Origin of the sequence: Bacillus sp. EKM501B, from assembly GCF_011800505.1 — a bacterium.
Lineage (GTDB): Bacteria > Bacillota > Bacilli > Bacillales > Bacillaceae_G > Bacillus_A > Bacillus_A cereus.
In genome coordinates, this window is record NZ_JAALFZ010000022.1 from 1 (window position 1) to 57,671 (window position 57,671).

Consider the following 57,671-nt stretch of genomic DNA (forward strand, 5'->3'; position numbering starts at 1 on the left):
ATTGTAACCCTTCGGGGTTTATTTGATATGCCTACTTTTAGGATATCTATAAAAAATAATGAAAAACTACATGGAAATATCCGCCTTTGTATAAACATATACCTTAAGTTGATGGATGTGGGGTAGTACCACATTGCTATCAAGTTAAAAAATCTTTTATTCCCCAAAACGATAAAAATAAACTTCGGTGCTATAAAAACACAAAATTTCCATTTAGGGGGTACTTTAAAATCTTAAGTTGATGGGCATGAGGTCACCTTATCAAAAAAAGAGAATTGTACGTTACGATACAATTTGGACAGATTTCAGCCGGTTCCCTATACGTTAAGGAACCGGCTACTTACTTTACTACCTTTTATGATTATGAAATTAAAAAAGATATAGTAGAAATCATGTATGAAATAAATGCAAGTAACACAAGGAAGAATATAAGCATGGTATTGGAAACACATCGTTCTATTCTTTTTTTCATTTGAACTTACTTTATTTTTTTAATTTGGTAGGGTCAATTTTAAGTTGTGTTTTCCAAGACCCAGATACTTTTCCAATTCTGTTTATGTGTACATCTAACGTGAGCGGTTGTTTGAAAGAATCTTTTCCTTTAAGACCTTCGATAAATGTGATGACGCCTTCAGGTCTATCCTTAAAACGAATACCAATCTCCTTTAATGCTACACCTGATGCCTTTAGTTCGAATGGCCCATCATTTGCTCCTTCAATAAATGCTAATTGTCCGAAGTACCCATTTTTCTTATACTCGGGGTTATTTTCTTGTTGACCGTTTACTTTTCCGTCATCTTCAAGTTCTAAACCTGTTGTATCAAATTCAAACGGTACTACATTACCATCTTCTTTTTCAATTTTGTAATGAACGGATATACGTGCATCCGCTATATATAATTCTTTCAGATGTACTGTAACACCTTGATCTGTAATCTTTTCATCAATAGGAATAAATTGACCTTTTGTAACGTCTCTTCCTTCTTCAATAATCCTATCATTTGAAATTGCATTGGAAAAATAAGAGGCTACATCTGTAGCTGCAACTCGAACTTGTGGAATCATGGCTGTAGTAAAAAGCCCTGCTACCGCTACTGCAGTATACATGAAACGTTTTGATTTTTTATTCATATTTGTAAACAATCCCTTCTTCGGTTCCATTTTTTCATTGATATAAGAAACATTTTCTGATTTTGCGTGACTTTCAAATACTTTCCACGCTTGGTCAACATCAATCTCGATTTCTTTTGATGAATGTACTGTTGCTTCCTCTAACTTGACATCTTCCCATTGATTTAATTTGGTGATTTCCAGTAATAATTCTTGGCATGCGCTACAAGTATCTATGTGTTTTGTGAATTCTTTTCTTGTCCTATCAGATAATTCACCGTCTATATATGCTTGAATAAATCCCATATCATAGCAATTCATTTATTACGCCTCCTCTAATTGTTGATAAATCTTACGGAATTTTTGCTTGGCTCGGACTAATAATGTTCCAATAGAAGATATGTCGATTTGAAGAATTTCGCCAATTTCTTTATATTGAAAACCAGAAAATTTCATTAATAAAATGGTTTGATCTTTCTCATTCATTTCACTAAGCGCCAATTGTACTTTTGTAATTTCTTCTTTTCTAATCCAGTCATCATCTAGGGAAGAAATATGCTGTACTTCATGATATTGTATGGTTTTATCTACTCTCGCCTGATGTCGTTTTTCAGATCGTAAATACTTATAAGCTACAAAAGTAGAAGATTTTAGTAGCCATCCAGATAGGTTCTCAATCTCCTTCCAATTGTTGCGGTATAACTGTAAAAATACCTCTTGTGCCAATTCTTCAGCAATCGTCGGGTTTTTGACAATCCAAACAATCTGTTTCACCACGTACACATAGTTTTGTTTAAACAAATCTGCAAATGTCACATCCGAAACAGGCCTTTCTTCCTTTTTAATCTTAAACATATCGGTTAAACCCTCACTCTCATTTTGATGCCTGTATTATATAGAACCCGAATTAATGATTTTTGTGACAAAAATTCTTATTTTTTTTTATATGTACAAAAAAACATTCATCTTTCAATCAGATGAATGCAAAAATTAAAATCATTTTGGTTTCTTAGATTATTTGTATAGTTTAAACCAAAAAACAAATTTTAGTAATCTAAGACCATTACGAGAGAAAAATTATATAAAAAAGTAAGTAGCCGGTTTCTTAGCGTACATAGAGGAAACTCATTCAAAATGGAAGAATGGAGAAATAACTGCTGTTATATTTATGGAAATGTTAGAACTAAAGAAAAACACCTTTTATAAAATTATGAAGGAATATGAAGTAGTAAATTAGGGCTTTTCCTATAAAGCGTACTACCAACACTTTAACGAAACTCTAGCAAACCATCCGAATTTAAAATCTGTACGTATTTTGATTGGTAACAGAGAAACATCAAGACGTTTAAATTACAAATTAACTGGATTGGATAAAGACGGTAAAGAAAAAGAATTAGAATTCAATATTCAAAAACACCTTCGTAAAGAAGTATTCCTACGCGTCTACTACTCTGATAAAAAAGTTGAAGAAGATGTATCAGGGTGGGAAGAAGTGAACGAAAAACTAGCTGCGAAATAATAAAAATAAAAATAAAAATAAAAAGGGTTTGGCCTTAAAGGGCAAATCCTTTTCTGTTTTCAAAATCTTCTTCTGAAATGACTATGAATCTATGTCTTTTAAATAGAGCTGTTGTTACGCCATAATCAGTTTGTTTATTTCCATTCATTACATAATTCTTATCGTTTTTTGCACTAGAACAGATATCCCTACATTTATTTGCCTCTTTGGTAAGGCATCGAATAATCCTTACTTATACCATCGCGATTTCTGATAACTTATATGTAGAGGTATCACTCAATATAACAAAAATGTAATGTTAATGAAATGTATTTCCATCGATACTATAAATGAAATTATTTAAAATTAGTTACATAAATGAATGAGAGTTAAAGAATTTTTATAATGAAAAAGGAGAATTATTAATGCGAAATATATTAAGTGTAGAAAAAATTGAAAAATATTATGGTAATAAAGATAATGTAACAAAGGCTATAGATAATATTAGTTTTAAGGTAGATGAGGGAGAATTTGTTGGGATAATGGGGCCTTCAGGAAGTGGCAAAACGACATTACTTAACTGTATATCAACGATTGATAATGTTACTACGGGAAAAATAATGATAAATAATAGTGACATTACTCGGTTAAAATCAAAGTCACTAGATAAGTTTAGACAAAATGAATTAGGATTTATATTTCAGGACTTTAATTTATTAGATACCCTTACTGCTTATGAAAATATTGCCCTAGCGTTAACAATAAAAGGTGAGGCAAATTCAAAAATTGATGGAAAAATACAAGCAGTTGCAAAGTATTTAGACATTGAACAAGTATTAAGCAAATACCCTTATCAAATGTCAGGCGGACAAAAACAAAGGGTTGGTTCGGCAAGAGCTATCGTAACAGATCCATCTTTAGTACTTGCAGATGAACCAACAGGATCGTTAGATTCTAAATCAGCTAGATTATTACTCGAAAGATTTGAAAGTCTAAATAAGGATTTAAAAGCTACAATACTTATGGTTACTCATGATGCATTTACAGCAAGCTATGCTCGTAGAATTCTTTTTATTAAAGATGGAAAAATATTTATCGAGTTGGTAAGAGGGAATGATTCCAGAAAAGAATTCTTTACTAAAATTATCGAAGTTATAACTCTTCTTGGAGGTGACGATAATAATGTACTCTAAGATTGCTATTGGGAATGTAAAGAAAAGTTTTAAAGATTATGCAATATATTTCTTAACACTAACACTGGCTGTTTGTATATTTTATAGCTTTAACTCAATAGAATCACAAAAGGCATTTATGGAAATTAACGCTTCAGATAGAAAGTATGTGCCTACAGTAATGAACGCTATCTCAAATGTGTCAGTATTTGTATCTGTAATATTAGGTGGTTTAATATTGTATGCAAATAATTTTTTAATTAAAAAACGTAAAAAAGAATTAGGAATATACATGACTTTAGGTATGGGAAGAAGAAACATATCCAGAATATTAGTAACAGAGACATTTCTAGTTGGCGTTATATCTTTAGTGAGTGGACTTATAATAGGTATTGTAGTATCGCAGGGGTTATCTACATTTGCATTAAAGCTATTTGACTTGCCCATCAATAAATATAAATTTGCAATTTCAACAGGTGCTATTGGTAAAAGTGTATTATACTTTGGAATCATGTTTTTACTTGTTATGTTATTTAATGTATATGTTGTTTCTAAATACAAAATAATTGATTTGTTAACAGCAGGTAGAAAAAATGAAGATGTAAAATTTAGAAATCCTCTTATCTATGTAATCACATTTATTATGTGTATAGCATCACTTGGATATGCATATGTGACTGTACTAAAAATCGGATTGAATTTTACTAATCCTATGCTCATGGTATCAATCATTCTTGGCATATTAGGTACATTGCTGTTTTTCTTTAGTTTATCTGGATTTATATTATATGTTGTAAAGAAGAATAAAAAAGTCTATTTTAAAGGGTTAAATATATTTATCATCAAACAAATAAATAGTAAGGTTAATACAAATTTTATATCCATGTCTGTAATCTGTTTAATGTTATGCCTTACAATGGTGGCTTTATCTACAGGAATCAGCTTTAACAGAATGATGGACGCAAGAATGAAAGAAGCAACACCATTTGATGCCAGTATTAAATTGGAGAATAAGGATGAAAGTTACACTATAGAAGACGTATTAAATAAAGCTAATTTTAAAATAAGAAATAACGAAAAATATATATCTTATAATGTATATCCAACAGGGATGGAAGTGGGGGACTTAGTACCAGAAGTACGTAAAGATTATAAGAAAAGCGGTATGGATTTCATTAAAGTATCTGATTATAATAAAATTTTAAATCTTAAAGGTGAAAAGGAAATCACTTTAAATAACAATGAAGTTTTACTTTTATCAAATAATAAGCGGTTGCTTAATTCGATAAATGAAAGATTAAAAAATAGTAATAAGGTGAATATTAAAGAAAAAGAATATCTGGTAAAATACGCTAAAATTATACAAGAGAGTCTTTACACTTCTGATGAACAATTGGATTTCTTCACAATCGTTATAAATGATGATTTTTTATCGGACTACAAAATTATTGAATCCGTACTTAATGTAAATTATTTAGATGGAAATAGAGAAGAATATAATAAAAAATATGATAACGTTGCACGGGGCTTTTATGACGAAAATGGCCCGAAATTAAATATTAATCGTATAGCTGGCAAATCAAAGGATGAAGTTTGTGCAGAAAGTAAGGGATTGAAAACTATCATACTGTTTATAGGGATATATATAGGTATTGTATTTTTAATAACGAGTATGGCTGTATTAGCTCTTCAACAATTATCAGAAGCCAGTGATAGCATAGATCGATATAAATCTTTGAAGAGAATTGGTTCAAATGGAACAATGATCGACAAAACAATTTTTATTCAAACTTTCATATACTTTAGTCTTCCAGTTATTCTTGCTCTAATTCATTCTGTAGTTGGAATTTATGTAGTCAATGATTTTATTAACGCATTTCAACAAGTAGACATTACTTTACCAGCATTGATGACTGGCTTAGTATTTCTTGTAGTTTATGTAGGATACTTCTACACGACATATGTCGGGTATAAAAATATTGTAAAAAGTAATACTTGATTTTATAATGCTCATTAGGGCTATTACACTTTGTTTTTCAAGATGTAATAGCCTTATATTCTGTATAGGGAGGGAAAAGTCATGAAAAAAATCATTCTGATTGAAGATGACGAAATCATCAGAGAAGAATTACAACATTTTTTTATAAAGTATGGATATGAAGTAAAGGCTCCCACAGATTTTAATCATATTATCGAATATATAGAAAGTGAGAATGCAGACCTTATATTACTAGACATAAATCTTCCTGTGTTCGATGGCTATTATATATGCAGAGAAATACGTAAAACTTCAGATGTTCCAATCATCATGGTTACAAGCAGAAATAGTGATGTAGATGAACTAATAAGTATGAATTTAGGAGCAGATGATTTTATAACAAAGCCTTATAATACAGAAATACTATTAGCCAGAGTAACAAACATTTTAAGAAGAACATCTGGAGATTTCAAGACGAATCATATCTTAATCTATAGAGATTTTAATTTAAATCTTTCAAATGCAACAGTTACTTATCAAGACAAGTCTGTAGAGTTAACTAAAAATGAAGTTAAAATACTCTCATGCTTAATAAATAATCGCGGAAATATTGTAAAAAGAGATTCACTCATAGAAACTTTATGGAAATCTGATTATTTTGTGGATGATAGCACCTTAACTGTTAATATAAATAGATTAAGAAAAAAGCTTGAAGAGATAGGTATAGAAAATCCAATTGCAACAAGAAGAAGCTTAGGGTATATAATGCCATGAATATAGGTGAATTTATTAAAGATAAAATAGTAGTGATACTATCAAATGTACTGGTATATATCATACTAGCAGGTATATTGCTGACTGCGCACATTCCGTTCATTATCATATTTTTTGTCTTTTGTATTTGGTTTTTTCCATTAATTTTATATATGGCTATAGAATTTATAAGATGTAAAAATTATTATAATGAGATTAACAGCATATTAGAAAACTTGGAGAAAAAATACTTACTTCCAGAGGTAGTAAAGGAAGCAAACTTTATACATGGGGAAAAGCTTAACGCTATACTGAAAGAAGTAAGCAGAGATATGCATGAAAATGTAAAGTATTATAGAGATATGCAAATAGATTACAGAGAATATATAGAGACATGGGTGCATGAAATTAAGACACCAATAGCTTCTACAAAGCTAATAATTGAAAATAATCAAAATGAAGTAACGAATAAAATTGACTCTCAAATGGATCGAATCGAGGGTTTTGTAGAACAGGTTCTGTATTATTCTCGAAGCAATAACGTTAATAAAGACTATATTATAAAACCAATCAACCTTGATGATGTAGTAAGAACTGTAATTAAAAGAAATTATAGAGATTTTATTCATAAGAGAATAAAATTAGATATAAAAGATATTAACGAAACCGTATATAGTGATAGGAAATGGGTTGAATTTATTATTAATCAAATATTAGGAAATTCCATAAAGTACTCAAATAACAAAGAACAAATGATACGTATATACTCAATTAAGAAAACTAACTCAGTAATACTAAATATAGAGGATAATGGAGTAGGGATAGTAACTCAAGATATAAATAGAGTTTTTGAGAAAGGATTTACTGGAGAGAATGGAAGAAGGTTTAGCAAAAGTACAGGAATGGGCTTGTATCTATGCGAAAAACTGTGCTCAAAATTAGGTATGAAAATTAGCATTGAATCTGAAGTGAATAAAGGAACTAGAGTTACATTAATATTTCCGTTGTCAGGTATGGCAACTTTTGATCCTTGTTTATAAAAGAGATGCTGCCATCTTTCCACGAATTTGGTATGAACTTATAAACAAATTTAAAACGGTATGAAAATAGTAGAAATTCTCTTCATACCGTTTGTATTATTTAGCTATTTAACATAGTGGTATATGTAATTGTGAATTGGATGGATGTTAATCTGGATTAGTCATTACTATTTTTGATGTCCACTAATACTTAACGTAAGATTTGGTTCGGTTGCTACACAGACCTCGTAAGGGAGAAATTGCCCACTATATAAAACAGTAAAATAAATATCCGATCCTTTATCGTACAAGGAATCGGATATTTTGTGTCTAAATCGTGTCCAAACGTACAATTTTCTTTTTTGATATGGTGACCCATGCCCATCAACAAAAAAAATATATAACCCCCAAAAAAGAAAAAAAGAGCTGAATTCTCAAAATAACTAATTATAGAGAAAGAAAATCTTCATTTAGGGGTTACATTAAAATCTTAGATTGGTGGATACGGGATGGTACTCAGTATTGTAAAAAATGCTCTAATAAGTTAGTATAAATTGGTCGGTTGACCAAATAAAAAATAAGATGGTGAAATACAATGTCTAGTCAAAAAAAAACAGCTACTCGAGATCAAATACTAATGGCTACGTTTGAATGCTTAGCTGAAAAGGGTACAACCGCTATTACATTACGGGATATTGCTACAAAAGCGGGAATTACTTTAAGTTTAATTCACTATTATTTTCCAACAAAGGAGGGTTTATTAGTTAACGCTACCTCTTATGTCATGCAAAAACAAATTAAAGAAATTCAGAAGGAACTCTCAAATGTACAAGATTTTTCAGAGAAATTGAAAAATCTTATATTTGTAGTACATCACCAATTCAAAAGTTCTGAATGGAGAAAGGTGTATTTTACTTTATTAGCAGCAGCGGCTTGGTCACCGAAAATTATGGAAGAAATTCGAGTTCTACAGAACCAATTGATAGACATAATTCAAGAATATATTCAAACTTCCAATGTAGAAATTATTGACTTAGAAGCATTTTCAAGGGCTTTATTGGCTTCAGTGAATGGATTAGCGTTGCAAGTTATGCATGGGGCGTCAGAGGAACAAATTGCTCCGGCATATGCGATTATAGAAAAAACATTTATATCAGCATTTGCCCTCCCAAAAGACGCAATGAGTGATTACTAAACTCTATAATCCGAGATAATTCATGTGCCAATCCATTACTCCATTAGACAAAAGGGAGTAATGGATTGTAGAACATTATAAAGTGAGGTTACAGCATTGACCGCATATGGATCATTTTATTTTTTCGCTATAGTGGGTATTTTTTTGATACCTACTATCGTAGCTGGATTAAGGGGCAAAATGTTGCGCAAATATAATGCTGTCCTAACGCTAATTATGCTTGCTATTATCTTCTCGGATAAACCAAATCAAGCATTAATGTTAGCAGTATTTATTATTTGGCAATATGTCCTTATTAAAGGTTATTTACTACTAAGAAAACAAAATAATAATACGTTCATGTTTTACATGGCTGTTATTTTGTCGATATTGCCGTTGATTTTGGCAAAAATTGCACCATTTGTACCGGAATTAAAATTCATTGTTTTTACTGGTATATCTTATGTAACATTCAGGGCAGTACAAATGGTATTTGAAATTCGCGATGGCTTAATTAAAGAATGCTCATTCTTTAATTTCTGGGAATTCATCCTGTTCTTCCCTGCTATTTCGACCGGACCTATCGATCGGTATCGCAGGTTCCAAAAAGATATTCAAAAACCACCAAGTGCTGAAGAATACCTAAATCTACTATACATGGGTATTAACCGTATTTTTCAAGGTTTTCTGTATAAATTTATACTTGCTTACTTAATAAAAGAAAATATTATGGATGCAACAATAGCTCACCAAAACACAATTTTATCAAATATGATTTATATGTATAGCTATAGTTTATATCTATTTTTTGACTTCGCAGGTTATAGCTCATTCGTAATCGGTGTCAGTTATATGATGGGTATTAAAACACCGGAAAACTTTAATAAACCGTTTATCAGTCGTAATATTAAAGATTTCTGGAATCGTTGGCATATGAGCTTATCATTCTGGCTCCGTGATTTTATTTACATGCGATTTGTCTTTTTTGCCACAAAGAAAAAGCTCATAAAAAATCGCTATATGATTTCATATATTGGCGTCTTTTTGAACTTTTTTGTCATGGGAATTTGGCATATTACAGGTCATCATATTGCTCAATATATGATTTATGCTCTATATCATATTGCTCTGTTTATTTTATTTGATATTTTCGAACGAAAAAACAAGAAGTATAAATTTTGGCCCAACAATACGTTCATGCATGTCCTTGCAATTGTGATTACATTCCATTTCGTATGTTTCGGTTTCCTAATTTTCTCTGGTCACCTAAATCATTATTTTTAATAAGTAATTCTTTTTATTGTTTATATTTTGTTATCTCCTGTTGCAGTTAAGCTATTAAGGATTCCTTTTTTGTATCTAAAATTCAAAAATAAAAAGATAAGATCCGGGAACACGATCTTATCTTTAGTGCAAGGAGTAAACAAAAGGATGACCATCAAATTTTTATTATAATTTACTTTTTAAAATTTCGAATATTATAACCATATTTAACAAGTAAATCTATATTGAGAATTTCTTTACAAAATTAGTTATAAATGATTCAAAACTCCAAAGTAAACTTTTACCCAAAAGTTTACTTTGGTTTTATTTCAATCTCGAGATTAACAGAGCTACATTTAAATTAATAGGTGAGTTAATAATGAGGTCTCGCTAACTAAACGCGAACTTTGTACAAAATTCGTGAAATGTTGGTGTTAACCCATGCCCATCAACTTAAGCATTTAGGTTTAACCCATCGCTATCAAGCTAAGAAAATACAACTACCCCCAGAACGAGATTTTGTGCTAATTTGTAATAAAAAAGCTCATTTTCTCGTTTTGGGGCTGACTTGTTTTCTTAAGTTGATGGGCATAATAGACAAATTTTTTTAATAAAAATAAAATATGGAAATAAAAGTAAGGTTGTGACCTATTTTTACACGTATCTCGTCTGTACCTCTTTATTGCTACGCATGTCTGGACATTCAAACAAGGGAAAGGTATAAAGCTATAATTGATGGTAGGTCTGCTGAATAAGCAGACCTTTTCATTCATGGCACGTTTGATATCTTATTAGAAACTCCAAATGGTGATATATATTATGAATATTTATCGTCAGGTTTTAAATCTTGTTTATTTATCATACAAGGGTTAATAAAGGAAATAGAATTTCGCTATAGAATCTCGAAATAGATTTTAACTGATGAAATATGTGATTCGTTCCATGAGCTATCCGTCGGGTAGCTGTAAAGTAGGGAAGAGCTAGGCGATGAGCATCACTTCGTTCCGTTTTATGAATCCGTAAGGAATCACATTGTAGTTTTGCTTCCAAGGGATTTAATAGGCAATAAGTATCCAGTTTGATTGGTAAGTTCTTGGATCTTATTTTGTAGCTTTTCAAACTCAAGTTTGGAATGTTTAATTTCTTTTTCAAAGATGCATTGTTTTTGTGCATTATAAATTACCATATAACTTTTACCCATACTGATATCAAATGCAATTACGTGTCTCATAAGGTTCCTCCTGATGGAAAATTGAAGTGTTCATCTTACACTTATCGATTCCCATTTCTTATACACGATCTCGAGGACCAACATACTAAAAACTGATTCAAATAAGGTAAGTGAAGGAGGTCAGTTTTTTTACGTATTTAAAATCCCAAAGCACCCACGACTCTTTCTTCACTTCTATTATATAAAAATTAGTGGTGCGAACAACCAATGACTTGGTCTGCACTACTAATCTTAGTATGTTTTCTTTGTTATATAGAAATTACACATTAAACGTATTTAAAGACTGTTTTAGGTATAAAGGGAATTGATAATCCATAAAATGATACAGAACGGATTTCCAACTATTTACCCCATGAGTTTTACGAGAGAGCACTTAACTTGGGGGAGTGCTCTCTTTCGTTTGCACATAAGGAGGTTCTCGGCATACAATATCAGGTCAACATAAATTTACCATTACTCACTTAAAGAGCTCTATAAATTGGGATAGAGCTCTTTTTTTATTTTACAATCATGCATATTGGATAATTTCAAGTATAGAATGATCAGGAAAATTTTGTTCTGTATATTGAGTTTGCTCCTCGCATTTCGAAAAGGCACCTCTTGAAAAGGATAGATGAGCATATATTGGAGTGTGGGAAAAGTTCCATCGTGTCCTATTCAATGCTCATAGAAAATTCATTATCATATTAAGAGCATCCAATAGCGCGGGTGCTCTTTTAAATTTGTACAAGGAAATCTTACTCATATCGAAATTGCTTTAGCATAGAATAAAGTGAGAGTAGGCAAAAGCGTCAACGATACTCTAATAATTCGAAAGAGCGTCCATTGCAGGCGCTCTTTTATTTTGTACAAAATGGATACTAAAAAGTTGTAGTTTCACAAGAACAATAAGGAAAGCGCCAATATGCCACCTAGAATGAAACCAACACATAGTGATGTGTATTTAAGGAAAATCATTACGAACACTCCTTTTAGGTAAAGTATGAGCTAGTAATGAAGAATTTATTAAAAAAACATTTAATTAAGTGCTTTTTATTTTGGAGGAGGATGAATGATGGACTTCGGTTCTGCTTTAGAATTATTAAAACAAGGTAAAAATATGATGTATACGTTGTTGAAGATGATTACTTAGCAGAATTAGAAGTTGATTCTAAAGCAGACCCTTTGCTTATGTAAGAACCTAATGAAAGAATTATATATATCAAAAGCTTTTCAAAGATATTTTTGCCAGGATTACGAATTGCTACGATTGTACTTCCTGAAACAATGATCAATTCCTTTTTGAATTACAAATTTAGCACTGATTTTAATACATCGGCACTTTCACAAGGTGCATTAGAAATCTATTTGAAAAGTGGTATGTTTCAATATCATTTAGAAAACGTAAAACAATTGTATACAAACAAAATGAAGATGCTAATAAACAGTTGTTCAATATATCTACCGAAATATATCATTTACAAAACCAAAGGGCGGTTTTGTAAATGAGCATTTTCTTACCTCCATATATAGATGTGAATAAAGTTATCTATTGCAAGATAGGTATATCTATGTCGATAATGCTTCTAGAATGTATTCAGATAGAAATAAACAGAAAGCAATTCGATTAAGTATTTCATAAATAGACGAAAAGAAAATAGAGCTCGGTATCCAACAAATAGCAGCTTGTATAATGGAATTGTACGAGAAAAATAATTATATTTCAGTATCATTTAAGCCGTATCTTTAAACTAACATCTTTATAAAGCGCCCCCCATAGATGTTAGAAACTCCTAACTACTATGGGGGGTTATAGCCAAGCTTTTTTTAAAAGGTTTACACCAATCTGAATTTCATTGTAAGAAAGATTACCAAAGCCCATTTTAATAATTGGTTTATAGGATGTGTTTTTTATAAAGTAGAGCGAGGTTGGATACACTTTAACACCATAAAAATGGGCTTGTTGAATTAACCATTCTTCTGAACGGTTCAAATGGACTTTAATTAATATATACAAACCCGATTGTTCACCAATAATAGATATATTCTCATTGAAATGTTCTTTTAAAACTGATACTAAGTGGTGCATCTTCTTTTTATAAACAAGTCGCATTCGTTTGATATGGCTGTTCCATTCTCCTTCTTCCATAAAATTAGCCATTGTAAGCTGGCTAAGAAGAGAAGTGGTACTTTCGAAATAAAGAAATTGATTTTTGTAACGATTTAAAATTGGCTGTGGCAATACCATATAACTCATGCGTATACCTGGAAGAAATGACTTCGAGAAATTCCCTAGATAAATAACCCTAGTAGAATCAATAGAAGCAAGAGCTGGAAATGGTTGTTGCGTATAACGAAATTCACTATCATAATCGTCTTCAATAATATATCCTTGCGTTTTTTTTGCCCAATAAATTAATGAATGTCTTTGCTGAATAGGCATACTTACCCCATAGGGGCTATGATGAGAAGGCGCTACATAAATTAATCGTGATTTCGTATGTTCTAATTGTGAAAAATCAGCACCTGTTTCATAAACTGGCAAAGTTTCAAGAGTAAAACGATTTAAATTAAAAGCTTCTCTAGCACCATCATATCCTGGGTCCTCAACTATAACGCTTTGAAAATCATCCTTAAGTATTTGCCCAAGATATATAAGCATTTGCTGGGTACTTCCCCCAATAATAATGGCATTCGGTTCAGCTATTACACCACGTGATTGGAATAAGTATGTGGCTATTTGTTCACGCAGACATGTCTCCCCAAAGGGTTCCCCGTATTGAAAACTCTCCTTTAAAGTTAACACTTTATTAGAAATTCTGCGCCATGTTTTTAATGGGAAGTTTTCTTGATCTACTGCACCAGCCTTAAAGTCAACAAAAGAAGATAGTGACGGCTCTTTTTTCTTTTTATTATTATGGATTAACGTTTTTTGAGATATAAAAGGTTCAATTTCACTTGCAAAATAACCTTTTCTTCCTTCTCCACGAATGTAGCCTTCCGCTACAAGTTGATCATAAGCCATTAAAGTCGTATTACGGCTCACTTGAAGAGATTCTGCAAGTTGCCGTATCGAAGGCAATTGCTCCCCAGCCGATATATTCCCTCGTTCAATAAACAACTTAAATTGCTCGTAAATTTGTATATATTTTGGAGAATCATCTTTAAAAGCAAATATAAAATTTTTCATTTTCCATCTCCTCTGACATGAACACTTATTAAAAATTGTACCTTTTTATATGTCAGTTTGTATATTAATATCTTTATCAGATGATGCACATTAATTATTGAAGTTCTCCTTTGATAAGATTACTTACTAAAGGTTGCTATAATTATGAGCCACTTGTCTGCTGTACTAAAAAATTCATATACAAATTGAAAGGAGATTTTTTATGTACATTCCTAAAATATTTGAAATGAAAGAATTAGCAGTTGCTTACGATGTAATACAGAAAAACAGTTTTGCAACAGTAATTTCGATGCATGAAGCTACACTTTTTGCTACACATTTACCACTACTTTTAAATAAAGAGAAAACTCATTTATATGGTCATTTTGCTCTTCAGAATCCTCAGTGGCAAGATATTAAACACAAAACGGTTTTAATTATTTTTCATGGGCCACATTGTTATATTTCTCCCTCTTGGTATGAAATCAACCAGGCGGTACCAACATGGAATTATGTGACTGTTCATGTCTATGGAGAAGTCGAATTTATTGAAAATGAATATGAATTGATGGAATCCTTACATGACATGGTAGTAAAGTATGAAGCCCCTAATAGTTCATATAAGTTACAAGATATAGACGCTACGTATCTCTCTGGGATGAACAAGGGCCTTCAAGGATTCAAAATAAAAATTAACAAAATTGAGGGACAAGCAAAGTTAAGTCAAAATCAACCATTACACAGACAGGAGTTAATAGTTAATCAGCTAGAAAAAATATCAAATGAAGATGAACAAAATATTTCCTTTTTAATGAAAGAGAACTTAAAAAAGAGACTTTAATATTATTAATTTGATTTTCAATCCTTTCAGCTTGGGGAAATTTTATTAAGCAAAGAAAAGACACTCTTATACGAGTGTCTTTCAGGTATACTTCTCTATTTACCTATGTATACATTTTCATTAATTTATTATGATATCAAAGTTGATTTAAAATGGTTTATATAAAATCAATAAATGAGATTTTTAGAGGAAGGATGGACCCTTATTTATTAATTCACATGATTTCCAAAATTTAAAACTCAGGATTTTAATATTTGTTATATAATGGAATAAACCCGTAATCAATATGGTTTCCCCGTTATGAATAAAGAGATAGTTTATGTGTCCCGTGTATTCGCTTTAAAGCAAAAAGAAATTGTAGTGATTTCTACAAGTTCTTTTTTTTCTTATTGTATTAGAAAAAAGCCCTTTAAATATAGCAGAAATAATAATGAAGTGTTTATTTCTCGTTTACTAACTAAAATTTTGTATTTTAACAGGTTTCATTAATAAAAATATTTTAGACTCTAGAATGAATCATTAGACAGTTAAAAAATAAGGAAAAAGGGAAGAACCACCAATATTCTTTCCTTTTTCCTGCAATTAGGGTCTCTATATTAATGAATATAGAAGATTATAAAATGTTGGATGCAACAGTTTACTCTCAAAATTATAGCAGGAGTAACAGGTATTTTTTATGCAATATTGCATGAAAAATGTGATTTATCAAATATACATGTCTAATGAGGAACACAAAACCTCTATATAGGATGAATTTAATCCTTACAGTTTCTTTATAGTGAATTAAAAGCGGCAAAAACAAAAATATTAATTTTATCAATACGAGTTTTTTCTTTTACATATTAAAATGGAAGTACCCTTTCAATGTATACTGACCGCTTCACAAATCGTGAAGGGATTTTTTTATTTAATAAATGAGTTTTACAAAATACACAAAATGTTAAACTCATGAGAATCAGTAATATATTATAAATATTGGGGTAAGTTCTTATGTCTGTGGTGATAAGGACTTATTTGCATGGTTACCGCTCTATTTTGTACAATAAAAGAAAAACATCGTATGAGGTGGGGAGAGAAAACCCCATGTTTAACCAACAGTTAGTGAATTTACGCATTGATTTTGCTTTTAAACAATTATTTGGTACAAGTGGAAAAGAAGATATTTTGAATGTTTTTTTAAACGTGATATTACAGGATTCTTTAGAATCACCCATTGTTTCGTTACAACTAGAAGATCCACATTTGCACCGAGGACATGAAGAGGATAAATTATCGATTTTAGATATTTTCGCAACATTAGATACAGGAACAAAGGTAAATGTAGAAATACAGCTGAATAACAATCATGACATGATTAAGAGAAGTTTGTATTACTGGGGAAGGCTATATACATCCCAACTAAAAAAGGGAATGCCATATAGCTCTCTTCATAAAACAATTACGATCAATTTGTTAAATTTTGTTATGTTTCCTGAATACGAGGGATTCCATACAACAGGAATCGTATGGAATCAACAGCACCAAAAGAAGTTAAGTGATGATATTGAAGTTCATATTGTGGAAATTCCAAAACTCATGCAACAGTGGCGGAATGAACAAGTAAATCCCTGAGAAGATTCGTTTGTTCGTTGGTTATTATTACTTCCAGCGAATGAAGATGAACACTTAACCAAAACATTGGAAGATATTGCGATGAATCAAGACCCTATTTTACAAAAAGCCATGAATAATTGGGAACGTATGAGTCAAGATTCTTCTTTCCGACAAGCGTATGAAGCAAGGGAAAAAGCGTTGATGGATGAGGCCGCAAAGTTTGCTTATGCAGAACAAAAGGGCATTGAAAAAGGGAAAATACAGCTTATTCGTGGTATGCACAAAAACGGAATGTCAATCGAAGATATTGCAAAGTTTACAAATTTAAGTATAGAAGAAATACGAAATATTTTACAAGCCTAAATGATAAAAAATAACACCTGCAAATATTGTAGGTGTTATTTTTTAGTGGTCACCGCCAATTTGGCGGTAGCGGTTATCTAAAGGAGAACGCATATTGGTAGCATGTTGCTCTCTTTTTGTGCTTATAATACAACATTTACAAGAGGATTCGCAATTTCACATACGTTTTTTAATCAGTTGGATTTGAAAAATATCATTATCCGTAATATCAAGCACTTTCATTTCCTCTTTAAAAGAGCGCCAGGGCTCAAATCTAATTGATTTTGTACTTCTATCCCTTAATGTGTATTCGCTTATGTAATATGATTTTATTTGTTATGTTCTTTCATTGTGGTGCCTCCATTATGATAATAAGAAGGAGAGGAAAGCACTTTAAGTAAGTGCTTTCCTCTTTTGAAGTGTACCTATGTGACCTACAGATTGCTCTTCAATAATAATTATATATCCATTCAATGATATTTGGCTTCAAATCTTGATCTTTAATTGGATTTACTTTGTTGCTGATCTTAATTAGCATAAAGTTTCTAAGGGTAAAGCATAAAAGGATTTTGATGAGGGACCACAAAGCGCAAGCTTGTTGCTATGAGGTAAATCAAGTATCTAACTAAAAAATATGAATTTTTATCTAAATATTTGATTTACTATCACTGGAATTTTAAGGATAATATATTTGAACTAATATTTGTCTAATGTATTAGTAACTAAAAGTGAGGTGAGGTTAGTTGTTTAATAATTTGGGTATTTCTTTTTTATGGTTGTTACTTGCTTATGGTGTTGCAACATTAACAGTTTTTATACATATGCTAATCTCTAATAAATATTTTGGTGTGCAAAACGCGAAACAGGCAGGAACAACTTTTTTGAAATCACCAGTTTATGTTAAATCTAGACCCTATCAGGTTCTTTACAACGTTGCGATTTTTCTCGTTTTTCTATGGCTATATAGCAAAGGGATAGATACAGATAATGTAAAAGAATTTATGCTTAATACCGTTATTCAATGGACAGCATTGTCGATAATTATCGACTACCTTAGTTGGGTTTTAATTCCTCATAAATTTAGGTTAACACATAAAGAATTTTACATTGATTATCAACCATATATCACTTTGATTTATGTAGCAATATTTATTAGTCATTATATAGTTGGTTTTTTTATCATTTAACGGAGAAGACCCCTCCTCTAAACGGAGTGAAGATGGGGGATGAATCGGTTTTTTCCTTTTTTGGGGAAAATCGCATTGCCATCAACTTAAGAAATTAAATGTTCCCCAAAACGAAAAAAATGAACTAAATTCTCATGGACACCTATGAAAAGATGAAATTTTCGTTTTGGGGGCACTTCAAAATGTTAGCTTGATGGGCATGGGGCGGTACCCCACATCCATCAACTTAACAAATGTGAATACCCCCAGAACAAAAATTCCGTACGTTTTGAAAGAAACCTTCTTATTTTTCGTTCTGGAGAATATCGGTTTCTTAAGTTAATGGTTTTGAAGCGTTTCTTTTTCTTAAACTGTTGGATATGAGTACCCTCTAGTATAAATTTTACCATTGGAACAAGTAATTTTAACAATGTTAGGAGTGTTTCCTACAGCACAATGTAATTTGTGTTATATAGCAAGAAAAATAATCAAAATTTAAAGTGTGAAAAAGAAGCACCAAAGCAAATAACATTGGTGTTTCTTTTTTTCGTTTTCGGGCACAGAGGTTCCTGCAGCACTATTATAAAAGCGTAAGGGATTTGTAAGGAATAGGTAAGAAAAAAGAGATTTTCATTGTATATGATAAAAATATAAAGTGGCACGATGGGGGAAAGAGGTACGACTTATATATGAAAAACAAACCAGTAGCAAGAGTGTTTTAAAGAAAAGAAGTAATTTCTAGAGTTAACATACATGTGGAAAAAGAGAAAGCAGGCATTGTATATTGAAGTTTGTTTATAATAGCTTTTTAACCTGGTAGAAGGGATCGTAAAGTAAATTGTTAATCGCCTTGAAAACTTCTATTTCCGTATAATACTATGCATGCCGTATTAAAAATTTTAATTGTGAAGGGAGAATTAATAAATATGAGCACGAGAAAAAGAATAGTGAGTAAGTTACTACTTGTCAGTGCAATTTGTGCCATAACTATTCCTTCGGTTTCATATGCGGAGGAAGTAATTTTATCTAAAAATCTCGAGGATTATTCAAACTTGTTTGAGGGACGGAATAAGGATGTATTGAAAAGAAGTTTATATCCAAATACATTTAATAATCCGTTTAGTCACCAAATTAAATCGACATTAAAGGAAACAAACACAAATATAAAAAAAATAGACAATATTGAAGAGGAAAATCCTGTTATATCTACTGCTTTTTCATTTGTCCGTTCTATGCATACTGAAGATTATAAATTTGCATTTGATTTAACTTCTCGATCATTACAGAAAATAATATCTGAAAAATGGTTGAAGAATTATTGGGAAGAACTTCCTACGCAATTACAAAAAGGTTCTTTTATAGAAATTGGAGAGGTCACACAAAAAGAGACAAATTCTATTCATACAAATGTAGAGATTAAATTAGTTTTTGAACAAATTACTGTACCTTTACTAATAAAACTAGATCCATCCGGAAAAATAGATGATTTTCAACTTAGTATGCCGTTTAGTCCTGTTGCAGATCGGCCAACGTATAGTAAGCCGGAATCATTTGTTGATAAAGAAGTAGTAGTTGGAAGTGGTGCATTTCCATTACCAGGAACATTATCTGTTCCAAAGGGAAAGGGCCCTTTTCCAGCGGTTATTCTTGTTCATGGAGCTGGAGCAGCCGATCAGGATTCAGCAACGTATGCTTTAAAACCATTTCGTGATTTAGCTGAAGGTCTTGCCTCGAAAGGAATTGCTGTCCTTCGCTATAATAAACGAACCTATGAACATGGATTGAAAACAGAGCTTAGTCCTTTTTATACAGTTGATAAAGAGATAACAGATGATGCACTTCTTGTGACTCATTTTCTTCAAAATGAACCTATGATAGATAAGAATCAAATTTATATTCTTGGTCATAGTCAAGGTGGAATGATGATTCCGAGGATAATTGAAAAAAATCAAAATATTGCTGGGGCAATTGTGATGGGAGGAGCGGGCAAGGCATTCGCAGACAATGTTTTAGATCAACTGGAGTATCGTCATTCTATTGGAGAAATGAAACCAGAAGAATATAAATTTTACAAATCGCAATTTGAATTATTAAAGGATCCTAATTTCTCTAGTCAGAATCCTCCAAAGAATTTTTCTTTAGGACCACCAGTATATTGGGATTCTATCCGTAAAATTAAAGCAGCAGAAATGTCAAAAAAACAAAAAACACCGCTTCTTATTCTTCAAGGAGAAAGAGACTATCAAATTCTATCAAAAATTGAAATTCCTTATTGGAAAGAACAATTAAAAGAAAGAGATAACATTAATTATCGACTATATCCAAAGTTAAATCACTTCTTTACAGAAGGAGATGGAGAATTAAGTAAACCGGATGAATATTATAGTCCTGCTAATATCCCTGAGTATGTTATAAATGATATTGCTACTTGGGTGCAAGGAAGATCGAACTGAAATTAGCAACCATATTTTAAATCGCTATTTTCAGTTCTTAAGATAGAAATATTTATAATAAGATATATATAATTATATTATGATGTAAATAACTATAACGGACGGAGTAAAGTTTCTTATTCAAACACTTTAGATTCTCATACCTGGGGGCATCACCCATGCCTAGCGTCTTAACATTTGGTTTACCAAATAAATTATATATTTGTTTCAAGAAACAACTCTTAATAGACTATTTAAAAATGGAAAAAAACGCCATTCTTTCTATAGAATCATAGGAAAGGATGGCGTATTTTTAAATTTTATGAAGAACTAATTATTTATTTTTTTATAATAAGTAAAGAAATTTACTATCATATTAATTAAACATATAAAGGTGAATGATTACTTATAAATATCTTAATATATTTATAAATTTACACTAACGTTGTCTTTCTTTTTCCTCTCTAAATTATATAAAAATATTTGAAACATCTTGAATGAGTGCTGAAATATAGGGCTTTGGATAAAAGTATACAGAAATGTCACAATAAAAATGGGACCGCCTAGAATATAACCAATTACTAATACAATGCTTTCCACAATAATTCTAGCCCGGCTTACAGATAATCCTGTTTTATCAGAAATAGCAAGCATGAATCCATCCCTTGGTCCTGCACCAATTCCAGCAGCAACATACATACCACCGCCAACACCCGTAATTGTAATTCCAGAAAGTAATATAAGAAGATTTATCCACAACAAATGTGTGGCATGAGGAAGAATATCCAATTTTAAGAAAAGATCCATAATAGGACCGATTAGCAATGCGTTTAAGAATGTACCTATATTTATATATTTCCGATCTACTACTAACGACACGAGAACAAGAAATAAGCCACATATAACACTCCATGTACCAATGGTCCATCCAAATCGCTGATAGAGTGCCATATTCAGGACTTCCCATGGATGGAGTCCTAGAAATTTAACATTTACTGCAATCGCATTGCCCAACCCAAAGAAAGTTAATCCTAAGAAAAAAAGAAAATACCGAAAAAGTGCTTTCCACATTTGTAATCCCCCTAATATTATGTATTATTACATATATTACATGTAAAAATCTATTTATGCCAATATCTTGAATTTGTTGTGGAAATAAATATTATTTTGCTTTTATACTTTCAACGAAGAGAGAGAACTAGTTTTTTAATGGGAGTGAAATGTTAAACGTAATAGGGGCTCGCTCTCATGCGTATTAACTTAAGAATTTTATAACACCCAGAACAAAAAAAGGCTCATTTTCTCCTTGAAATGTCAATTTTTTCTTTTGGGGGTATTTGCTTTTCTTAGCTTGATGGCAATGTACACGAACCCCAATACCATCTTTAAAAAAACTTTAGATATATTTTATTTTTTCTTTCTATAATTATTCTATAATTTATGCATGAATATGAAAAATCTCTTTAAAAGATACACACCTTTTTTGTAGTGTGGAGAGTTTAAATGACCTGTATTTACAGCAAAATCTACAATTGACAAGGAGAACACTTTATGAGTAAGAGAATAAACGAATTAGATTCAATACGTGGACTAGCGGCCATCACAGTTGTATTTGGACACTTTTGTTTAATGCTACCATCGTTGCCTAATTCTATTAAATTTTCCCCTCTTAGGTTTTTATGGGCGGGTGGAGAAGCCGTAATCGTTTTTTATGTACTAAGTGGTTTTGTGTTATCTATGGCACTTTATCATTCAAAAACAAATTATTGGGGATATTTAATTAAGAGATTTGTAAGAATCTATATTCCTTATTATTTTTGGATAATCATTACCTTTGCTTTATTTATTTTCTTTTCACCATATGAAGTTACGGGACTACGAGATTGGTTCTATGATAAGTGGCAAGGGCCAATAACAAAATTAGATATTATGAATCACTTTGTACTTCTTAATAACTTTTTTACGGATAATTATAATCCGGTTATCTGGTCATTAGCTCAAGAAATGCGTATATCTATCGTGTTTCCCCTGCTATTCCTTCTGTTTTATAAACAGAGTTGGAAGAAAACCATACTGTTTGCTATGAGCTTTTCTTTAATTGGTATTTTCCTGAATATGTTGCATATTGGGAAAGCTGAGGGGTTTTATAATGGTTATGCCGATACACTGCATTTCACATCTATGTTTATGATGGGAATGCTACTTTTTAAACATCAGGAAGAACTTACTCAATTATATAGAAGTATGAAAAACTTAAACAGAAAACTTCTTATCGCATTAGGGATCTTTCTATATCTATATTCCATTATGATTTATGGGCTTTCTAGTAATGATACTACTTTCTTATTAAAAGATTGGGGTGTCGTAATTGGTGTTAGTATAATAATCATTATGGCAATGAATAACCTAAAGGTAAAAGCCATTTTAAATAAGGGTGTATTTGTATACTTAGGGGAAATTTCATATAGTATCTATTTATGTCATTTTCCAATCACGATGGTACTATTTAAACTTTTGCATGCAAAGATACCCACCCTTTTTCTTCTTATCTTATGTATTACAACGACAATACTTTGTTCTATATTATCGTATCATTTAATTGAAAAGAAATGTATCAATTGGGCAAAACAAAGAACAGCAAAGTTCAAAAAAAAAGTGTGACATTTGTAGGGGGAAGGAAAGGATTCAAAGAATAACCCGCTTTGAAAAATCCTCCAATTCAGGCGGTTGTTTTTCTTTAAATTTCTATATTAAACTTTGCACCTAAAAGAAATAATTTTGAGTCCGAAAAGGTACGAATTTTTAATACGAGGAGGAGTATTATATGAAGGATACGATTAAAAAACGATTTATTATATTATTCTATATTATTATTTTAGGTTTAGGAACCATGCTTGGAATATTTTATGTTAAGCATAAAACCAATATTCAAAGAAATAAAGTGATTGCTGCCGAAAAACGTTTATTGCAATATGAGCTCACCTTGAAAAAAGAATTAGAAAAATATAATTTAGGAGAGAAAACAGCAGTTTTATTAGGAATTATGTACCAAGAGAGTAGAGGTGAGGGAAACGACCCTATGCAGTCTTCTGAATCACTGGGATTAAAGCCAAATGAAATTCAAGAGACAAGCTTGAGCATTAAACAAGGGGTAAAACACTTTGCTCAAATGTACAAATATGGAACGGAAAAGGATGTTAGCATGGATACAATTATTCAAAGCTATAATATGGGACCGGGGTATATTGATTTTATTGCGAGTCAAGAAGTTAAACAACACTCGGAAGATTCGGCCAAAAATTTTTCTGAAATGAAAGTTGATCAAAATCCAGAGATGTACACTTGTGGTGGAAATAAAAATAATTTTAGGTATCCATATTGTTATGGTGATTTCACATATGCAACAAAGGTGAATGAAAAAGCAAAGCTTATTGAAGAACTTCTCCGAAAAAAACCAAAATATAATTCAGAAAATTTTTAATATAATAACTTTAAGGTTTATTTGAGAGATTTATTAAATCAGGTCATAGTGATACCCGTATTCTAAAAATAGTCTGAATACATGTCTGGTTCAGATAAGTTTGGAGTGACTCATGCAAAGTAAGCAGGATTTAAAAAGCACTCCACCAAGTCACGAGAATTTAGGTTTTACCGTAGATACCATTTCAAGTTCAACAAAATAATATTAGGTTGATAATGTCTCCATTTAAATAAACTTTCCTTATCCACACTAAGCATACACCTTTTTAAAGTAGTCTAATCAGTATGGATAATTTTGAGAATGTTCAATCTTTCCTTATTATTGTAAAATATTAATAAATGTTAATGTACACATAAAAAACAGGATAGTTCCTATAAAAAGTAAATACAAGAATGTCTAGGGGGTGTAATGGTGGAAAAAATAGTTTTTTTAAAAAAATTAGATAAGAAACTAATATTCATTTTATTCATATTATGTGTCACCAGTATTGTTGCAATATACAGTAGTCAGCAAACCGGGCAATATGGTAACCAAAATTTTGCTATGAAACAAATGGTAAATTACGCTATCGGATTTGTTTTATTATTAATTGTTGCCAATCTCGATTTAGATCAATTACAAAAATTAGCTTGGCCGAGTTATATTGTGGGGTTCATGTCAATTATTATCTTAAAAGTATTACCAGTATCAGGTTTTACACCTGAAATATCAGGGGCAAAAAGATGGTTTAGATTCCCAATTATTGGTGCTACTCAACCAGCTGAATTTTTTAAGCTTGCCTTACTTCTTCTGGTCGCTAGTTTAGTCGTAAAACATAATGCACAGTATATGGCGCGGACATTTCAAACTGATTTACTTTTGATTGGTAAAATATTTTTGATATCTATTCCACCAGCGTTACTTGTTTATAGTCAACCCGATACGGGAATGGTGTTCCTATATATAGCAGCCATTGCATGTATTATATTTATGTCAGGAATTCAAAAAAAGTTAATCGTACTATGTGCTGGAATTCCGATGACTGTATTGTCTGCTTTAATATTTATATACGTAAAATATCCAGATATTTTCTTCAATAAGTTAGTTACTTTATTAAAGCCTCACCAGCAATCGCGAATTTTAGGCTGGTTAGATCCATTTCAGCATACAGATCAGGGATATCAAACTCAACAATCACTTTTAGCTGTTGGTAGTGGAGGGATAGAAGGAAAAGGCTTCGGTTCTGGAAATGTTTATATTCCAGAAAAACATACTGATTTCATTTTTGCCACAATTGCCGAAGAAGGCGGTTTTATAGTTGCTACTTTTATAATATGCATATTCTTCTTACTGCTTTCCCGAATACTTATAATTGGTAATTCCGCAAATAATTTATTCGGCACCTTACTATGCGCAGGAATTGTAGGCGTTCTAATGTTACAATTTTTTCAAAATATCGGTATGATTGTGGGATTAATGCCTGTCAAAGGTATTGCACTTCCATTTTTATCATATGGCGGAAGCTCTTTATTTTCGAACATGCTAATGATGGGGCTTATTCTATCCACACGAAAAACATACAAAGAATATATGTTTTCAGTGAATCAGCACTAAATATCAAATAAAAAGTGCTTATACCTTAAACTATTCGTAGAATAACACGAGATGAATAAAAAAGGTTACAGAGCTATAATTAAGTATTGTTAATAGACAGAGGGAGGAGAATAATAAATCTACAAATTATGGTCAGGAGAGGTTTTGCTCTTTGTAAGGATGAAAGGTGAAAAGAACAACCTTCCATCACCGGGTGCAGATTTTAAATATTTAATACTAGATGATATCGAGGAAAAATAAAGAATATTCCTGTTGCAGAATCCTTATTATAAGGATTCTTTTTTTGTATCAAAAATCTACAAAGAAAAAAGATAAGATCGGGAACACAATCTTATCTTTAGCACAAGGAGTAAACAAAAGGATAACTATCATATTGTTATTATAATCTATTTTCTGTTAATTTTGAACATTAGAACCATAATTAACAAGTATATCTATATTGAGAAATTTATTACCAATTTAATTATAAATGATTCGAAACTCCAAAGTAAACTTTCAGACAAAAAGTTTACTTTCAAATTAGAAAAGGTTAGCTCCTCGATGCGCTTCACCTTAGCAATAAACCTCACGTTCAAAAACAAAAGGTAACTCAATTATCAAACTCATATAAAGTTTCAATCTTGTCTAAATATCCATTAGGATATGCAACTGATTATCTATTTTCTTTACATAATCTCCAGATACAGCCCACATCAACTATAGATTCTTGTCTTATGCTAAATGTATTCAAAAAGCAAGTAGATAAAGATAATGACTAAAACATTAACTTTAGATACTTTTTTTGATGAATATTACAAATAAACAGGAGGTAATGAAAAATGATTAAAACATTATTAGCAGGAGCATTTTTAAGTACAGGATTATTAGCGGGTGGTGCAATAGGTGCAGATGATGCGAAAACGGACAATTTAAAGTCAAATGAAAATTCAAATCAAGTAATTACACAGAGTGCAGATGGAACAACGTCTTCCTCACAAAACTTTGATTTACCTAAAGATGCAGTGCCAGCATCTAAAGGAGATGTAAAAACTGTTGAAAAATCAGAAGGTACAGGTACAGATTCTCAAGAAGGAAAAATGGTAGAAACAAAAGAAGGTACAGAATCACAACCTAGAAAACATGCAAAAACTGTTGAAAGAACAGAAGGTACAGGTACGGATTCTCAACAAGGAAAAATGGTACCAACAAAAGAAGAAAATTAAATAATATATAGTTATAACGAAGAGCATCCAAAAGTGGTGCTCTTTTTATATGATAGGGATCAACTAGTTTTACTCAATATAGAACTGTAGGAGGAATTGAGGCTAGAACATGGGGGACTGTCTCTTCAAACCATGGTGTTTGAAACAGTAGTTTTAGTTGTAACGTTACAATACAAACATTTTGTTAGAGATTTTTTAAATTTACATACACTCTAGATAGACTACATATAAACTTCAGATACTTGTTTTATGATACAAGTAATCAAACAAAAGGAGGGCAATACAAAATGATTAAAACAGTATTAACAGCGCACTCTTTTAAGTACAGAAGAATATTAGCAGATGGAGAAAATGTTGAAGTTGTACAGACAGATAAACATATTCCATATAAACAAAATGAATTGCAACAAGCTAAAAGTACGGTTTTAAAAAGTTTGAGTTATAAGAAGAAAATAGATAAGTATAGTGAAAATAGATAAATTGACAAGAGAAAAGCACTTTGTGTATATCACAGGTGCTGTTTATTTTTATTTTGATCTAGGACTTGAATTAAACTTTTATACTAAAATATATATAGGAAAAGGTGGAAGTTCATTGTACAAAATTATTTATGGAATATTAATTTTAATTTATACTTTGTATTCATTTTTTGTAAGTGATGGAAGTGAAATAAGGGTTATAATGGTGTTAACTATAGTACTTATCTTTTCTGTGGTTTTAGAAAAAAGGATTGATTAAAGGTCGTTTTTTTAACACTTTTTAAAGATATCTAATGTAAATTATTATTCAAAGGTTTACTTTCATTTCCCCTTAAACATTGAATTTACTATATTTTTATTGATATCATAAAAATATATAAAAAAGCATACATTCAAATCATTGTAAATAGAGGGATTGAAAAGTAGATAAATAAAAAGTAACACACACATATATATATAAGTTTTTCGGTAAGAATGCATCACTCTTCTCTATTTATCTATTCTTATAATTTTCATACATTATTATAGTGTAGATATTGATTTAAAGTTGATTAATTAAAATGCCGTGTCCACTGCTTTTTTTATTTAACAAAAAAAGAACCTGCAAACCCGCAGATTCTCTTGATAATGATTTATATAAGTAAGACCTGAAAATATAATACAATAATTCAAAAATGAGTTCAAGTAAACAAAAAGAACCCGCTGGAGTTCGGGTCCTTTCAGAAGTGATGATGTTTTCTCGGCTTAGGAACTGAGAAAATACAAAAATATAATACATCGAGATTTAGAGAATTTCAATACCTAAATTAAAAATTACCGTGGGGTAGATGAACATGGAGAGATAGCGAATCCGCCACTTTTTCTATGCTATCTTATGCTTATTTATTTTCCACTTAACATCCATAAGAGCTAGTAATGCTGCAATAGCGCAAAGACCTTTAAACCCACAAGAACTTGGAAGAAAATATTCCACCAAAGAAAGCGACCGAGTGTACAAAACAAGTAATACCAAATAACCAAAGTATGAACTTTAATTCCTTTGAGGAATACTTATAGTTATTAAATCTTTCCCATATATGTATCAACTCCTATTGTCCTGATGTTCTGTAGTTTTTCTTGATGATATCTCGCATATTTAAGACAAAGAATAGAAGGAAAATCAAGGCTATGATACCGTTAACCCAGTAGTATGTATGTCCTGTTGTGAATCCAGTATAGAAAGAAAAGAAATTCCAAACTAAAAGGATTGTTGAACAGATAGTAGAGATCAATAATGAATTAAAACTTCTCATGATTTTTAACTCGATTCGAATTTTTAGAACCTTTATATAATTATGAATTTAAATAAATGGATTTATAAAGTGAATTATCATAAAAGAGGAGTTAGACAAATTACTTCCTACAATATGAGTAAAGTGATAAATTGTATTTGTCATATAATGAAAACAAGTCATATGTAAGATGGTTTCCCCGTTACGATTAATGAGATAGTTTGATTCACCTTTTATACATTATCTGAAAAAGCACTTGTAGTGATTACTGGCTGTTCTTATTTTATTAGAAAAGAGCCCTTTAAATATAGCAGAAATAATCAAGTGTTTATTTCTCACTTGCTAACTAAAAGTTTGTACTTTAACAAGTTTTATTAATAAACATACTTTTTATTAATAAATATATCATTCAGCTGTAAAAAATAAGGGAAAAGAGAAGAACCATCAATATTCTTCCCTTTTCCCTGTAAGTAGGGTTTCTATATTAATGAATATAGAAGATTATAGCAAGATTAACGGTTGTTTTTTTATGCAATATTACATAAAAAATCGTGATTTATCCAATATACATGTCTAATGAGGAAGACAAAACTCTACATAGGATGAATCTAATCCTTACGGTTTCTTTATAGTGAATTAAAAGGGGTAAAGACAAAAAGATTAATTTTATCAATACTAGTTTTATCAATACTAGTTTTTTCATTAATATATTAAAATGAAAGTACCCTTTCAATGTATACTGACCCCTTCAGAAATCGTGAAGGGATTTTTTTATTTAATAAATAAGTTTTACAAAACATACAAAATGTTAAACTCAAAAAAACCAGTGATATTATACACACGTACTGATATCACTGGTTTTTTATATGAATATTTGATGGTCAATTTTACAAATTATAAAAATTACAAGCTCAGTTTTACATTTTCACAACAATATTTTTGTAAGATTATCTTTCTTTTCCCTCTGTTTGATTGGCTTGGAACTCCATTTTTAACGCAATACTATCCCCTTGGAACACGTTTTGATCTGTTCCGTTATCTTCAAATATAAACTTCATCCAAAACCAATCCATTTTTCCAGATTTTAATCCCCCTGTTTCAGCCCACTTGGAATGAAACACTTTCTTGGAAGCAATCTCTGGACTTTGTGATTTTAGTTCTGCAAGAGTTGTTTCGTATACAGGGCTTTTTGCTGGATCCCAATCCCAAAGAAATTGTATTTTAATATGTTCACCAAAATCTTCTGTATTATTATTTTGTTTTAAATCGTTAACAGAATAATCTATTTTCATCATGATATCTTTAATATCTAGTGTACCACTATTTGTCAAGTTGAATTTCTTTAATATTTTATCCCCGGGTTTCAAATTTTCTAGGTTAAGTGAAGTAGTTGGTTGCATAGCTAAATCCAATGTACCTGCAGCAAATGAATTATTTGTCACCACTTGATCGCTAAAATATGCATATGTTCCCCCACCAATTAAAGATAAGCCAAGAGCGGCTGAAACCACTCCAACACCTAATTTCTTCTTCAATGACATTTTTTGTTCCTCCCATATCATTTTTATAATCTTTCTCCCTAATCAACCGAAAAGGTCCCCTTAATACAGATATACCATGAATTGTCAAAAAATCATATTAAAAGAATAAAATTCCTTATTGAGAAAATTATGTTATTTTTATCTTCTATAAATGAAACGTCCCAAAAATAGAAACGTTGAATTTATAATTATCAAAAACTCTGCCAAAAACAAATTAATATTAACTCGCTTTTATGATTAGAATTATCTATTTCTTCAGGAGTATTCTAACGCTTCAAAAGGTACAAATTATAAAACATGTTTAATGTTCATTTAGTGAAAACGAGCTTTACAAATGAACATAGCAAACTAATAAAAACAAGTTGTAATATTGCCATTAACTCAAAAAGAGCATGCGGTAATTTCTACATATTCTTTTTTAATAAAACTGAAAGTAAACTTTTAAAAATTAGTCTACTTTCATTTCCACTTAATCATTGACTTTAATCAAAATCTCCTAAAATACACAACGAAAGTATACATTCAAAACACTGTAAATAAATATATCGAAAATCCATGAACAATTGTTGAGTGATACGCTGTTTTAGATTCCATACATAATCACCGATAAAAGTAATGTGTTGCTAACCTAACGGGTGAAAGATGTTTAAAGATAATTTAATAATTTTGGCTCTTAATGATAATTTAAAGCTTGAAAATCAACTTTGTTTCGCTATCTATGATTATTCCCGTGAAATCAATCGTCCATACCGAATTGTTCTTCAGCAATACAACATCACGTATCCCCAGTACCTGACGTTACTTGTACTTTGGAAGCATGATTGCCTTACAGTAAAGGAATTTGGATATAAAAAATAGCCGGTTTTCACCACGTTAAGGGTGAAAACCGGCTTGTTCATTTTAACCCCGAGTAACAGCATAATTAGCATTGTTTATAGGGCATGTATGGTGATCCCTAAAATAATAAGTTAACGGAAGACACCTTCCGTTAACTAAAAAAATTGCTATATGTATTTAGTTCTTTAATAAATGGAGATATATTCACTTGTTAAAAAAATAAGAATTGAAAGTTTTTTAATTTTTTTACAAATAACACACAAATACGACATACTTCTAGACTATTTTTATATACAGGAATTATTTTTTGAAATGGTTACTACATATAAAGGAGACTTCAAAATGGATATGGATTCATATTATTGGGAAATGGTTAAGAAGAATATTGGTGTGTATTCTGAACAGGAACAAGAATGTCTTCGAAATAAGAAGGTCATTATTTTTGGACTAGGGGGAGTAGGTGGATATGAAGCAATTCTGTTTTCGCGAATGGGGATAGGGCATATTACCGGTGTTGATCCCGATGAATTTGAGGTTTCTAATATTAACAGACAAATGTTAGCGCTTTCTAGTGTGGTAGGTGAACCAAAAGCAAAAGTTGCAGAACAGGTTGTAAAAGATATACATCCCTATATATCAACAAATTTTATACAAACAAGAGTAGATGAAGATAATGTAAGCGAGCTTATAAAAGGGCATGATATTGTAGTAGAAGCCGTAGATGATATGCCCTCAAGAGTTATTATACATAGAACAGCTAGAGAATTAGGTATACCAAGTGTGGGGATGTCAGGTAGCCCACCAACAAGAGGATTTGTTTCTACATTTTTTCCAACCGGAATTCCTTATGAAGAAGCATTAAATATCTCAAGTGTCGGATGCAAATTAACAAATCAAGAATTAAGACAACAGATTGCTGATATAAAGAAAAGTCGAGCTTGGTATTCGGTTGAGAAAGGCGCACCAAAACAGTGGGCGCAAGATTTTTGTGATGGAAAAGCAGGCTGGATTATCACACCAATGCGTGCTCATCTATTGTCATTATTTAGCTTTCATGAAGCAATACAAGTTTTAACTGATCGTGAACCTCTAGCTAGAGCACCTAAAGGCATTGTAATGGATTTAGATAGTCATATCCCGGTTCAAGTAAAAGAAGTCCCAAAGGGTGGATGGGATTATAAAACACTATAAGGAGGAATATAATTTGTTAACAAAAAATAATGATATGCAAAATATATATGAAGAAAGTTTTACGCGAAATATTGGTGTTATCTCTGTAGCAGAGCAGGAGAAATTAAAAAATTCTAGAGTTACTGTAGTTGGAGCAGGGGGCGTAGGAGGAATTACACTCATCCAATTGGCGCGAATGGGTGTGGGTTCTTTACATGTTATTGATCAAGATGTATTTGAAGCAAGCAATATCAATCGACAAATGCTAAGTTCCAACAGTAAATTAGGACAGCCGAAGGCAGATGTTGCTTTAGAAGTTTTGCAAGACATTAATCCATTATTACAAATAGAGATAACGAAAGAATTTGTTACCGAGGACAATGCATTAGAATTTCTAACGAATACAGATGTCATTATAGATGCAACTGATAATTTAGTAGCGAGAGTAATTATCCATCGTACAGCTCAAAAATTAGGGATTCCTTCTATTTGGATTGCAGTTACACCTCCCTTTAGAGGTGGCGTCATGTCTTTAACTCCTGACTCTACGCCTTATGAAATCGCGTTAGGATATCCGTCTTATCAACAAGAGCTAACACCAGAAATGCAAAATAAAATTCATAAATTAAAAGATGGACGTGCTCTTCATTCCGTCAAACATGGTGCGGATGAGAAATGGGCAAATAATTATGTACAAGAAAATCGTCCATGGGCTGTGCTGTCTCCCGTTGCGAATATCGTAGGCATTCTAGCAAGCTTTGAAGCATTTAAATTTATAATAAATCGAGAAGACTTAAAACCTGTAATAAGTCCAAATTTAATACAAATTAACCTTGCAAGTCAAAATATGGTACATGTGTCTGTACCTAAAAATGATAGTTGGGATTATACAACATTATAGATGAGGTAAGAGAATATGCTTCCTTTTTTGTTACTGGGGATTATTGTTACACTCGCTCTACTTGTTAAGGATTATGTGCTAGCTGGTGCGGCTTGTTTATTAGGAGTTTTACTTGCTGTTGGACAAAAAACTTTATTACATCTTATTCAACAATATTCTTTTACAATTGGGATTTTCTTTCTGATGCTATTCCTTTTAGTACCAATTACATCTGGAAAGATTACAAGTGAAAACGTAATAAAATTAATTACCTCTCCTATCGGATTAGGATCCATTCTAGCAGGTTTTACTGTGTCATACATAGGAGGAAAAGGTGTAGGAGTTCTACCTATGAATCCTACGATATTGTTAGGTGTCTTAATAGGCACTCTTATTGCCGTATTATTTACAAAAGGGTTACCAGCCGGATTAATTATTGCGGCTGGAATCATAGCTATCATTTCTATGAAATGAAAGGAATATTCTAAATGAAGATGAAATGGAAACATATTAGTTTAGTAGGGTTTTTTTTGATAATACTTATGTCTAGTTGTACTAATATCAAAGAAACTTCTCGAAATGATCAAACTCCTAAAGTGGTAAAACAAGAATTAGAAATTCAGCAAGGAGAAGAAAATTTATTTTTACTTCATAAAAACTTAAATAATAAAAAACAGTATACATCTGATGAAATCATCTTATTTTTAGAACCATTTAGTGTACCTACAGCTCAAGCATTTGATGTACCAAAATTTTCATGGATGGATGAGTATGCCAGAAAAGGGTATGATACTTGGGCTATGGATTTCAGAGGGTTTGGTCGTTCTTCTCGTCCTAAAGAAATGTCAGATCCTCCTGTCCAAAACCGTCCGGTTATTCATTTGAATGATGCAACTAAGGATCTAGAAACAATTGTAAATTGGATTAAAAAGAAGAGAAACGTAAAAAAAATTCATATTGTTGGATGGTCATATGGAGGTGTTGTGGCTGGGAATTATGCAATATCCCATTCTCAAGATATTAATAAACTTATTTTATATGGATATGTGCATGGGTTCACACTTCCTATGATGACACAGCCTTTCGAAAACCCACTACAACCTAATCAGTTTAATCCTGAAGCACCAGCTTATCAAATGGTGGACTTTGATAAAGGAATGCATCATTGGCATATGATGATGGGAAATAAAAAAATTGTTACAAACGAAGCAATGGATGCCGTAAAACAAGTTTTTATTGATTCAGATCCTATGAGTAAGAAAAATAATCAAACGATTCGTCGACCAGTAGGTCCACTTGAAGATTTATTTTATATTTGGAAAAATCAGCCCCTATATGATGTATCTAAGATTACCACTCCATTACTTGTCATTTACGGGGAAGATGACATATTTGCAGACCGAAATATGATGTCAAAATTAACAAGTACAAAACAAAAAAAAGAAGTAGTAATCCCTGATGCTACACACTGGGCTGTTTATGAAAAGAATCGTAATATCCTATTCGAACAAACATTAAACTTTATAGAAGCGAAAGAAGGCAAACAGGAATGAAAAAGGGTTTAACAATATTAGATGCTACCTTGCGTGAGGGAGAACAACAATATGGTATTCGTTTCTCCAAGGAAGACAAAATTACATTACTTCACATGTTAGAGGATTTTGGAGTAAGTCTTATTGAAGTTGGGCACCCTGGCATCTCTGAAGAAGAAGAGGAGATTTGCCGAGAAGTTGCAGCATCTGCAAAAAACGCCGAAATACTTATGCATGCTCGGGCGAAAAAAGAAGAAGTTCATGCGGTTTATCGTGCTGGTGCCGATTGGATAGGAATCTGGGCGTCTATTAATCCTATTTCTTTACAAACAAAATACACCAATCGATCAAAAGATTATGTTATTAATCAGGTGAAGCAAGCTATTGAAGAAGCAAAATCTTTAGGAATGAAAATCCGTTTTACTATTGAAGATGCTTCACGAACGGAATGGGAAGATATCGCTTACATTGGACAGATTGCACATATAGCTGGAGCAGATCGAATCAGTTTAGCTGACACTGTAGGAATTTGGGATCCAGGTCAGTGTGCGACAATCGTGAAGAAATCTGTTGAGACATTCCCTTGTGAGATTGAAGTTCATCTTCATAATGATTTAGGATTAGCCCTGGCAAATGCTCTTGCTGCAATCGATTCGGGAGCAACTGTCATTGATGCTACATTGTGTGGAATAGGTGAACGCGCTGGGATTGTTGATTTGCTAAATTTATCAGTATTTTTATCTCAAAAGAGTAATCTACAGAGCTTTAAACTACAGATGATTCCTGAATTAACGCAGTCTCTCCAATTAGCTACTGGTTGTCAAGTAGATCATTGGAGACCGATTATTGGAAAGAATATATTTACTCATACTGCATCCTATCATGTAAAAGCTGTTCAGCAAAATTACTCAGCATACGAGGGTATTCAACCTGAAATGTTAGGAAGAGTAAGGAACATACAACAAAAACGTATAGAAAGAAAAGGGCCTCGGCTTTCAAAGTCTCTCCGAGTTAGTAAACCATTTGTAAAAGGAGCATCTGAGCTTTTATATCATCGTGATGGTCCAGGAGAGCGTTGGGTACAGATGGATTATAGAACTGATGAACGTGCTTCATTTTATGTAATACAGCGTGTATTTTACGACGCCCATATGGATGAGAACTTAGAAGGACATGTAGATACTCATGCACACCACTGTGATAGTGCCTTTATTTTTTGGGGGAATAGAATAGATGGTACTGGTCTCATTTGTGAAGTGGAAATTGAAGGAGAATTGCAAATAATTGAAAGTCCAGCATCTGTTTTTATTCCATCAGGGTTAAAACATAGGTACAAATACCTTTCGGGTACAGGAACATATACAAACATCGTACTAGCACCTAATTATAATTCCAGTTTATTAGAGGAAAACTCATCAAAAGTATTTGTATTTTAATTAAATAAAAAAAGTTTTTATTTTTGTTATTATTATGTTTTAGTAAACCATGTGACTTATAAGAGTATAAGCAGTCTTAATGTTCTTTATGTAAAAAAATAAAAAACAGATAGAATTCATTGTGTTTTTGGGATTCTATCTATTTTTCGGTTTGGGGAACTACCAATTTCTTAAGTTGATGGATGTGGGGTACCGCCACATGCCCATCAAGAGATATTTAAAAAACGTTGTTTTTCTTCTATTCTATGATTTTTTAGAAATAAAAAAGTTATTTAATTATGGAAGGCCCCTTTAAGAATGGCCCCTTACTTTTTAAAAATCGTTGTATTTTCTATACGAATTGAATCAACTTCACCACAATTTAAACAAAATGAGTAAATCTTATTAGAACCTTTACTTAGCTTTACAGGTATATAGCTTCTATAAATTTATCACTCCCACATTTCTCACATATTTTATTTTCCAATAAAATACCCCTCCTAATTACACTTAAAGAATATTGTTATTTTTATTATACAAAAACATAATAAAAGATGGAAAAAACCCCAATTCTGCTTCATTCTTTCAAATAACTTTATCTGTTTTTAAACGACTTTATTGTAAATTAAATAACTTTATTATTTCTACACATAAGCTCAAATTTCTTCCTCATATTAAAGTGGAACAAATTTATTACTTAAATTGTCTATTTAGTACACTTTTTAAATATGAATATATTTCTTAAATTGACTTCAATAATTTCAAGTGAATCAACAGGAGAATTGAAAGGCAGGAGAAAGTAGCATGTCAGAAAATTATCGTTCTCAAGAGGAGCGACGACAAGTTAAAAAGAAAAAACAGCCTGTTGCTAAGAAACAAAAAGCAAAAGGTAAAACATCATTTTTTCGTAAGTTTTTAGTTAGTTGTTTATTACTTGGTATTGTGGGGTTAGTCGCAGGGGTTACTACCTTTTTCGTTATGATCAAAGATGCTCCAAAACTTGAGAAAGCAAAACTTGTTAATCCGTTATCCTCAAAAATTTATGATAAAGATGGGAAATTGATATATGAATATGGAAAAGAAAAACGAACGAATATTATGTATGAACAGATTCCTAAGTTAGTAGAAAACGCGTTTTTAGCAACAGAAGATGCACGTTTTTACGAGCACAGTGGCGTAGACTATAAAGGTACTGCACGTGCAGCCTTAGTCAGCCTAAAAGGGGATTACGGCTCTCAAGGTGGAAGTACGATTACACAGCAAGTTATTAAAAATTACTTCTTATCGATGGAAAAAACGTCAAAGAGAAAGGCGCAAGAAATATATTTAGCATATAAGCTAGAACAACAGTATTCAAAACATGAAATTTTAGAAATGTATTTAAATAAAGTTTACTTAGGTAACCGTTCATACGGAATCGCAACAGCAGTACAAAATTACTATGGTAAGGAATTAAAAGATTTAACACTACCAGAAGTTGCAATGCTTGCTGGTTTAATGAAAGCTCCTAATAATTATGATCCAACGAAAGAACAAAATATCAAAAAAGCAACAGAAAGAAGAAATGTTGTACTTAAATTAATGAATCGACATGGTTATATTACAAAAAAAGAAATGGAAGAAGCATCAAAAGTTCCAGTAACAGAAGGACTTAAGAAAGCAACTGAACAAAAAGAAATGCCCTATCCAGCTTTTATGGATGCGGTTGTGAAAGAAGTTGAAAAAGAGTTACCAGATGTTAATATCGGATCGGACGGTTTAGAAATTTATACAACATTAGATCCAAAGGCACAGGATTTTGCGGACAAGCTTTTAAATAAAGATATTATTAATTATCCAAATGAGAAATTCCAAGGGGCTTTCACATTTATGGATACGAAAACAGGAGAAGTACGTGCAATTGGTAGTGGGCGTGGTGAAAATAAAACTGTTTTTAAAGGACATAATATTGCAATTGAATTAAATCGCTCAGCAGGTTCAACGATGAAACCAATTTTTGATTACGCTCCTGCAATTGAATATTTAAAATGGGCTACTTACCATCAAATTGATGACTCTCCATTTAAGTACTCAACGGGACAAGAAGTTAGAAATGCTGATAGAAAGCATTTAGGACCAATTACAATGCGTGATGCATTGAAAACGTCCCGAAATATCCCGGCAATAAAAACTGCAAAAGAAGTAGGAATTAATAAATCAAAAGTTTTCTCTGAAAAGCTAGGTATTACATTTAATGTAGCACCGACCGAATCAACAGCGATTGGTACAAATGAAGCGTCACCGACTGAAATTGCAGGTGCTTATGCGGCATTTGGTAATGATGGTAAGTATACGAGACCACATTTTGTTAAGAAAGTCATTTATTCAGATGGTAAATCAAAAAGCTTTGAGCAAAAGTCAAAACGAGTTATGAAGGATTCTACAGCATATATGATTACTGATATGCTTCGTACTTTTGTTTCATCTGGATTAGGCACAACAGCTAATATAAGTTCGTTAGATATAGCGGGTAAAACAGGTACAACAAACTATTCTTTAGAACAAATAGCACAATATAATCTACCAGAAAGTGCAACTCGTGATAGTTGGTTTGCTGGTTATACACCGCAATATACGATGGCAGTATGGACTGGATATACTAAGGATAGTAAAGATGATTATATTAGTAGTAAAAATACGAAAATAGCTCAATTGATTTTTAAAGAAATGATGAGTAAGTTTGCTACAGATAAGTCGCAATTTAAAATGCCGAACAGTGTGGTTCAAGAAGGTAGCGAATTACGTATTAAAGGTGAGAAGCGTGATTCTTCTCTAAATACGAAAATAGCAAATACAACTGAACAGCCGAGTGAAAATAAGCAAAAAGAAAAACAAAAGAAACCAGAAGAGAAAAAGCAAAGTGAGCTAAAAAGTGGTGGTGATCAGGGAAATACAACGCCACCAAACAATGGTAGTGATCAGGGAAATACAGCGCCACCAAACAATGGTAGTGACCAGGGAAATACAACACCACCAAACAATGGTAATGGCCAAGGAAATACAACACCGCCAAACAATGGTAGTAATCGAGGGAATACAACGCCACCCAAAAGTGGTAGTGACCAGGGAAATACGACACCACCAAACAATGGTAATGGCCAAGGGAATACAACGCCACCCAAAAGTGGTAGTGACCAGGGAGATACAACATCACCAAACAATGGAGATGACCATGGAACGCCACCGCCACCAAGTAATGATGGGAATACAGGAGAGGATCCAGCTAATAATGGATAATAAGTAATCATATAATCAAAAAAACGCTATTCTCTTTGTAGAAAAATACAGAAAGGATGGCGTTTTTTATGACGCTATCGATTCAATATGAGTTTCATTTATTCGCTAAAGAACTCCAGCGATATCTATCTCCAAGTATCCTTCAAAAGCTCCTACAGGAGAAGAGTTTCGTAAAACGTAAAAGTAAGTATGAAACAAGAGATTTGGCCGATTTATGCATTTGGATTAGTCAACACGTAGCATTTCTTCGAGAAATCTTTACTTCTCTTTTCACACAAAAACTCTGTTCAAATCACTCACTTTCTGCACATATAATCTCTACTTTCAATCGTATACGTATTCTAGATACAACAGTGTTCCAACTACCTGGTCAATTCGCCACCGACTATCAAGGTTCAGGTGGGAGTAGTAATAAGACAGGCATGAAAATTCAATTGGAATATGATTTACTTAGCGGTCAATTCATTAGCGCGCAGCTTGGACCAGGAAAGAATAATGATAAAACATATGGTACCATCTGTCTTGAAACCGTAGAAGCAGGCGATTTGTGGTGATCTAGGTTACTTCGATTTAGTAGACTTACAAACCATTCAGGATAAAGAGGCTTACTATATCTCACGGTTGAAGTTGAATACACGCATTTATATCAAGAACCCTGACCCAGAATACTTCAATAATGGTACGTTAAAAAAGTAAACAGAATACATCAGGCTTGATATGACACAAATGATGTAGGATCTAATCCCTGGTGAAACGATAGAAATCTACGAGGCATACATTGGCCAAAATCAGAAGCTTCCAGCACGTGTCATTATCCATCATGTTTCAATAGCAATTATACGAATTTCTTTTCCTTTAAATATGAAATGAAAAATAGACGATACATAAAGAATTGTAATGCCATATAAAATGAGAATGGTGCAGGATAATAAAGTAATAGTATGCATCATTAATTTTAGTTTTTTCTCTCGGTATAAGTTAAATCATATTCCACCTATATGCAGATTTGGTTCATTTAAAGATAACTCATTGTAAAATGCAAACCACCATGATTAAAATGAGCGATTATGGAGCTAACCCTTCTAGAAATAGCAATTTAATCATGAGAAAGCATGAAGAAGCTTTCCAACAATTTTAATCCTTTCCTCTAAATTTTCAGTATCTCTTTTCAAGATACAGGTTATATCGAACTGTAAGAGGAAATCAAGTTGAAATTTTGTTATATACCGGGCTTTTTATGCTTTTTAAAATTTTCCACCACAATAACCTTCAATAATAAAGCGTCAGGACACGTGTATAATAAAAAAATTAACATAATAGTTTATAAAATTTATTGCATAAATCGTAAAATTCGGTGTATAAATATAAAGTGTTATACAGATTTTTATATCTGTGATTTTGGAATGTTATGATATCAAAAAGTGAAGTAATAGGTTTTATCAATACTTGACAAGTTCAAAAATTGTGGATATGCTTTAACACGAAACGAACAAAAAATTTAAAATATTAATAACCTGTTAGGTGAGGCTCCTATACAAACACAGGCTATTGCCCAAAAATATCGAAAGATGCCAATGGGTAGAACAGGAATTGTCGGATTAAGGCTCTTCTTAAGATAGCTAAGTGATGAATGATTCATCCTTTACGTTGTATAGTGCCAAAACTCAACTAGGGGGAATGAGCTTTATTTAGCTATGTCTTTTTTAAATCTACCTCCTTTAGTTGAATCACTAGAGGAGGTTTTTTATATACAAAATTTTATTTGTAATTAGTCTCTTATAAAAGGGGGGAAAACTAATGATTGATGATATTGATCCCATATTTATTAAGAAATATGTTTTCCCTGAAGTGGGAAATGATAACAAGTATCATTGTCCTTAAGGAGGATTTACGATGAAAAAATGTTTAAAACAATTATTAACGACAAAAGACATACACTTAGTGCAGGAACTTATAAAAAACCAATCCTATGATATTGCAATGGAAATGAAAGGTTTTCAACATAAAGATCAGATATCTTTAATGAAATGTTTTCCTACTGAAAAAGGTGCGAAAATTCTCAGTTACCTTACACCAGAGGAGCAATATAATATTTGTACCAATTTGCCTGTGGATAAAGGAGAAGAGCTATTAGCTAGGCAATCTATTGATGACCTTGTTGATGTAATTCTTTCAATTCATCCACTTCAGGCTGAAAAACTTATACAACTTTTGTCTGAAGAATCTCAACAAAGAATTAGAAGTCTGCTGGTTTTTCAATCTGGAACAGCGGGCAGTTTGATGACAATTGACTATATTGCTGCCAGGGAAAACTGGAAAGTAAAAGATACGCTGTCGCATATTAGAAAAATTGGGGCAGGGGTTGAATCAATTTCGTATATTTATGTTCTGGATACACGTGGTCAGCTTAATGGAATTGTTTCTATTCGTGAATTATTGCTAGCTTCAGATGATAAGACTTTATCATCGATAATGGCATCAGATGTTATTTCAGTTTCAGTGAACCTAGACCAACAGGAAGCCGTACAAAAACTAATGGATTATGATTTATCCGCTATACCTGTAACAACGATGGATAATCGGATGATAGGTATTATAACCTTCGATGATGCAATGGATGTTTTCGAAGAAGAAGCAACTGAAGATATTCAAAAATTAGGAGGGAGCACCCCATTAGATAAGCCATATTTCGAAACCTCTATTTGGCAAATATACCGTAAACGTATAGGTTGGTTATTACTTCTGTTTGTAGCAGAAGCATATACTGGTTCTGTACTTCGACATTATGAAGAAACATTGACTCATGTAGTTGCACTGGCTTTCTTTATTCCGTTGCTAATTGGAACTGGTGGAAATACAGGTACACAGGTCGTAACTACATTGGTTCGAGCTGTAGCTCTAAATGAGGTGAAATTTAAAGATATATTTCGTGTTATGAAAAAAGAAGCATTAGTAGGCCTTTTACTAGGGCTTACATTAGCCGTGGCAGCATTAATTCGTGCGTACACTTTAGGCGTAGGTACAGAAGTCGCGCAAGTTGTAGCTATTACTGGATTGTTCATTGTTATTTGGTCGTCCATTGTTTCATCTGTATTACCTTTGATTTTAAATAAGTTAAAGCTGGATCCAGCTGTTATCTCAGGTCCGTTCATTACGACATTAGTCGATGGAACGGGGTTAATTCTGTACTTTACCATTGCAAAAATGTTACTAGGGTTATAAGAAATTTATATTAAGTTTTTTATACCTAAGTTCGTTCCCGCAAAGTTTGTAGACAAACTCGTTGGAAGTATAGAGAAAGAGAGAATAGAAGTGAAAAAAGTATTCAAGTTACTGGAATATCCGTTGGTGTTTTCGCTTATCATTACAATTGTATTTGGAATTTTGATGATGTATAGTGCTAGCGCAATTGTTGCAGTTAAAAATTATGGCTATAGTAGTTTTTTGTTGCTAATAAGAGGGAACTTATAAATAAAAATTACTATTTATGGTGAGAATAATACTATTTAAGTGCTATTGAACTTTTGAAAAATGATTGAAAATTCAGAGTTATTATAAAGTGTAGTTTTAAAATTATTTTTTAAAAACAGGGGGATTCTATTTATTTGGATAGGAGGTAAATTTGTTGAGATCTAATAAAAAATATTTTTATAAACAGGAAGTATTGAGCAAAAATTATAATATGCTAATTGAAATTGCAAAAAGTGATGTTGAATCAACGTTAGATTTTTTTAAAACAACGTCTCAAGGGCTGTCTCACGAGGAAGCTACTAAGAGGCTTGAAGTGTATGGAGAAAATAAAGTAGTTTCTCAAAAAAGAATAAAATGGTATATAACATTATTTAATTCTTTTAGAAGTCCGTTTATTTCTCTTCTAATTATATTAGGGATGTTATCTTTTTTTACCAATGATATAAAAGGTACTATTATTGTGGGAATCATGGTGACGTTAAGCGTGTTAATTCGGTTCATACAAGAAATTCGTTCTCAGAAGTCTATAGAAAGATTAAAAAATCTTGTATATGAAAAGGTAACTGTTCTCAGGAAAGGAAATATTCCTTATAAAGAAAATAAGAGAACTTTATTGGAGGAAAGTGGAAAGGTACAAATTGGTCTTGAGAATCTTGTACCAGGGGATATTATAGAATTATCTGCTGGAAATATTGTGCCTGCAGATGTACGGATTATCTCATCAGAAAATTTACTTGTAAATCAATCATCTCTAACAGGAGAAGCATTGCCCGTTGAAAAATCAAATCAGTATTTCCATATGTATAAAAAACGTAAAATTAGAAAAATCCAAAATCTAATTGAATTAGAAAATCTCTGTTTTATGGGAACTCATATTATAAGTGGTACAGCAAAAGTAATAGTTGTAGGTACTGGAACAGATACTTACTTTGGTTCAATAGCAAAGAATCAGGTTAAGCTGAACAAGAAATTTGATTCTGAATTCGATAGAGGGGTAAGCAAAGTTAGTTGGCTATTAATTAAATTTATGATCATCATGACTCCTATTGTCATGATAATCCATGGGGGTATTAATGGGAATTGGTATGAGGCTTTTTTATTTGCAATTGCTATTGCAATTGGACTCACTCCAGAAATGCTTCCAATGATTGTAACAGCTAATTTAGCTAAAGGCTCTATTAATATGAGTAAAAAAAAAGTACTTGTAAAACAACTATCTTCTATTCATAATCTTGGAGCTATGGATATTCTCTGTATCGACAAAACAGGCACGTTGACAGAAAATAAGATGGACCTGGTACGCTATACAGATACAAATGGAGAGAAATCGGATGAGGTTTTAAGGTTAGCGTATATAAATAGTTACTTCCATACAAATTATAAAAATGAAATTGATTTATCAGTTATACGTTATGTAAAAGATAGTAGTAAATATGATCTGTCTCAATACTCCAAAATAGATGAATGTCTATTTGATTTTGATAGAAGAAGAGTTTCAGTTGTTATAGAAAAAAATGCTAACGAACGAATAATGCTTTGTAAAGGTGCAGTTAGAGAAGTTGTATCAATTTGTAGTTTTATAAAAGAAAATAATAAGATAATTCCTATGACAGATGAAATCCAGCGTAGAAATAAACACTTAATTGAACTCTGGCAAGAGCAGGGGATGCGAGTTGTTGCAGTTGCATATAAGCAATTAAATAGTGATAAAGTGGGAAGTTATTCTATAAATGATGAATCAGATATGATACTCGTTGGATATGTAGGTTTTTTAAATCCACCCAAACAATCGGCCATCGCTGCACTTCATACTCTACAAAAGAAAGGAGTACAAGTAAAAATTTTAACAGGTGATAACGAGTCCGTCACAAGAAATGTATGTAGGAAAATGGGGTTGTATATAGGAGAACCAGTACTGGGTTATGAAATTGATAGTCTTCCTGATAAGGTATTAGGAAAACTTGCAAGTAAAACAAGTGTGTTCGCAAAATTAAATCCTAGTCAAAAATTCCGTATTATAAAGGCACTTCAAATAAATGGTCATACAGTTGGGTTTATGGGGGATGGAATTAACGATGTGTTTGCCTTAAAACAGTCTGACGTTGGTGTATCTATCCATTCAGCAGATGATATTGTTAAAGAGAGTTCAGATATTATACTTATAGAAAAAGACTTACATGTTTTAGAAGATGCTATAGTGGAAGGACGGACAACGTTTGGAAATATACTGAAGTATATTAAGATGACAGCAAGTTCAAATTTTGGAAATGTATTAAGTTTATTAATTGCTAGTGCATTTCTTCCTTTTCTTCCAATGCTACCAATTCAAATATTATGTCAAAACTTACTATATAATCTATCCCAACTTTCAATTCCGTGGGATAAAGTAGACAATGAATTTTTAGTAAAACCAAGAAGTTGGGATACAAAAGATTTATTTCGTTTTATTATTTTTATTGGGCCGGTAAGTAGTGTTTTTGATATAATCATTTTTATCGTAATGTGGAATGTATTTGGTGCAAATATTCCTGAGATGCAATCCTTATTTCAAACGGGTTGGTTCGTAGTAGGGTTATTAACACAATTATTAATTGTGCATATGATTCGTACTCAACATATCCCTTTCCTACAAAGTACGGCTGCTAGGCCAGTTTTGATACTCACAGGCTTAGTTATGTTTATAGGGATTTCCCTTCCATTTACCAGTTTAAGTACTCAAATTGGTTTAACTCCACTTCCATTTTATTATTTTCTGTGGTTATTGGGAATTTTAACAATATATGCTCTAGTTACTCAATTTATAAAGAGAATATACATTAGGAAGTTTAATCGGTGGCTATAAAACTAAAAAAGTCAATCAAAAACAAGTGCTACTAAATACTACATCTTTTATGGAAAAAGAGTTAAAGGTTAATTCTAATAGGGGTCACCATACACATCCTTAAGTTGATGGCCATGGGATCTCTTCACACATCCCTAAGTTGCTGGATATGTATGGTGACCCCCGTAGTCAAAGAAGTAAGAAGATATTTAGAAATGCATCAAATTTTGAGGAAGTGCTTGTGAACCGTATCATAAATAGATGAGGTTTTGTATGTTCGATTTTTAAATAATACCCAAAAAGGAGTGGGTTGCAGTTATAGTAATACTCTATTTTTTGTATTTCTATAATAGATAATTTTTTAAAAAAACAGAATTATCTTGACAGTTATTGAATGGATTGATAAGGTTATAAAAAAATATTTCTTATCCAGAGAGGTGGAGGGACTGGCCTTATGAAACCTCAGCAACAGGTCTGCTTAAGTAGACACTGTGCTAATTCCAGCGGGTGATAATCCTGATAGATGAGAGCTTCCGTTTTTATTTGTCAGTAGCGCCCTCTTTTTTAGAGTGCGTTTTTGTTTTTTCTGGATAGTAACTAAAGGAGAGTAGAAATGGAGAACAAAAATGGGCAAGAATTTCAAAGGAAAATGCAAGCACGTCATTTAGTCATGCTATCACTTGGTGGGGTGATTGGAACTGGCTTATTCTTAAGTTCGGGTTACACTATTCAACAAGCTGGCCCATTTGGAACAATTCTATCCTATCTGGTTGGTGCGCTAGTGGTTTATCTAGTTATGCTATGTTTAGGAGAGCTTTCCGTACATATGCCTGAAACGGGCGCATTTCATAGTTATGCAGTTAAATACATTGGACCGGGTACAGGGTATACAGTAGCCTGGTTGTATTGGTTAACTTGGACTGTTGCTTTAGGTTCTGAATTTACAGCCGCAGGATTACTTATGAAGCGATGGTTTCCATCGATTAATGTTTGGGTATGGAGTGCTCTTTTTGCCATTTTGATCTTTGTATTAAATGTCCTGACTGTAAAATTTTTTGCCGAATCCGAATTTTGGTTTTCATCGATAAAGGTTATAGCTATTGTGATTTTTATTGTTTTAGGAGTAGCGGCAATGCTAGGGTTTCTTCCGATGACTCATTCAAAAGCAGCACCATTCTTTTCTAATTTTACAAGTGGAGGTTTATTTCCCCATGGTGCTACGGCCATTATAATGACCATGCTTGCGGTTAATTTTGCTTTTTCTGGAACAGAATTAATAGGCATTGCAGCTGGAGAAACAGCGAACCCGGAAAAAATGATACCGAAGGCCATTCGAACTACTCTGTGGAGATTGATCATCTTTTTTGTAGGAACGATTGTTGTTTTATCTGCGTTATTGCCTATTTCCGATGCGGGGGTATTAGAGAGCCCTTTTGTTGCAGTTCTAGAACGAATTGGGGTGCCATATTCAGCTGACATAATGAATTTCGTTATCTTAATAGCCATTTTATCTGCGGCAAACTCAGGCCTTTATGCCTCTTCTAGAATGCTTTGGTCGCTTGCGAATAAGAATACCATATCACCGATTTTTGGAAAAATGACGAAGCAAGGTGTTCCAATCAACGCCGTCATTTTCAGCATGGTGGGTGGAGCTTTGGCTTTGCTCTCAAGTATTGTGGCACCAGATACTGTCTATATCGTACTTGTTTCCATTTCGGGTCTAGCAGTAGTAGTAGTTTGGATGAGTATTAGTGCTTCCCAGTTCCTATTTCGCAGACAATTTTTGAAAGAAGGAAATTCTGAAAAGGACTTGATTTATCGGACACCACTATATCCATTAGTACCAATTGCTTCTTTTATCCTTTGTCTGGCATCGTGTATTGGAATTGCATTCGATCCAACACAGAGAATTGCCTTATATTGCGGCATACCGTTTATTTTGTTTTGCTATGGAAGTTATTATCTAACAAAAAATCTAAAAAAGAGGGGCGTAGATTATGTCGAACAAAATCAACCCAATTGATGATATTTTATCCCAACATTCCATTATGCTTCTTGACGGAGCATTAGCTACAGAATTGGAGGCGCATGGATGTAATTTGGATGATCCTCTTTGGTCGGCACGTGTGTTACTAGAAAATCCGGAACTAATTTATCAGGTTCATTCAGACTATTTTCGTGCTGGAGCGGACTGTGCCATAACAGCAAGCTATCAAGCTACTATTAGTGGTTTTTCCGCGCGTGGAATACAAGAACAGGAAGCTTTGGAATTAATTAAGAAAACGGTGTTACTTGCAAGAAGGGCAAGAGATGATTTTTGGAAGGAAAATACGCAAACGAATAGGCCTAAACCATTGGTTGTTGCATCAGTTGGGCCGTACGGCGCTTACCTTGCAGATGGTTCAGAGTATGTAGGCAACTATGGTGTGACAGATGATACATTAGCAGACTTTCACCGTTCGAGAATGTCTGCGTTAATCGAAGCAGGTGCAGATCTATTGGCATTTGAAACGATCCCTTCCCTGCAAGAAGCAAGAGTATTAGACACATTATTGCGTGAGTTTCCAGAAACATATGCGTGGCTTTCCTTTTCGCTAAAAAATGAGAAAGAGATTAGTGAAGGTAAGAAACTCGTGGAGTGTGCACGAGCTTTTGAGAAAAGTGAACAAATTGTAGCGATAGGCATCAATTGTGCGCCAGTAACCGTTGTGACTGGTGCAATCCAAGCGTTGAGGGCAAACACCAAAAAATCGATTATTGTTTATCCAAACTCTGGTGAAACTTATAATCCAGAAACAAAAACATGGCATGGTCATGAACAATGTAACACGTTGAATATTCAATCTGAAGAATGGTACCAAGCAGGTGCACGTTTAATAGGTGGATGCTGCAGAACGACACCGTATCACATTGAGGAGATATCGAACAAGTGGCGTTCTTCCGAGTTTTTCTATTCGAACGAAGCAAAACAGTAATGTAATGGATGATAATCTATCTTTGTGTGTATTTTCATGATTTAGCTTGTTCAGGAATCTACAGTTACGTCTAGTGGCACAAAATGTCTTTTCAGAGACACAAATGTGGATGGTAGCCTCGGAAATCCATTGGACTTTTGGGTACCTTAGGTATGGAAAGGAATCAGGGAAAATAAAAACCGCTAGTTTAATAGATATGGTAGATAACATGCTGAATCTTTTAATGAAGATGTAGTTGATCCAATTGAAGGTGAATGGGACCATTTATTCGTAATTAAAGTTAACGAAGAGGTTAATTTAGTTATTTAAAAAATAGTTCAATAATTATATGAAAAGTTGTTGTGGTAAAAATCCTTGTTGTAGTAGTTAATATGGTCATATTGTTGTAAAAAAGGGTAGATGTAAACAGGCATACTCTCCTGTTCATCTATCCTTTCCTTTTTACCTTATAAAATGTGTGACATTATATTCAATCGTATAAATATAGGATTTCATTACTATTTCCTGGACTTTTAATAAAACGATAGGGTTTATTTGGTATGCGTATTATTAAGAGTATGCTTCTGTTTTAGGAATGCTTTACCCCACAAAATGAAAGTACACTTTGTTTCCATTCTTAAGTTGATAGATGTCTGGTGCCCCACTGTAAGAACGTAATTGTATTGTAGAAAAATAAAATAGAAGGATTATTTACCTTTAGTAAATATGAGAACTTTATATTTTTATCATTTTAGCCAAGAAGACTCCTTCCTCAAGGAGCGTGAAGGGTCACAGTCCAGTGAGTAGGTGGGAGATGAATTGGCGGGATGGAAGGAAGCCATCTTAATTGTTCGACATATATAAAGTATTACTCCACTACCTATCGAATGTACGTTTGGTTTATAATAGTCATATACCGAAATGGAGGTGAATCAAATAATGATTAATAAAGCCTATAAGTTTCGTATCTATCCAAATCAAGCACACGCAATTCTAATCAACAAAACGATTGGGTGTTCTCGCTTTGTATTCAATCATTTCCTATCCTTATGGAATCACGCATACAAAGAGACAGGAAAAGGCTTGACCTATGGTATATGCTCTGCTAAACTACCTGCCATGAAGAAAGAGCTTGTTTGGCTAAAAGAAGTGGATAGTATTGCGATTCAGTCGTCTGTTCGCAACCTTGCGGATGCTTATACGCGCTTTTTCAAAAAACAAAACAGCGCACCGCGCTTTAAATCTAAGAAGGACAACGTACAATCTTATACCACAAAACAAACAAATGAAAACATTGCCGTTGTAGGGAACAAAATAAAGTTGCCGAAACTAGGCCTTGTTCGATTTGCTAAAAGTCGCGAAGTAGAGGGACATATTGTAAATGCGACTGTTAGACGCAACCCTTCTGGAAGATATTTTGTGTCACTATTAGTTGAAACAGAAGTACAAGAACTTCCGAAAACACAGTCTTACATTGGAATAGATGTAGGACTAAAAGATTTCGCTATTTTGTCAGATGGAACACCCTATAAAAATCCAAAGTTTTTCCGATCATTAGAAGATAAGCTGGCGAAAGCACAGCGTGTTCTTTCTAGAAGAATGAAAGGATCTTCTCGCTGGAATAAACAACGAGTAAAGGTAGCTAGAATTCATGAATACATATCAAATGCTAGAAAAGATTACTTGGACAAAATCTCAACCGAAATCATCAAAAACCACGATGTTATCGGTATAGAGGATTTGCAAGTATCGAATATGTTAAAGAATCATAAGTTAGCAAAAGCAATTAGTGAGGTGTCTTGGTCACAGTTTCGAACCATGTTGGAATATAAAGCAAAATGGTATGGCAAACAAGTCATTGTCGTATCGAAAACATTTGCTTCCAGCCAATTATGTTCTTGTTGTGGATATCAAAATAAAGACGTTAAAAATCTAAACCTACGTGAATGGGACTGTCCTTCTTGTCGTACACACCATGATAGGGATATTAACGCAAGCATCAATCTAAAGAATGAAGCGATAAGGCTTCTAACCGCAAGGACTGCGGGGATAGCCTAATCAATTAGAGTTCGATAGAACTCTTTACTTAGGAATCCCTCACTTCTAAACGAAGTAAAAGTGGGGGTAGTTCAATATTCCATTCGTAATAACAAAGCAACTCAAATTGTCGGCATACTTGGATATTAAGCCATATATACAATTGCGTAAGGATAGAGTAGTACCTGAAAAGGGTGCTACTCTTTTTGGACTCTATAAACACAACATGACAAATGTTACTTTTCCATAAAAGAACAAGAACAAACTAGGAATTATGTTTTCCTACATCGAATTTAAACGTACATGTCATTCAAAATAGATGCCAGACACCTGGATGTACATAGCTAAAAGCAACTCATCAAACGCTGGAGGGATACAATGTCTTATAAAACGATTCATACCGATTTTCGAAATGACTATACAAATGCTCGAGATGCCTTGTTAAATGAAGGGATCGTTGAAATTGGCTATGTCCAATATGAAAGTCAAAAAGGACTAATCATACGTCCTGCCTACGAAATAGAAGGAGAAATTTATTTTTCTCGGGAATGAAAGCAGCGGGAGATACGATATACAGTGTACAATTACGCCCTTTTAATGAGCTAAAAGAGGCGGATTACATTCCGCTAGAAGAAAAATATTGTATAACTATGTAAATAAGGAAAAAGTTAAACCAGCAGTTTATGATAGAAAGTGGTCTGGGGAGTTATGGAATATGACAGAGCAAATCACAGGTATTGTGTATGAATAACCACAGTGTAATCCTAATTAGGTAGGGACCACACGACCGAAAATAGAAAATTGTACGTTAAGGGGGATAGATTAACCATTACGAGGATTATATCTACTTGCTGTTTTTTCAAATCTTAAAGATAATGCTATCAAGATTGACTAACCAGAACCAATGGGTCTCTTTTTCTTTCTTTTTGATAAGTGTTATTGATTGCTTACAAACCTTTAATTATCAAGAAGACAAAAACTTACCAATAGGGTGTATCCTATTGATAATGTATAACCCATAAAAAGAGAACAACCTGGGGCCACTCGCATAATTTAAACCGAAATTACTGGAGAATATGCCCAACATATTAAAGGTGAAGAAAGCGATGTCATCGAAATCGCTATAACCTAAAAAGAACTTGTAGTAATACCTACAAGTTCTTTTTGTCTTTTTAGCGAAATTTACAATAAAATTCTTAATAAGTTTTAGCAAATCAAAACTACAGGAGGTGCCGTAAAGTGTATCCTCCCAAAGAGGAAGGAAGAAATATAGTTATTTTATATTTTAAAAGACAAAAAATCAAACGGTTCATAAATAATATGTATTTATAATGAGTAGTACCAATAAATTAAAATTTATTTATGAGCTTCTAATTTATGTAAATCTTAAACATGGATTAATGGTTTTATTCTAAATGCAATTCTTAATTGTAAAGTTTCGTTTGGATCTTTTATGTTTCGTCCAAGTATTTCTTCACATTTCTCTAAACGATAAATAACGGTATTACGGTGTAAAAATAAACGTTTAGCAGTTTCGGATATTGCACAATGAGTTTCTAAATAAACAGATAACGTGTGCAATAGTACAGCATGATCTTTTTCATTTTCATTTGCAAGTGAATGTAGTGTGCTCTCATAGAACTTTTTTAATTGTTCTTGTGGAATCATACGTAAAATTGCTGATATTTCTTTTGCTTGATAGATTTCAATAAATTCTTTACTCCCTGACATTTCACCATAGTAAAATGCGTCTGTGGCTTCTTTAAATGAATGAGATATATGTAACAATTGTTCGCTAGAATTAGCAATTCCAAAAGATATGCTTTTTTGAAAATATGTATAGATTTTCACCTGTATGTTTTTTAATAAAGAGATCATTCGTTCTTTTTCAGTTTGTCTCCAAATGCCATCACAATTCACCAACAAAACATACATATCATCTTTTATGAATAAATGAACATTTGCAGTATAAGAATTTAGTTCTTCCTCTATCAAGTCATATATAAGATCCTTTTCTTCTTGATATTCCATAAATGACATAGTGAATTCTTTTATATCTATTTTTCCTATAATACAAATATATTTTTGATCAAATGATAAATTAAATTCTTTTCCTAGATTAATAATTTCATCTTGAGTAGAGAAAACACTATTAATAACATTCGTAAAAAATTCATCCTGAATGCGTCTTGAGTATTGTCTTAAAGAATGTTCTTTTATTAATTCAAAAGCAAGGACGTTTGCAGCTTGTTCCACAGCCAATACCATTGAACGATTTAAAGGTGAAATAAAGCCGTCTATAACTAAATAGCTGTATTGATTATTCTGTGTATAAATGGGAAAAATTGAAACTGTATCACGAGTTTTAGTAAGAAGAGAAAAAGTAACAATTTCTATTGTTGATAACGGTAGTTTACGCCCGTTTATAAAAAACTTCTTTAAACTTTGAATAGATGCTTTAGTGTTATTGTGTTCGGAAATAGGGCGCAAGTGATAGTCAAGTAGTACAACTGGTAACTGAATTAGTGATGATAAATTTTCCAAAATCATATTTATGCCTTTTCCACTTATAATATGATTTGAAAATTGTTGATGTATTTGCATTGCTTGATGTAATTCATTAGTTCGCATATCCAGAATATAACTTAAGGTTTGATTTACAAGATCTCCTAGTCCTATGTCAAATGGGAGCTCAATAATTGGAAAATAAATTTCATCTGCTAATGAAATAATATCTTCAGGTATTTCTTGTAAAAACCGTTTAGTTTTTATACCTAAAGCTGTACAACCTTGTTTCTTCATTTGTATGATAAGTTCTCGTAATGCATACATATCGTCTTTAAAATGATATGCACTTGTAACTAATAACTCGTTTCTTTTTAAGAAATGAATAATATCAGGTGCATCCATCATATTAACGGTATAAACTTCTTGTTCTACACCCTTATGACCAGCGATAAGTTTAGCTTGATCGAAGATAGGGATTTTCATAATATCATATAGTTTCATTCGATTTCCTCCAAGGGTGACTTATGTAGGATATTAAGAGCCAAATTACTAAATAAGTAGATTATACTAACTCTTAGTATGTATTACAAAGTTTAAATGTAAATACTACGTTATGGAAAATAATAATTGGATAAATTGATTAATAATATTTTGCTAAATAACTGCCATTATAAAACAGGAAACCTGAGAGTAAAGGGTGTTAATTCTAACTATGGTTATAATAACTAAAAAAACAGCGTATATTTGGATGATTTGTCAATGTAGTTATTAGAATTAAATAATAATATATGAAATAGGCCTTATAAAAAATTTGAAAAGTTGTTGGATATCCAATTATTTCAGAGTTATGTTTGAAAGATTCTCCATAAAAAGATAGGGAAATAAATAGATTTAAAATGAATTGTGAGAGAAAGTATTATACGATTTGACAAAGTGTTAAAGTAGTATGCTTATAAAAATATTAAATAAGGTGGATTTTCACTGAAAAATGTAAAGGGAGTATTGTTAATATGTCTGAATCTTTAATGAAAAAACAAGATAAATTTGGAGAATCCACTACTTTTATTCCTTATTGGTGGAAAGTTGTACTAGCATTTACTTTAGGAACAATATTTCTTAATGCGGATCGGTACATTTTAAACCCTATATTGGGAGAGATAGGGTTGGAGTATAACTTGAACAATACTCAACTGGGTTTAGTAAATAGTATTTTCTTTTTCACTTATACAATCGCACAAATTCCGGCCGGTACATTGAGCGATAAGTTTGGAAGGAAAATAATTCTGGTTCCGGGTTTTATTTTATTTGGAATTTTTACAGGAGTAAGTGGTATTATGGCTGGATTTACAGGATTCTTAGTGGCGCGTGCTTTAACAGGACTTACACAAGCTACTTATTATGGACCACAGTTCGCACTTTCTTCTGAGGCAATACCAAATAAAAGAAGGAGTATCGGTTCTGCCATCATTAATAGTGGAGCTGCTTTAGGAATATCATTAGGCTTTATTTCTTCTAGTACCCTTGTGTTGGAATGGGGAATAAATTGGAGAATGATGTTTTACATATTTTCCGTTTTAACCATTTTATGCGGTTTGTTCATTGGTGTTGTTGTCAAAGAAGGAAAGAGACAAAAGAAAGATGTGAGTAATCCAGTCATAGATGTAGAGGCTGATATAAGTATGCTTTCTTTATTAAAGAACCGTAATCTTTTAATTACATTCATTGTATTATTTTGCTCTATTTATGGATTTACAGTTATTATGACGTGGTTACCAAAGTATTTACAAGTGGAGCGCGGATTTCAGGGAAGTGAAATAGGTTTTATTTCATCATTAGTTCCATGGGCAGCAATACCAGGGTCACTTTTTGTTGGTTATTTATCTGATAAATATGGAAAGAAAAAGATATTTGTATTTACATTGGTTCCAATCGCTGCAATTTCTTTATGGGCAACGGTGTATATTCAAAGTATTCCTTTAATGATTGGAGCTCTTATTATTTATGGTCTTTTTGGGAAAATAGCGCTTGATCCGGTGCTAATTGCAACTGTTTCAGAGAACGTAAATCCAGAATCATATGGCCGAGCGTTTAGTCTTTATAATTTTATAGGAATGTCATCCTCAATTGTGGCTCCATTTATCGCAGGTTATTTAGCCGATTTAACGGGCAGTATGGCTGCTGGGTTTTATTCAGCTGTTATCATTCTTGGAATAAGTTTAATTATCATGATGTTTTTTAAGGAGACTTCTCCGAATACACATTTTGAAGAAGGAAACATTTAAGGAGATAAGAGTAAATTAATTGGAAGTTTACTGGAGGGAAATTAATGCATACACTGGATAAGTTGCAATTAGGAAAGGATACACTCGATTTACTTAATTGGTTAGGAGAATGTGGAAAAGATCCAGAAGGGGGCGTATCTAGGTTCTTATATAGTTCAGAGTGGCTAGAGGCTCAAGAGTCTCTAAAAACGCTATTTATTAAAGAGGAATTATCTATCCATTATGATGAAATCGGAAATTTATTTGGAATGCTTGAAGGTAGTAAATATAAAGATGAAACAATATTAACTGGTTCTCATGTTGATACAGTAAAAAATGGAGGATTATTTGATGGACAGTATGGTATTATCGCTGGATTTTTAGCTATAAAATATTTAAAAGAAAAATATGGACAGCCTTTGCGGAATATTGAGGTTGTATCCATGGCGGAAGAAGAGGGAAGTCGATTTCCTTATACATTTTGGGGATCTAAAAATATTGTTGGGATTGCTAAACAAGAAGATGTTCAGAATATCTCAGATTTTAATGGTCAAGCATTTGTAGAGGTGATGAGACGAACTGGTTTCACATTTAAAGCAAATCCTGAATATGCTCGTAAGGATATTAAAGCATTTGTTGAACTTCATGTAGAACAAGGAGAAGTACTAGAGAAAGAAGAGAGATCCATTGGTATTGTCCAAAACATTGTTGGTCAACGACGGTTTACAGTTGAAATAATTGGTGAATCCAATCATGCAGGCACAACACCAATGAAATATAGAAAAGATGCGATGAGCGCAGCTAGTTATATGATACATAGGATTCATACCATGACTTTAGAACATGGGGAGCCGCTTGTTACCACTGTTGGGGAAATTAAAGTAGAACCCAATATCGTAAATGTAGTACCGGGTAAAGCTATATTTACGATAGATGTAAGACATGTAGAAAAAGAAGAATTGCATCAATTTACTGATAAAATAGTACAGGAAATGAACAAAGTTGCAAATCAATTAGGAGTTCAAATAAAGATTAAAATGTGGATGGATGCTGCACCAGTACCAATGGATAGAAATATAACTGACATTATCGAAAAGCAATGTTTGCAAAATAATATTGTGTATAAAATGATGCATAGTGGTGCAGGTCATGATGCTCAGATTATAGCACCATATATACCGACAGCCATGGTTTTTGTTCCAAGTCATAAAGGTATTAGTCATTCTCCGTTTGAGTATACGGATCCTAAAGATTTAGCTGAAGGAGTAAATGTGTTAATTCATACATTATATGAATTAGCATATTAACACGGTTTAAATAAATTTATAAATAATAAATAAACAATGTTTTATTGTTGTTTATTTATTATTTAAATTAACTATTCAATTATCTTATTCAATTCAGATTTACTACAAGCAAAGGCCCTGATATTAAATTTCTAAAAGGGGGACATAATGAAACAAAAAGTATTAATAGAAAATAAAAAAAATAAAATGACTCCTTATTGGATGAGATTAGTTATTGTATTTTTTTTAGGCTGGATTTTTATATATGGAAATCGCGCTATTTTAACCCCAGTAATAGGGGAAATTAAAAGTGATTATTCATTAAACAATGCAGAAATAGGGCTTATGAATAGTTTGTTTTTCTTAGCTTATACAATTGTACAAATTCCATCGGGCTATTTAGGAGATATGTATTCAAAAAAATGGGTGCTCGTTCCTGGATTTCTGATTTCCGGAATATTTTTAGCTGTAACGGGATTGTCAGAAGGATATTTGTTACTTATATCTGCATGGATGATTGCTGGAATTGGACAAGGAACTTTTTATGGTCCACAATTTGCATTATCATCAGAATCTATTCCAAATAAATACCGAACAATTGGGAGTGCAATAATAAATAGTGGAGGAGCGATAGGGTTATCTTTAGGATTTATATTTTCTAGTTACTTTACGCTATCTTTAGGATTTAGTTGGAGAATTACTTTTTTTATTTTTGCTCTACTAACAATAATAGTATCAATAATAATGTTATTTACCATTAAAAATGATAGTGAAAATAAAAATTCAATAAAGAGGAAAATTGATATTGAAGAAAAAAAATTCTCAAGTTCAATTAAACTCTTATTAATGAACAGAAACTTAATAGTTAGTTATATTGTGGCTTTTTGTTCATTATATGGATTTTCAGTTATGGTAACCTGGCTTCCTTATTATCTT

At 32.3% G+C, this 57,671-nt stretch carries 36 protein-coding genes, 7 pseudogenes and 2 riboswitches (1 of these 45 running past the window's edge); of the genes and pseudogenes, 33 read left to right on the top strand and 10 right to left on the bottom strand.

The annotated features are described in order from the left end of the window. Nucleotides 1-483: 483 nt before the first annotated feature. Both HFD78_RS25090 and HFD78_RS25095 read right to left on the bottom strand, forming a co-directional pair. Nucleotides 484-1,431, bottom strand: coding sequence for a DUF4179 domain-containing protein (locus HFD78_RS25090; RefSeq protein WP_000995925.1), 948 nt, complete (start codon nt 1,429-1,431; stop codon nt 484-486). Nucleotides 1,432-1,434: 3 nt separating this feature from the next. Further along, nucleotides 1,435-1,965 (bottom strand): RNA polymerase sigma factor SigX, encoded by a 531-nt coding sequence (locus HFD78_RS25095; RefSeq protein WP_000472752.1) that lies wholly within the window; start codon nt 1,963-1,965, stop codon nt 1,435-1,437. Nucleotides 1,966-2,434: 469 nt separating this feature from the next. On the opposite strand from HFD78_RS25095, the pseudogene HFD78_RS25100 reads away from it, so the two are divergent. From HFD78_RS25100 to dltB, 7 genes and pseudogenes are all read left to right on the top strand, one after another. Further along, nucleotides 2,435-2,629: pseudogene (locus HFD78_RS25100) on the top strand (DUF1093 domain-containing protein); the annotation flags it as partial. Nucleotides 2,630-3,033: 404 nt separating this feature from the next. Then, nucleotides 3,034-3,801, top strand: coding sequence for an ABC transporter ATP-binding protein (locus tag HFD78_RS25110; RefSeq protein ID WP_001244400.1), 768 nt, complete (start codon nt 3,034-3,036; stop codon nt 3,799-3,801). Beyond that, nucleotides 3,791-5,779: an FtsX-like permease family protein gene (locus tag HFD78_RS25115; RefSeq protein ID WP_000286982.1), complete on the top strand. Its 1,989-nt coding sequence runs from the start codon at nt 3,791-3,793 to the stop codon at nt 5,777-5,779. The genes HFD78_RS25110 and HFD78_RS25115 overlap by 11 nt, the downstream gene beginning before the upstream one ends. An 81-nt stretch (nt 5,780-5,860) precedes the next feature. Beyond that, the gene (locus HFD78_RS25120) at nt 5,861-6,532 is read left to right on the top strand and encodes a response regulator transcription factor (RefSeq protein WP_000720524.1); all 672 of its coding nucleotides are present in this window, start codon (nt 5,861-5,863) and stop codon (nt 6,530-6,532) included. Beyond that, the gene (locus tag HFD78_RS25125; RefSeq protein WP_001020443.1) at nt 6,529-7,551 is read left to right on the top strand and encodes an ATP-binding protein; all 1,023 of its coding nucleotides are present in this window, start codon (nt 6,529-6,531) and stop codon (nt 7,549-7,551) included. The genes HFD78_RS25120 and HFD78_RS25125 overlap by 4 nt, the downstream gene beginning before the upstream one ends. 574 nt (nt 7,552-8,125) lie before the next feature. Continuing rightward, complete coding sequence (locus HFD78_RS25130; protein WP_000098289.1) at nt 8,126-8,725, top strand: TetR/AcrR family transcriptional regulator; 600 nt, start codon at nt 8,126-8,128, stop codon at nt 8,723-8,725. Nucleotides 8,726-8,821: 96 nt separating this feature from the next. Continuing rightward, nucleotides 8,822-9,988, top strand: coding sequence for a D-alanyl-lipoteichoic acid biosynthesis protein DltB (gene dltB, locus HFD78_RS25135; RefSeq protein ID WP_033668127.1), 1,167 nt, complete (start codon nt 8,822-8,824; stop codon nt 9,986-9,988). Nucleotides 9,989-10,852: 864 nt separating this feature from the next. Here dltB and HFD78_RS29650 read toward each other — a convergent pair. Both HFD78_RS29650 and pdxR read right to left on the bottom strand, forming a co-directional pair. Then, nucleotides 10,853-11,198 (bottom strand): annotated as a pseudogene (locus tag HFD78_RS29650) (IS110 family RNA-guided transposase); the annotation flags it as partial. Between the two features lie 1,789 nt (nt 11,199-12,987). Further along, nucleotides 12,988-14,367, bottom strand: a complete 1,380-nt coding sequence (pdxR, locus tag HFD78_RS25145; protein WP_000787650.1) for a MocR-like pyridoxine biosynthesis transcription factor PdxR — start codon at nt 14,365-14,367, stop codon at nt 12,988-12,990. Nucleotides 14,368-14,569: 202 nt separating this feature from the next. On the opposite strand from pdxR, the gene HFD78_RS25150 reads away from it, so the two are divergent. The 4 genes and pseudogenes from HFD78_RS25150 to HFD78_RS25165 all read left to right on the top strand — a co-directional run bounded on the left by HFD78_RS25150 (nt 14,570) and on the right by HFD78_RS25165 (nt 20,741). Further along, complete coding sequence (locus HFD78_RS25150; RefSeq protein ID WP_000275777.1) at nt 14,570-15,187, top strand: FMN-binding negative transcriptional regulator; 618 nt, start codon at nt 14,570-14,572, stop codon at nt 15,185-15,187. Between the two features lie 1,083 nt (nt 15,188-16,270). Continuing rightward, nucleotides 16,271-17,143 (top strand): annotated as a pseudogene (locus HFD78_RS25155) (Rpn family recombination-promoting nuclease/putative transposase). Nucleotides 17,144-17,865: 722 nt separating this feature from the next. Then, complete coding sequence (locus HFD78_RS25160) at nt 17,866-18,309, top strand: hypothetical protein (RefSeq protein ID WP_000482936.1); 444 nt, start codon at nt 17,866-17,868, stop codon at nt 18,307-18,309. 905 nt (nt 18,310-19,214) lie between these two features. Beyond that, nucleotides 19,215-20,741, top strand: a complete 1,527-nt coding sequence (locus HFD78_RS25165) for an alpha/beta hydrolase (RefSeq protein WP_191968127.1) — start codon at nt 19,215-19,217, stop codon at nt 20,739-20,741. Between the two features lie 405 nt (nt 20,742-21,146). On the opposite strand, the gene HFD78_RS25170 is transcribed toward HFD78_RS25165, so the two are convergent. Beyond that, nucleotides 21,147-21,791, bottom strand: a complete 645-nt coding sequence (locus HFD78_RS25170) for a YczE/YyaS/YitT family protein (RefSeq protein WP_000265303.1) — start codon at nt 21,789-21,791, stop codon at nt 21,147-21,149. 480 nt (nt 21,792-22,271) lie between these two features. Between HFD78_RS25170 and HFD78_RS25175 the strand changes: the two genes are divergently transcribed. Further along, nucleotides 22,272-23,381 (top strand): acyltransferase family protein, encoded by a 1,110-nt coding sequence (locus HFD78_RS25175; RefSeq protein WP_000044249.1) that lies wholly within the window; start codon nt 22,272-22,274, stop codon nt 23,379-23,381. Between the two features lie 163 nt (nt 23,382-23,544). Beyond that, nucleotides 23,545-24,201 (top strand): lysozyme family protein, encoded by a 657-nt coding sequence (locus HFD78_RS25180; protein WP_000655498.1) that lies wholly within the window; start codon nt 23,545-23,547, stop codon nt 24,199-24,201. A 170-nt stretch (nt 24,202-24,371) separates the two neighbouring features. On the opposite strand, the pseudogene HFD78_RS25185 reads toward HFD78_RS25180, so the two are convergent. Then, a pseudogene (locus HFD78_RS25185) lies at nt 24,372-24,458 on the bottom strand (IS6 family transposase); the annotation flags it as partial. Nucleotides 24,459-24,609: 151 nt separating this feature from the next. Between HFD78_RS25185 and HFD78_RS25190 the strand changes: the two are divergent. From HFD78_RS25190 to HFD78_RS25200, 3 genes are all read left to right on the top strand, one after another. Then, on the top strand, nt 24,610-25,794 hold the full coding sequence (locus HFD78_RS25190) for an FtsW/RodA/SpoVE family cell cycle protein (protein WP_033667961.1): 1,185 nt from the start codon (nt 24,610-24,612) through the stop codon (nt 25,792-25,794). An 818-nt stretch (nt 25,795-26,612) separates the two neighbouring features. Beyond that, nucleotides 26,613-26,996, top strand: a complete 384-nt coding sequence (locus HFD78_RS25195; RefSeq protein WP_191968128.1) for an alpha-ketoglutarate permease — start codon at nt 26,613-26,615, stop codon at nt 26,994-26,996. Nucleotides 26,997-27,283: 287 nt separating this feature from the next. Then, nucleotides 27,284-27,475: a hypothetical protein gene (locus HFD78_RS25200; protein WP_000598349.1), complete on the top strand. Its 192-nt coding sequence runs from the start codon at nt 27,284-27,286 to the stop codon at nt 27,473-27,475. 862 nt (nt 27,476-28,337) lie between these two features. Here HFD78_RS25200 and HFD78_RS29655 read toward each other — a convergent pair. The 3 genes and pseudogenes from HFD78_RS29655 to HFD78_RS25205 all read right to left on the bottom strand — a co-directional run bounded on the left by HFD78_RS29655 (nt 28,338) and on the right by HFD78_RS25205 (nt 30,287). Beyond that, nucleotides 28,338-28,551 (bottom strand): annotated as a pseudogene (locus tag HFD78_RS29655) (hypothetical protein). A 12-nt stretch (nt 28,552-28,563) separates the two neighbouring features. Continuing rightward, a complete protein-coding gene (locus tag HFD78_RS29660; protein WP_080002005.1) occupies nt 28,564-28,767 on the bottom strand; it encodes a hypothetical protein in 204 nt (67 codons plus the stop codon). A 926-nt stretch (nt 28,768-29,693) separates the two neighbouring features. Then, nucleotides 29,694-30,287, bottom strand: a complete 594-nt coding sequence (locus tag HFD78_RS25205) for a TasA family protein (RefSeq protein WP_000053756.1) — start codon at nt 30,285-30,287, stop codon at nt 29,694-29,696. A gap of 642 nt (nt 30,288-30,929) precedes the next feature. Between HFD78_RS25205 and HFD78_RS29665 the strand changes: the two are divergent. From HFD78_RS29665 to HFD78_RS29675, 14 genes and pseudogenes are all read left to right on the top strand, one after another. Further along, nucleotides 30,930-31,133: pseudogene (locus HFD78_RS29665) on the top strand (hypothetical protein); the annotation flags it as partial. A gap of 333 nt (nt 31,134-31,466) precedes the next feature. Beyond that, complete coding sequence (locus tag HFD78_RS25210; RefSeq protein WP_000366974.1) at nt 31,467-32,315, top strand: HesA/MoeB/ThiF family protein; 849 nt, start codon at nt 31,467-31,469, stop codon at nt 32,313-32,315. Between the two features lie 13 nt (nt 32,316-32,328). Next, nucleotides 32,329-33,195, top strand: coding sequence for a HesA/MoeB/ThiF family protein (locus HFD78_RS25215; RefSeq protein WP_000956414.1), 867 nt, complete (start codon nt 32,329-32,331; stop codon nt 33,193-33,195). A gap of 15 nt (nt 33,196-33,210) precedes the next feature. Next, nucleotides 33,211-33,648 carry a DUF441 family protein gene (locus tag HFD78_RS25220; protein ID WP_000936576.1) on the top strand — a complete coding sequence of 146 codons (438 nt, stop codon included), beginning with the start codon at nt 33,211-33,213 and terminating at the stop codon, nt 33,646-33,648. A gap of 14 nt (nt 33,649-33,662) precedes the next feature. Further along, nucleotides 33,663-34,727, top strand: a complete 1,065-nt coding sequence (locus HFD78_RS25225; protein ID WP_097862983.1) for an alpha/beta hydrolase — start codon at nt 33,663-33,665, stop codon at nt 34,725-34,727. Further along, nucleotides 34,724-36,142, top strand: a complete 1,419-nt coding sequence (locus HFD78_RS25230) for a homocitrate synthase/isopropylmalate synthase family protein (RefSeq protein WP_000715600.1) — start codon at nt 34,724-34,726, stop codon at nt 36,140-36,142. Before HFD78_RS25225 ends, HFD78_RS25230 begins: the two co-directional genes overlap by 4 nt. Nucleotides 36,143-36,925: 783 nt before the next feature. Continuing rightward, on the top strand, nt 36,926-39,397 hold the full coding sequence (locus HFD78_RS25235; protein WP_001293929.1) for a PBP1A family penicillin-binding protein: 2,472 nt from the start codon (nt 36,926-36,928) through the stop codon (nt 39,395-39,397). A gap of 68 nt (nt 39,398-39,465) precedes the next feature. Further along, nucleotides 39,466-40,225, top strand: a pseudogene (locus tag HFD78_RS25240) (IS4 family transposase); the annotation flags it as partial. Between the two features lie 678 nt (nt 40,226-40,903). After that, nucleotides 40,904-41,080: riboswitch (M-box (ykoK) riboswitch) on the top strand. Between the two features lie 210 nt (nt 41,081-41,290). Beyond that, complete coding sequence (mgtE, locus tag HFD78_RS25245; protein ID WP_000710591.1) at nt 41,291-42,619, top strand: magnesium transporter; 1,329 nt, start codon at nt 41,291-41,293, stop codon at nt 42,617-42,619. 400 nt (nt 42,620-43,019) lie between these two features. Beyond that, a complete protein-coding gene (mgtA, locus tag HFD78_RS25250; protein ID WP_097814412.1) occupies nt 43,020-45,710 on the top strand; it encodes a magnesium-translocating P-type ATPase in 2,691 nt (896 codons plus the stop codon). Nucleotides 45,711-46,111: 401 nt separating this feature from the next. Then, a riboswitch (SAM riboswitch) is annotated at nt 46,112-46,219 on the top strand. An 83-nt stretch (nt 46,220-46,302) separates the two neighbouring features. Next, nucleotides 46,303-47,712 (top strand): S-methylmethionine permease, encoded by a 1,410-nt coding sequence (gene mmuP / locus HFD78_RS25255; RefSeq protein ID WP_000428527.1) that lies wholly within the window; start codon nt 46,303-46,305, stop codon nt 47,710-47,712. Further along, nucleotides 47,687-48,664 (top strand): homocysteine S-methyltransferase, encoded by a 978-nt coding sequence (gene mmuM / locus HFD78_RS25260; RefSeq protein WP_000066233.1) that lies wholly within the window; start codon nt 47,687-47,689, stop codon nt 48,662-48,664. Before mmuP ends, mmuM begins: the two co-directional genes overlap by 26 nt. A gap of 918 nt (nt 48,665-49,582) precedes the next feature. Beyond that, a complete protein-coding gene (tnpB, locus tag HFD78_RS25265; RefSeq protein ID WP_000608419.1) occupies nt 49,583-50,701 on the top strand; it encodes an IS200/IS605 family element RNA-guided endonuclease TnpB in 1,119 nt (372 codons plus the stop codon). Nucleotides 50,702-51,058: 357 nt separating this feature from the next. Next, entirely contained in the window at nt 51,059-51,232 is a 174-nt protein-coding gene (locus HFD78_RS29675) for a hypothetical protein (RefSeq protein ID WP_002196456.1), read from the top strand. Between the two features lie 834 nt (nt 51,233-52,066). Here the strand turns inward: HFD78_RS29675 and HFD78_RS25275 are convergent. Further along, nucleotides 52,067-53,689 (bottom strand): PucR family transcriptional regulator, encoded by a 1,623-nt coding sequence (locus tag HFD78_RS25275; protein WP_000780658.1) that lies wholly within the window; start codon nt 53,687-53,689, stop codon nt 52,067-52,069. Nucleotides 53,690-54,198: 509 nt separating this feature from the next. On the opposite strand from HFD78_RS25275, the gene HFD78_RS25280 reads away from it, so the two are divergent. From HFD78_RS25280 to HFD78_RS25290, 3 genes are all read left to right on the top strand, one after another. Further along, a complete protein-coding gene (locus tag HFD78_RS25280) occupies nt 54,199-55,470 on the top strand; it encodes an MFS transporter (RefSeq protein WP_000004414.1) in 1,272 nt (423 codons plus the stop codon). A gap of 44 nt (nt 55,471-55,514) precedes the next feature. Then, nucleotides 55,515-56,756: an allantoate deiminase gene (gene allC, locus HFD78_RS25285; RefSeq protein WP_000556988.1), complete on the top strand. Its 1,242-nt coding sequence runs from the start codon at nt 55,515-55,517 to the stop codon at nt 56,754-56,756. Between the two features lie 147 nt (nt 56,757-56,903). Continuing rightward, a protein-coding gene (locus tag HFD78_RS25290) for an MFS transporter (RefSeq protein WP_000810966.1) crosses the window boundary here: on the top strand, nt 56,904-57,671 show its 5' portion. 477 nt of this gene lie beyond the right edge of the window; the window shows 768 of its 1,245 coding nt (coding positions 1-768); it begins with the start codon at nt 56,904-56,906; its stop codon lies off the right edge, out of view.

Excerpts from the sequence above, each read along its gene's own strand:
- HFD78_RS25090 (WP_000995925.1), bottom strand. The coding sequence starts at position 1,431 with ATGAATTGCTATGATATGGGATTTATTCAAGCATATATAGACGGTGAA.
- HFD78_RS25095 (WP_000472752.1), bottom strand. The coding sequence starts at position 1,965 with ATGTTTAAGATTAAAAAGGAAGAAAGGCCTGTTTCGGATGTGACATTT.
- HFD78_RS25110 (WP_001244400.1), top strand. The coding sequence starts at position 3,034 with ATGCGAAATATATTAAGTGTAGAAAAAATTGAAAAATATTATGGTAAT.
- HFD78_RS25115 (WP_000286982.1), top strand. The coding sequence starts at position 3,791 with ATGTACTCTAAGATTGCTATTGGGAATGTAAAGAAAAGTTTTAAAGAT.
- HFD78_RS25120 (WP_000720524.1), top strand. The coding sequence starts at position 5,861 with ATGAAAAAAATCATTCTGATTGAAGATGACGAAATCATCAGAGAAGAA.
- HFD78_RS25125 (WP_001020443.1), top strand. The coding sequence starts at position 6,529 with ATGAATATAGGTGAATTTATTAAAGATAAAATAGTAGTGATACTATCA.
- HFD78_RS25130 (WP_000098289.1), top strand. The coding sequence starts at position 8,126 with ATGTCTAGTCAAAAAAAAACAGCTACTCGAGATCAAATACTAATGGCT.
- pdxR (WP_000787650.1), bottom strand. The coding sequence starts at position 14,367 with ATGAAAAATTTTATATTTGCTTTTAAAGATGATTCTCCAAAATATATA.
- HFD78_RS25150 (WP_000275777.1), top strand. The coding sequence starts at position 14,570 with ATGTACATTCCTAAAATATTTGAAATGAAAGAATTAGCAGTTGCTTAC.
- HFD78_RS25165 (WP_191968127.1), top strand. The coding sequence starts at position 19,215 with ATGAGCACGAGAAAAAGAATAGTGAGTAAGTTACTACTTGTCAGTGCA.
- HFD78_RS25170 (WP_000265303.1), bottom strand. The coding sequence starts at position 21,791 with ATGTGGAAAGCACTTTTTCGGTATTTTCTTTTTTTCTTAGGATTAACT.
- HFD78_RS25175 (WP_000044249.1), top strand. The coding sequence starts at position 22,272 with ATGAGTAAGAGAATAAACGAATTAGATTCAATACGTGGACTAGCGGCC.
- HFD78_RS25180 (WP_000655498.1), top strand. The coding sequence starts at position 23,545 with ATGAAGGATACGATTAAAAAACGATTTATTATATTATTCTATATTATT.
- HFD78_RS25190 (WP_033667961.1), top strand. The coding sequence starts at position 24,610 with ATGGTGGAAAAAATAGTTTTTTTAAAAAAATTAGATAAGAAACTAATA.
- HFD78_RS25195 (WP_191968128.1), top strand. The coding sequence starts at position 26,613 with ATGATTAAAACATTATTAGCAGGAGCATTTTTAAGTACAGGATTATTA.
- HFD78_RS25200 (WP_000598349.1), top strand. The coding sequence starts at position 27,284 with ATGATTAAAACAGTATTAACAGCGCACTCTTTTAAGTACAGAAGAATA.
- HFD78_RS29660 (WP_080002005.1), bottom strand. The coding sequence starts at position 28,767 with ATGAGAAGTTTTAATTCATTATTGATCTCTACTATCTGTTCAACAATC.
- HFD78_RS25205 (WP_000053756.1), bottom strand. The coding sequence starts at position 30,287 with ATGTCATTGAAGAAGAAATTAGGTGTTGGAGTGGTTTCAGCCGCTCTT.
- HFD78_RS25210 (WP_000366974.1), top strand. The coding sequence starts at position 31,467 with ATGGATATGGATTCATATTATTGGGAAATGGTTAAGAAGAATATTGGT.
- HFD78_RS25220 (WP_000936576.1), top strand. The coding sequence starts at position 33,211 with ATGCTTCCTTTTTTGTTACTGGGGATTATTGTTACACTCGCTCTACTT.
- HFD78_RS25225 (WP_097862983.1), top strand. The coding sequence starts at position 33,663 with ATGAAGATGAAATGGAAACATATTAGTTTAGTAGGGTTTTTTTTGATA.
- HFD78_RS25230 (WP_000715600.1), top strand. The coding sequence starts at position 34,724 with ATGAAAAAGGGTTTAACAATATTAGATGCTACCTTGCGTGAGGGAGAA.
- HFD78_RS25235 (WP_001293929.1), top strand. The coding sequence starts at position 36,926 with ATGTCAGAAAATTATCGTTCTCAAGAGGAGCGACGACAAGTTAAAAAG.
- mgtE (WP_000710591.1), top strand. The coding sequence starts at position 41,291 with ATGAAAAAATGTTTAAAACAATTATTAACGACAAAAGACATACACTTA.
- mmuP (WP_000428527.1), top strand. The coding sequence starts at position 46,303 with ATGGAGAACAAAAATGGGCAAGAATTTCAAAGGAAAATGCAAGCACGT.
- mmuM (WP_000066233.1), top strand. The coding sequence starts at position 47,687 with ATGTCGAACAAAATCAACCCAATTGATGATATTTTATCCCAACATTCC.
- tnpB (WP_000608419.1), top strand. The coding sequence starts at position 49,583 with ATGATTAATAAAGCCTATAAGTTTCGTATCTATCCAAATCAAGCACAC.
- HFD78_RS29675 (WP_002196456.1), top strand. The coding sequence starts at position 51,059 with ATGTCTTATAAAACGATTCATACCGATTTTCGAAATGACTATACAAAT.
- HFD78_RS25275 (WP_000780658.1), bottom strand. The coding sequence starts at position 53,689 with ATGAAACTATATGATATTATGAAAATCCCTATCTTCGATCAAGCTAAA.
- HFD78_RS25280 (WP_000004414.1), top strand. The coding sequence starts at position 54,199 with ATGTCTGAATCTTTAATGAAAAAACAAGATAAATTTGGAGAATCCACT.
- allC (WP_000556988.1), top strand. The coding sequence starts at position 55,515 with ATGCATACACTGGATAAGTTGCAATTAGGAAAGGATACACTCGATTTA.